A 57,671-nucleotide genomic window follows, 5' to 3' on the forward strand; every position below is an offset into this window, starting at 1 on the left:
CTGAGCATAAATATCAGCCCGGGATAAATTGTCTGTATCAATCCGGATATTATGAATAGCATCTTCGCTTCCTATTAGCTGATTTAGATCATCCCTGAGTACAAATACGGTACTTTCATCATATTGATTGCTGAAGGAATCGAAAATTCCGGCAACACGGAATGCACCACCTGTTATTTCTCCATCTACGTCCTGAAAGCTCAGCACCATTCTCGATCTCATTTCAATACCCAGACGTTCAGCCAGTTTCTGACCAATCACAATTGGATTTCTTCGGTCTGTGGAAAAGAAATCACCCTGAGTCATATATTTTTTTACAGCAAGTAATGTATCTGATTTCGGATCTACCCCGTTTACCGTCACGCCAAAACTGTTCCGCGTACTTTGAGCCAATCCGGTAACTACACTTTTGGCTGAAATATCTTTGACATAGGGCTCAGATTGAAGGGTTTTGATAATACCTTCTGCATTTTTGACCTGGTATTTTGGATTGTAGAGATCATCAAATTGGGGATGCATAACCTGAATATGCCCAACCGATAATTCGATCTGATTATTCAAAGAGTCCTGTACCATACCATTGAAAAATCCTGCAGAAAATACCCCCGCCCATGTTCCAAGGAGAACGGCCACAATCACTACTCCACTGCGTGTAGGATTTCGCCACACATTTTTCCAGCCAAGCTTGATGATGTTAAATATCATATCAGGTCCTCAAAGCTTGTACGGGATTCAAACGACTTGCTTTCAGTAACGGCATCACACAAAAAATGAGAGTGATGATAAACACTATGATAGCCTGTGAATAAAATATATCAGGGTCTGTTGCAAATTGAATCACCGGCTCCATTCCATATCCTTCCATCACTTCCGTCATATTATCCGGAAGCTGAATAGGGTTTATGTTGAAATACCATGCTACAGGAATGGATATCAAAATTCCTGTGGTTGCGCCAAGCAGGGTTACAATAAACATTTCTATAGCCAGAATGAGAAAAATGGTGGATCGGGGCGTGCCTACCGAAAGCATGACTCCAAATTCATAGGTGCGCTCACTGATCATCATCAACACGGTACCCAGTATTCCAAACCCAACAACGATGTATAGGATAAACATCAGAATAAACCCACTGCCACGGTCTGCTTCAATGCTTTGCATTAATTCGGGCATCATTTCCTGCCAGCCCATTACCTTATAATCTTCGGCGGATAATTGAGCTTTTAAATTTTGAACTGTTTTTTCCACCTCATCTGCATCAGTAAGTGTCAGTGTTAGAGCAGTAAGTCGATTATAGGAAGCAAAAAAGTTTTGTGCAGTTTCCAGAGGAATCATCACCATATTTTTATTCATTTCAGAACTTGGGAAACCCACCGATCCTTTGATTTCATACAGGCCGGTTGCACTCTGCCCCCTGAAACCCTGACCAATCAGCACCAAACTATCTCCAACCTGAACATCCAGCCGTAGCATCATCTCTTTGCCAAGCAAAACGGCCTGTTCAGTATTTGAATCAAAATATTCACCTGTTTGAAGTCGGTTCCCGGGGTTACTCAGATACTTCTCTTTCAGCACATCAATCCCCAACACCATAGCCGGACGGCTTTGGTTTTCACCGGCAGCCAGGGCAAACGACTGTAGTCTCGGAATGATGTGTTTGACCGTTTCTGTTTTTTCAAGATTTCCTATCAGTGAGTCTGCAACCACCAAGGTATTATCCAGTGTTTTTTCATCCCAGTAGCCGGTATGTTGAATCTGAATATAGCCGGTAAAGGTACCCACCGTATTCTCGATCATATCATCATATTGCCCTTCCTGCATAGCGCGCATAACCGAGGACAACAGTACAGCCACCACAATGGACAGGATCGTAATGAAAGTCCGGCGACGGTTCCGCCAGATATTTCTCCAGGCTAATCTTATTTGTAGCATATCAGTTTTCAATGATCAGTGAACAGTGGTCCTTTTTACTTTCTTCAACAGCAAAAAAATTTGTAAGGACTTTATTCGATATTGCTCTTACGCAGTATAAAGTATAACTAAGTAATAGTCTTATGACGGACAACAACCTATATGAAAAAGCATATACATTTGCTGTCAGAATAGTAAAAGCATACCAGTTTCTAAGCTCTGAGAAAAAAGAATTCGTCATTTCAAAACAACTTCTAAAAAAGCGGAACCAGCATCGGTGCAAATATTGCCGAAGCAAATGGCGGGATTTCCAAAGCTGATTTTTCCGCAAAACTATCCATATCATACAAAGAATGTTTGGAAACCAAATATTGGCTTTCCCTTCTTAAAGACACCCATTTTATTGATGGAAAGATATATGACAGCATGTATAATGACGCAGATGAATTGGCTAAAATTTTATTTTCTATCCTTAAAAAAACACGTATTAATCAATAATTAGTTAAGAGTTATAAGGAAACAGTGGGCAGTAACAACTCAAACTTATTGAAAACTATATACTGATCACTGTTGAACTGACGCCTGTTTACTGTATTCGTTTCATGTTTTGGATACTGAAAAAGCGTTCTGAGACATCAATATTAAATTCCAGGCTTTGATAAGTAACCACTGTTTTGTTGCCCTCTTCTTCCACTGGTATCATCTCTAATTTCGTTGGGATTAATCGTCCTCCCATTTCTTTTACCTCCGAACCGCTCATAATTCGCACCAGGTAATCATCTTCATCATAAAACTCAGATCTTAACTGCAGATACTGCTCTTTGGAAATGTAAGTATGAACTTTTGCCCAAACGATGGGAGCAGTTGGCTTCGGGATCATTTCAATTCGATAGCATTCATAGCCATTGATGGTAGTATCCTGCAACAATGTATGTGAGTAGTCGGTAACGATGGAAGACTCACGAACCAAATCGTTATTAGAAAAATCAGATCCCATCCAGGATTGGCTCATCATTGAAGGCGGCATCTTAATGGTCCGGTTTACATCCGGCAACCAGTTCCAAATTTCATTTTCTCTCATCAGAAAAGCAGTGCCTTCATCCCTTGCAGGTGCAGTTATTAAAATAAGGCTGTAGTCTTCCCCTTTGCTCCAGCTTTTGAAGGAAACACTGCGTTCCCAATTCGGGCGAACAATCTGCATGGTCATCTCTGCTTTTGAGCTTTCACCCTGCATTTTTTCGTTAGCTCGTTCAATAATCTGAGTGGCATCCTGAGCCTGCAGGCATTCACAAAAACAGAATGCTGCCAATACTAAGAGTGATAATGATTTATGAATCATAAATCTCCTGATTTTCCTCCTATTTAATCAAAAGCAGGAACAAAATAAACTATATACAGGAGATTAAGATCTGATGAAGGGAAAGGAAATTGTACAGGATTTACCTGTTGCCTAAACCTGAACTTTCTCAGGCGAGTATACCAGGTCTAGGAAATTCTGCAGAATCATGGAGCCCACACTTCCGGATTTTTCAGGATGAAACTGAACCCCGATGAAATTATCCTTGGCAACAATAGCAGAAAAGTCGTTTATATAATTACAGGTTGCCAGCGTATAATCACCAACCGGGGCGTAGTAGCTATGCACGAAATACAAATAGTGCTTGTCAATCAGGTTTTTAAGGATAGCATGCCTTTCGGTGTCGTGAAGCTTGTTCCAGCCCATATGAGGAACTTTGGCCTGGGTTTCATCGAATTTCTTAAGCGAGCCCGGTATGATTCCAAGCCCTGCGGTATCTCCTTCAGAAGAAGACTCAAACAAAAGCTGCATTCCCACGCAAATACCCAAAACAGGTTTTTTGGTATTTTTAAGCCATTCATCAACCCCTTTTTCTTCAAGAGATTTCATAGCTGAACCCGCATGACCAACACCCGGAAATACCACTGCTTTTGCCCTTTCAAGTTCCTCAGGGGTTTCCGCAAAGAAGAATTCCGCACCCAGTCTGTTTAAGGCATTTGCAACAGAAGCAGTGTTCCCAGCTTTATACTTGATGATTCCTATCATAAATATCTACAACGTCCCTTTCGAACTCGGGATCAGATTTTTGATGCGCCCGTTCTGCTCTATAGCCATCTTTAAAGCCCGGGCAAGACCTTTAAAGCAGGCTTCTATTTTATGGTGATCATTTTCACCTGCAAAGCTAACATGAATAGTTGCCTTCAAGTTCATTGCCAGGCTATAAAAAAAATGCTGAATCATTTCGGTGGGCATATCTCCTACATACTCTCTCTTAAACTCTCCTTCAAACACCAGATAAGGCCTGCCTGATAGGTCTAAAGCCACTGTAGCCTGGGCTTCATCCATCGGCAGAACAAAGCCATATCGTTCAATCCCCTTCTTGTTACCCAAAGCTTTTGTAATCACTTCACCCAATGCGATAGCCACGTCCTCTATGGTGTGATGTTCATCCACTTCCAGATCACCCTTACATTTCAGTGTTAAGTCGATTAAGCCATGTCGGGCAATCTGATCAAGCATATGATCAAAGAACTTCAATCCGGTTGTGATATCTGCTTTCCCAATTCCATCCAGATTTATATCTATGCTGATGTTCGTTTCATTTGTTTTTCGCTGGATAGATGCTTTACGGGCTTCCTGAGTAATAAATTTAACAATCGGCTCCCAGGTATCAGATACAAGAAGCTGGTCTTCATCTTTTAGCAGTTTCAGCTTTCCGTCTTCGGCATCTACATTGAAATCCGCTTCCCTCTCAGTCTTAAAAGGCACTTGCTCTTGTGCCAGTAACCGTGCTTGCTCTTTCGAAATAGCATTCGGTTCAATCAATAAATCATGACCTGCTTCACTTATTTTTTTCAGAGATGTAATGGAGTTTTCTCTGAAGCTAAATGTTCCTTCATGGTGGGTGAGAGCTTTTTTTGAAAAAGATATTAGCATGGCGTCATTTTTATCTGTGTCTGAATTAATCCGAAAATAAGGTTTGTGTGTTCTAAACTATCTTTTCTAAGGCCTTAAAAAACCGATCATTTTCTGATTGGGTACCAATCGTTAGGCGCAAACAATCTTCACAATGCGGTTCATTCCCCCTATAGCGAATAATAACCCCTTCTTCTGCGATTTTTTTATAGATGTCCACGGCATTTTGAATTTTAAAAAGCACAAAATTGGCATCTGTTGGGTAAACATATTCCACAGCGTCATAAGTAATCAGCTTGTCAATCACCCGCTGCCTTTCTTCTAAAATAGAATTAATATTCTTGATGATGTTTTCCATATTTGAGAACGCCTGAATTGCTGTTCTCGATGTTAGCTTATTGACATTATATGGAGCCTTCACTTTCATCATATATGAAATTACTTCCGGATTGGCCATTGCTATTCCAAGACGGATACCGGCCAGCCCAAACGATTTTGACAATGTTTGAAGCACTACGAGGTTAGAAAAATCAGCCAGGTTATTGGCAAGACTCCCCTGACGGCTAAAATCGATGTAAGCTTCATCAACAACTACCATTCCCTCAAACCCTTCCAGCACTTTAACCACATCAGATATATTCATGCTATTTGCCGTTGGATTGTTGGGAGAGCAAATAAATATAATTTTAGTATTGGGTTGAACCGCTGCCAAAATCTTTTCTGGCTGAAGCTGAAACCCCTCGGTCAGTAATACTTCATCCACAGCTACATCATTGATGTTGGCCGAGACTTTGTACATCCCATACGTGGGAGGATTGATAATAACCCGATCTTTGCCAGGATTACAGAAAATCCGGAACAGAAGGTCAATGGCTTCGTCACTCCCAACACCAACAAAGACGTTTTCCCTGTTTACCTTTCGAAAAGCAGCGATATGTTCACGCAGCTCTTCCTGATAAGGCATTGGATAACGGTTCAGTTCGAAGTTATCCTCAAAAGGCGCGCCAAAACTATTCTCATTGGCATCCAATAAAATTCCTTTATCAAAATCATCTCTCGCGCTTCGATAAGGCTTGAGATTCCTGATGTTATCGCGGACTAAGCCGTCTATGTTTATTTGTTTGTTCATATTCTTTTGTAGTCTTCCCTGGCATTTCTGCGAAGAATGACATTTTAATTATTCTAAATCTTTTAGCCTGATACTCACGGCATTTTTATGAGCCTGAAGCTTTTCAAGCTCTGCAAGTTTTTCTACTGTTGGTCCAAGATTTCGTAATCCTTCTTCGCTGAGCGCCTGCATGGTTACTGATTTCTGGAAAGCAGCCAGGTTCACGCCACTGTACATCCGGGCATACCCATAGGTAGGCAGTGTATGATTAGTACCGGATGCATAATCGCCCACGCTCTCTGGAGTCAGTTGTCCTAAAAATACGGAACCCGCATTGATAACCTTATCAACCTGATCTTCGGCATTTTCAATATTCACAATTAAATGTTCCGGAGCATATTGGTTTGAAAAATCAAATGCTTCCTTCAAGCCTTCCACTTCCAATATGAAACTATTGTCCAGAGCTTTTTCAGCTATTTCTTTTCTTGGAAGCTCATTCAGCTGTGCGGCTAACTCCTGTTCCAATGTATCTATATCAAAACCTGAAACAGCCACTAATACCACCTGACTGTCTGTACCATGCTCAGCCTGTGAAAGTAAATCTGCTGCCACATAAGCCGGATTTGCCTGTCCATCTGCAATTACCAAAACCTCAGAAGGGCCGGCCGGCATATCAATACTAATCTGTGCCTCAGAATTTTGAAGGATCATTTTTGCAGCCGTCACATACTGATTACCCGGCCCAAAAATCTTATCGACCTTGGGCACTGATTTTGTACCCATTGCCATTGCCGCTACAGCTTGTGCCCCCCCTGCTTTTAGTATGATATCAACCCCGGCTTTTTGGGCTATGTAAATGATTTCCGGAGCAACGCTTCCATCTTTACGCGGAGGCGTGGCCAGAACTTTGGTTGTACAACCGGCAATCATAGCCGGAATGGTTAGCATCATGGCTGTTGATGGTAGAACCGCTGTTCCTCCGGGCACATAAAACCCAACCCTTTCAATAGGCCGTGCTACTTTCATACATCGAACCCCCGGCATGGTTTCCACTTCAACAGGAAAAGGAATCTGCGCTTTGTGAAACCTGAAAATATTATCAAATGCCGTATCTATTGCATCTTTAACCGTTTTTGAAATGGTGATTTGCTGTTCCATTGGATTGAAGCAAACGTCATCCAAATTTACACCATCAAATTGCTTTGTGTATTTTTTGAGAGCTTGATCTCCTTCCTTTTCAACTGCATCTAGAATGGGCTGAACCGTTTGAAAGATAGAGGTGAAATCAATCTTTGGGCGCCTGGTCAGCGATTGGATTCTTTCTTTTGATAAATCTGAATGCGTATAAGTCTTCATAAAATTTCAATAATCAAATTCCAATGACCAAATTGGTTCCTGGAATCTGTGATTTGTGGCCTTTATAAAATCATGCTTTCAATTGGCAGCATCACAATATCTGATGCCCCGGCTTCTTTAAGTTCTTCCATCACCGTCCAAAATTTTTCAAGGGGAATCACTGTATGTATGGCAACCATATCATTTTCCGCTAACGGCATTACCGTCGGACTTTTCATCGATGGAATAATCTCCTTAATCTTTTCAACATCCGCTGTAGATGCATTCATCATAATGTAGCGGCTTTTAGCAGCTTTTTGATATCCATCCATACGAACCAAGAATCGCTCAATAAGCTCTTTCTTACCTGGCGAAAGTTCTTTATTAGTTCGGATAAGCTGTGTTTGTGAATGAAGAATCGTATCCAGCTCTACCAGTCCGTTTGCTTTCAGCGTGCCACCACTGGAAACCAGATCAACGATGGCATCAGCGACTTTAAGCTGGGGAGCAATTTCTACCGCTCCCGAAATTTCAACAATCTGAATATTAATGCCTCGTTCTTCAAAAAACTGGCGGGTTAGATTAGGATAGCTTGTTGCTACTTTTTTCCCTTCAAAATCCTGGGCTGTCTGAATATCTCCATCTTTAGGAGCTGCTAGAGACAGCCGGCACTTTCCATATTGAAGGTCTCTTATCGGAGTTACATCTGCTCCGGTTTCCCGGGTTTCGTTGGCTCCTACAAAGCCCAGATCACACACACCATCCTGCACATATTCTGGGATATCATCGTCGCGAAGCAATAAAAGCTCCACGTCAAAATTGCGGGTTTTAACAATCAGGTTCCGTTTGTAGTTATCAAACTCAATACCAATGCCCTCCAATAAGTCAATGGTTTTATCAGTCAAACGACCGCTTTTTTGAATTGCAATACGTAAAGAGGTTGAAGAATCTTTTGTTCTGTTCATGAAATCAGTAAGTAATAAGAATTAGAAAAAATAGGTAGAAAATGGTCAGAAAAGGTGCAATTAATGCACATGAATATGATGATGTCCGCGATGAGCATGATGGACATCTCCAGAAAGATGATGGATATGTAGTAATAGTTCTTTCATTGGTTCAAATATAGGCAAAGCTTTCTCACCCGGTCAACTGTTTTATTCATTTTTATAATTTGGTGACTAAACTGCACAGGCTCCTTAATTCGTTCACTTTAAGACGTAAACTTTTTATATGTATGTGGTGTTAAACCTGTAAAAAAGGAATCACTATGTACCATTCTGTCTATTTTTTAATGCTTATTTTATTCTCTTTGGGAATCACCAATATACACGCTCAGGATTTTGAGAATTTTGATCTCAATGACTATAAATGGGAAAACAGAATTTTAATCGTCTTTTCTCCCAATACATTTAACGCTGATTACCAAAACCAGAGTAATGAGCTACAGAAAGCAGAATCGGGTGTAAAGGAAAGAGACCTTGAAGTGTTCTATGCATTAAAGCAAAGCAGTGCCTCAGCCAAGGGGCAGATATTACCTGAAGCTGTAACTCAAAATTTAAGAGCTCAGTTTAATGTCTCCCCGTCCGACTTCACTACCATTCTGATTGGTAAAGATGGAACGGAGAAACTAAGATCAGACGAGTCCCTTTCAACTAAAAAACTGTTTGAGGAAATTGATTCCATGCCCATGCGCAAGCTGGAGATGAAGAATGATGGTGGTTAACTAGATTGCTTCATCATGATTTAACATATTTGCTTATTCTAAATTTCCGTTTTTTCGAACCGTGATTATTACGATGTCCCGGATTTTTAGTAATCATGCCCCCCCTCAATCCAGCCAATCGTGGTTCAAATCCCGTGATTTCTTTACCTTCCCTCAAAATATATTTCACAAATTTAATCCTTTATGCAAATTGATGTAACCTGGTTGGGTAAAGACTTCCATATGGAAGCCGAGAATGATACAAATGGCAAAATCCGAATTGACGGTAAAAATAACATTGGTGGCCTCGAAGGTGGACTAAGCCCCATGCAGTTATTACTCGCAGGAATTGGAGGGTGCAGCGCCATCGATGTCATTTCCATTCTTGAAAAGCAAAAGCAAAAACTTACCGATCTGAAAGTAGAAGTAGATGGGGATCGCCAAAAACTGGATGCTGGTTACTCTGAGTATAAAACCATCCACCTGCATTTTATTATGTCAGGAGAACTGGATCCCAAGAAGGTACAGCGTGCCTTAGACCTATCCATTACCAAATATTGTTCGGTTTCTAAGGCACTGGAGAAAGGCTCAGAAATCAGTTACGACTACGAAATCCGGTAATTCAAAATGAAAAATTTAAGATTAAAAATTACTTTTGACTTCAAGTAATTTTTAATTCTTCATTTTGAATTTTTCACTCCTAAACCGTCCAGAATTGCTTAGAAGCAGCATTTTGGCTATACTAAGAGATAGTTAATTACCAATAAATCAGATACTTACCTATGGCTAAATGCGAGTTATACCAAGACGTTAAAGGCGAATGGAGATGGAGAAGAGTCTCTAAAAGTGGAGACATTGAAGCCTTTTCAAGTCAAGGTTTTGAAAAAGAAGAAGACGCCCGCAAAGATGGTAAAGATTGCAACGAATGCACCAGTTACCTGCGGAAGTTTTAGAAATTGCTTTTATAAGGAATTTAAGCCTCGCCGAATGGTGAGGCTTTTTTTATTCTCTGTAGTTTATCAGAGCTCATCAAAGGCTAAAATTGCATTTAAAATAGTTCGTACTGAGTTTTTGTAGAATTCCTGAGGGATAGTTTCAAACTCATCCGTATGCTGGTGATAGTGCTCATGGTCTTCTACTCCAAAATAAATAAACCTCTTACCTTTTGAATGGAAAGCAGCATGATCTGAAGCATTCGTCCAATCGTCATACCCCTGATCGGGGCGGTCGTGACCAAAAAGCAGCTTCACCTCTCCTGTTTCAATACTCTCTAATACTGTTTTTAATTCAGGATGGTGGTACGTGCCGCTGGCATACAATTCATTTTTATCACTTTGACTGATCATATCCAGGTTGATATTCATCACTACCTTTTCCATAAACACTGAATCCTCTACAAAAGCACGGGCTCCCTGTAAGCCCATCTCTTCGGCATCAAAAGCTGCAAAAACCAAGGTGTGGTTGGGTTGAACCTGATGGAAATAATCAATGTAGGCAAGTAAAGCTGCCGTTCCTGAAGCATCGTCATCGGCTCCATTATAAATCAGGCTATCACGCACACCAAGATGATCGTAATGAGCCGTTATGACTATCACTGAATCGGATTTACCTTGAACTTGACCGATCACATTTACTCCGGTTTGTTCTTCTCCACTTCTGTTGGTAAAAGTGAATTCATGCTCATAAGAACCCTGAAAAGGTTTTGCTCCTTCATCCTCAAATCGTTGCAACAGGTATTCTCTGGCTTTACGATTACCTTCTGTTCCTGCCCTTCTACCTTCCATCTCATCAGAAGAGATCACCCTGAGATCTTCGATCAGTTGTTCGGTGTTCAGGCTTGCTTGTTTTTGTTGAGCCGTACAACCTAAAGCAAATACAAATAGAACGGCTAATAAAAGAGGTGATTTTTTGGTGTACATTCTGTGAATTGAAAAGATTTAGATTTTTTTATTTAAAAATACTTTTAGGCATATGCATGGAAACCAACATGTGAGGCACATCCACCACCTCAGCTATTTTAAGGTCGCCGGCGAGAGAACAAAGTGCATAAGCATCCTGACGATTCATACCTTTCTCTTTTTCCAGGAAATCGATCATATAGCGGGTGGCTTTTTTCGCTGCTTCATCAATAGTAGTAGCAAAAGCAGTAACAGCGTAGTATTCATCGGTCTCATACTGAGGTTCACTTATGGTTCTCCCTCCCTTGATAACCTCCACCTCGTAAATGATATTCATCGGAGCTTCAATGGCTGTACCACAAACCTCTCCATGTCCCTGAGCAGCATGCGTATCACCAATCGAAAATAACGCACCTTCTACTAAAACAGGGAAGTAAACAACCGACCCTTCCGTGATATTCGGGTCATCCATATTTCCGCCATTTTCTCTTGGCGGAATGGTTGAAAGCATTTCTTCGGTATCCGGAGCCACGCCCATTACACCAGGAAAAGGTTTTAAGGGTATTTCGATATTCTCAGAAAATTTGGCTGTCTTTTTATCTTTGCCCAATTCAAATGTTTTCAGATAAGGATCAGTGAATTCATCAGCAAGAAACCCAAAGCCGGGTACGATGGCCGTCCAGCCCCAATCCCCCATCTCAATTTTATGCAAGGTGACTTTAAGTACGTCTCCGGGCTCCGCGTTTTCAACATATACCGGACCCGTCAACGGATGAATTGGATCAAAGCTCAGGTTAGCCAAATCTTCAAGCGTTGAGTTTATGTCTAACTGCTGATCGGAAGCTTCTTCCGTTCCCACTTTAATTACAGAACCCGAAGGAACCGTTAAAACAGGCTCAATGGCACTGCTCCACCTGTTGTGTGTTTGATCAGATGACAGTTCAAAATCAACTTCAGGCACAGGGGACTTTTTCGTTATTCCTTTTTCAACTTCTACACAACCTGTCGTAGCTAACATCAATAGAACGGATAAAAGATAAAATGATACCCTGAACATATTTCCTCCTCTTTTTAAGTGTGCAGAAATGTGAGGAGATAAGCGCAGTTTTACAAGTAAACAGATATAAAAAACTCCCGCTCTATATTTCGAGAGCAGGAGTTTAAAAAACTAAGTCAGGCGAAGATACTTCACCTTCTCAATAATTATACAATTTTGGTAATTAAATCAGCAGTACGGGCAGAATAGCCGGCTTCATTATCATACCATCCGATAACTTTAACCAATTTGCCATCCACTTTGGTAAGCTGACTGTCATATATATTTGAATGTGGATTTCCTACAATGTCTGAAGAAACCAGCTCTACATCAGCATACTCAAGGATTCCTTTCATAGGTCCTTCGGCTGCTGCTTTAAATGCCGCATTCACTTCTTCGGCTGTAGTTTCTTTTTCTACTTCACATACAAAATCGGTCAATGAACCGGTCAGGGTTGGAACACGAACGGCTCCACCATCCAGTTTGCCATCCAGCTTAGGAAGTACAAGTCCAACTGCTTTAGCTGCACCTGTTGTAGTAGGTACAATGTTTGCCGCAGCAGCACGGGCACGGCGAAGATCTTTATGCGGTCCATCTACCAATTGCTGGTCACCGGTGTAAGAGTGAATGGTGGTCATGAATCCTTTTACCAACCCAAAGTTGTCATCGATCACCTTGGCCATAGGTGCCAGGCAGTTGGTGGTACAGCTTGCGTTGGAATAAATCTCGATGTCGTCAGAAATCTCATCATCGTTAACGCCCAGAACGATGGTTTGAATATCGCCTGATGCCGGAGCTGAAATCACAACCTTTTTAGCTCCTGCTTCCAAATGTTTTCCTGCACTTTTGACATCGCGGAAAAATCCGGTTGACTCCACAACAACTTCAGCGCCGAGCTCTCCCCATTTCAGATTCGCGGGATCTCTCTCAGCACTCACTTCAAAGCTCATTCCATCAATAGTCATCTTGTCTCCGTCTATGGAAACATCGCCCGGATACGTTCCCTGGGCTGAGTCGTACTTGAAAAGGTGAGCCAGAGTTTTTGTATCGGTCAGATCATTTACTCCAACAATTTCAATTGTATCTTTATGATTAGTTAGGATTGACCGGGTTACCATTCTACCTATACGGCCAAACCCGTTAATTCCCACTTTAATTTTTGCCATTTCGAATCCTGTTTATAATTGAATTTTTATTCTTAATAACTTCACTAAGTAAGAATGTAAAACAGACTTGTAAAGTTCTTGTGAATCGTTGAAAGCTACCATTCTCGCGTCCTATTTTCAATGTTTTCGGCTACCTGTAGGGTTTAATGACGGAGCCTTTGAATTGGGAGCGCTTTTCTGCGTATCTTTAGTGTAACAAAACTAAAAATTCATCAAAAAATAATTCAAAATCATGCCCGACCAGACCTTAGAAAAGTACAAAAATGAGACGTACTTAGATTTTTCTGATCCCACAAACGACAAAGCACAAAAAAAAGCGCTCGAAGGAGTACGGTCCAACTTTGGCAAGGAATATGATCTTTATATTAATGGCGAATTTGTAAAAGGTGATGCTGGTACTTTTGACAGCAAGAATCCATCGAACCTCTCCGAAACCATTGGCACGTTCCAAATGGCCAGCAAAGAACAAGCCTTTGACGCTCTTGACAAAGCATGGGATGCTTTCGAAAGCTGGCAGTATGTTTCTGCACAGAAAAGAGCAGAATATTTGTTCAAAGCTGCTGATGTGATACGCCGCCGAAGGCTGGAAATTAACGCCTGGATGATCAGCGAGGCTGGCAAGAACTACCTCGAAGCTGATGCTGATACGTGCGAGGCCATCGACTTTGTCGACTATTATGCCCATGAAGCCCTGCGTATCGATGACGGCATGGATGTGCTTTCTGAAACATGGGGTGATTACAATAAAACTATTTATATGCCAATTGGCGCCGGTGTTTCTATTTCTCCATGGAATTTCCCATTCGCAATTTTTGTGGGAATGGCGGTAGCTCCCATTGCCGTAGGTAATACAGTTGTAGCAAAACCTGCACCTGATACTCCACGCATGGGTTCGTTGTTAGCCGAAATTTTTGAGGAAGTGGGTCTTCCAAAGGGTGTATTTAACTTTGTGACTGGTGGTGATATTGAAGTTGGCGAGAATCTTGCCAAGCATCCAAATACACGATTCATTTCATTCACCGGATCAAAAGCTGTAGGTCTTCACCTTAATAAAATCGCAGCAGAGGTAGCTGACGGTCAGAAGTTCCTGAAACGAATGGTTTGCGAGCTTGGTGGTAAAAATGCTACTGTAGTAGATGCTGACGCCAACATTGAATCTGCAGCTACCGAGATTGTGAAAGGTGCTTTTGGATTCCAGGGACAGAAATGTTCCGCAAGCTCCCGGGTGATAGCGCATCAGGATATCTATGATGAGCTATTAGAGAAAGTGGCTGAAAAGACCAAAGCACTTTCAGTTGGAGATTCAAAAGAGAATCATATCTCCGGACCGGTAATTAATCAGAAGGCTGTAGACAAAATTATGAGCTACATCGAGATTGGTAAAAAAGAAGGCCGTTTGGTAGCTGGTGGTAAACGAGCTGAAACTGAAAATGAAGGCTATTATATCGAGCCAACTGTTTTTGCAGATATCGATGAAAACGCTCGAATTGCACAGGAAGAAATATTTGGCCCGGTAACGGCATTCATCAAAGCCAAAGACACCGACGATGCACTTCGCATTGCCAACGGTGTTGACTACGGGCTGACGGGTGCTTACTTCTCCCAGGATCCAAAGAAGATTGACAAAGCCCTAAGAGAATATCGTGTTGGTAATTTATACATCAACCGTAAATGTACCGGAGCATTGGTGGGAGCACAACCATTTGGTGGCTTCAAGCTGAGCGGAACGGACGCTAAAGCTGGTGGCCGTGATTACCTCAAGTATTTCCTTGAGCCAAAATCCACTACTTTACGACCAGCAGATGGGGTGGATTATGAACTCGAAGACTTTGAGTTTGCCAATAAGTAATCAACCTTACAGATAAAATTAAAGCCCCGCTCATTTAAAATGTGCGGGGCTTTTTTTGTTAAACTATTTGAGGTAGTTATTATTCGTCCAGATCTACATCATCCGGAGCCTCATCATCATCCGAGACCAGATCATCAACATCCGGGGTATCGTCGATATCATCCTCCTCATCCTCATCCGAAATTGGAGCAACCTCTTTCTTTGGTTTTACTTCTGCCTTGGCACCGGCACGTTTTAAAATCAGAGCAATGTCTTCCTGTTCATTATCCATGGCAATCATCATAGCAGTATCGCCATTTTTATCTCTCAGTTTAACGTTGGCTCCCTTATCAATCAGATATCTTACTACATCCGTATTGCCTTCTTTCGCTGCAAGCATAAGTGCCGTGTGTCCCCATCGCTGCTGGGCATCAACATTTGCACCCGCTTCAACCAATAGTTTAACTGCCTCTATGTTTCCAACACGAGAGGCAGCTATAAGAGCAAGGTTTCCAATATTGGCACCTTTATCGATAAAGTACTTAAGGAGCTCAAGATTTCCATTCTCGGCTGCCCGATTCAGTGCAGTCCCACCCATTTTAGTTTCAATATTGAGGTCAGCTCCTTCATCAACCAAAAATTTAGCTACTTCGGTGTGATTCTTTTCAGAAGCCAGAATAAGAACAGAAGCACCACTCTTATTAGTCTCATTAATATCAGATTTTCCTTCCAAAAGCTTCTTCAGCTCTTCTAAATTACCAGCTTTCGCTGCCTCAAAAATTTCAGATTGCTCCATAATATGCTATGATTTTAGCTTTGCAATTGGCGTGATGATAAAAAACCGAACGTATATCTCAAATTAATTCTTCAAGAAAAATTAATTCAACACTCCCTTAACTTCGTAACCCCTGATAAATTCTTCTCCTGACAGTCTTTTCGTTCCAGGAAGCTGAACTTCAGTAAGTTCTACCGTTCCATCTGAACAACCTACCAGTAACTTGTCTTCTTTTATAAGTAGTTCTCCCGGATCAATATTTGCATAGATACCAAGTTTAGAACCATACATGTTAAACTTCTCTCCATTCCAGTTAGCCCATGCGGTTGGAAAAGGGCTCAATCCTCTGATTTTATTATGAACTTCTTTAGCGGGCTTATTGAAGTTGATATAACAATCTTCCCGAAATAGCTTCGGTGCAGGTGTGGCATTTGCATGATCTTGCACAGATAGCGAATAATCTCCGGAATCAATTTTATTGATACTCTGCAACAGTAATTCGCTACCCATATCTCTTAACCGGTTGTAAAGCTCACCCGTAGTTTCATTATCGCCGATAGCTGTTTTCTTCTGAGCAACTACATTACCGGTATCAACTTTCTCATCCAGAAAAAAAACTGTGCAACCCGTTTCTTCCTCTCCATTAATAATAGCCCAATGTATGGGAGCTGCACCACGATATCTTGGCAACAGGGAAGCATGTAAATTGATAGAACCTTTTTTAGGGATGTCTAAAACAGCAGTGGGTAAAATGCGAAAGGCAACTACAACAAAAAGGTCAGCGTCCAGGGCTTTCAATTGATCAGTAAATTGAGCCGACGAAAGATCTTCAACCTCTATTACGGGCAGACCTAATTCCAGTGCTTTGGCTTTTACAAGGGTTGGGGATTTTTTGGAACCCCGGCCGCGACGTTTATCCACATTGCTGACTACTGCTTTTATAGTATGTTCAGAATGGTGAATTTGCTCAAGACTAGGTATGGCAAATTCAGGAGAACCCATAAAAACAATATCCATCGCTACTGTTCGTCTTGTTTTGGAACTACCGGGTATTTTACTTTTTTGTTGCCTTCGTCAATCTCTTTTAGCTCTTTCTTGTGCATTCGCTTTTTGAAAGCACTCAGGTAGTCCAGAAAAAGCACCCCTTCAAGATGATCGTACTCATGCTGAATAACCCTGGAAGTCCATCCTTCTGCTTCCAAGCGGTGCTTATTGAAGTCACGATCAAAAAACTCAATAACCACTGTCTCGGGGCGAAACACCTTATCATTCACTTCAGGGATACTTAAACACCCTTCTTCCAGAGGTACTTTATTTCCTCTTTTTTCGAGAATCAAAGGATTAATAAACACCATGGGGCCGTAAGGAACTTCACCATCTTCAATCATGGAATCGGTATCCATAACAAAAAGTTTAATAGAACGGCCTATTTGTGGAGCAGCCAACCCAACACCATCGGCATTGTACATGGTCTCCAGCATATTATCGATAAGCGTTTGTAGTTCCGGACTGTCTTCTTCTATTTCATCTGCTTGTTTCCGTAGAACCGGATCATCATAAGTTACAATTGGTAATATGGGCATATGTTAAATTAAGAATTCGAATCTAAGTAGTTCTGTAAAATGATGGCAGCAGCGATACGGTCAACGCGTCCCTTTTCTTGTCTCTTTTTTTTGGGAACTCCAGCCTCTATCATTAAGCTAAGCGCCTGATTTGACGTATATCGCTCATCAATTTTTGAAATGTCTATATTTGGAAAAGAATGGCGCAGTTTTTTTATAAAATCGGTTACCATTTGTGTGGCTGGCCCTTCTTCTCCTTTAAGAGACAAAGGCCAACCAACAACAAATTTTTCTACAGGTGCGTTTTCAATGATTTTTTTAATTTCATTTAAAGCTTCTTCAGGGGAAAAAGTGCCGACCGGTGAAGCTATTGTTTTTAGTAAGTCAGTTTGAGCTATACCCACTCTTTTTTTTCCAACATCTATACCGATAAGTCGTGCATATTCCTGCAAATAATTGCTCTTCCCTAAATTTACTTATTCTTTTTAACGTCCTCTAAAGGCTGACGCAAAAACTTCTTCATCAACTTGCTAGGCTTGAAGTGTGTTTTGCGATGTGCAGGCACATAAATTACTTCGTTCGTCTTAGGATTTCTGGCTTTTGGTTTAGCCTTGGTTTCTTTTACTTCAAAAACTCCAAAGTCGCGAATCTCTATTCTGCACTCAGTATCAGCAGACATCATAATTTCACGTAAAGCTACAATTACAGCGTCTACCCATGGTTCTGCCTGAATCATAGGTTCATCCATTGCTTCTGCAACCCGACGTACTACGTCTCGTTTTGTATATGTCATCATAGTTCTATTGATTTTATTTAAGTGCCATTCATGTTTTTTATGATGTTATGATGGCAACGTTTGTCCTTCCATAATTATTCGCAACCTTGTTTTCCTTAAGCTGTTTGACCTATAGCGAATAATCTAACAACATTGTAAAGATAACTTTAATAAAAATCTACCTAAACTGCATTAGAAAGGTCACTCGTAGCGTAAAACGTTTTTAACACCTTCTATCTTTTCAAGGCGCTTCATAATCTTACTAAGATGTGATATTCCATCTACATAGAGAGTTATAATACCCTCAAACATTCCGCTGTCGCTGCTAACATTGATACTTTTCATATTTGTTTCTAATGATTTCGACAACACATCGGTTATATCATTAATCATTCCTACCCTGTCGCCTCCAATCACCTTTATAGCTCCAAGGAACTTCGTGTCAATATTTTTAGCCCAGTTCACATCCACAATACGCTCAGCTTCCGTCTTTAAAAGATGCTGGGCGTTATTACACATAGTACGATGAATTTTAATATCCCCCGTCCTGCTTATAAACCCAATCACATCATCACCGGGAATAGGGTTACAGCAGTTGGCATAAGAATATTTGATGTTGCTGAGCTCACCATTTATAAACAGTGATTTCCCATCGCCAATTGAACGGGCTTCACTTATGTATTTATCCTGAATTTCCTGTTCAGAAATTGGATTTACTTCCACATGCTCTGCCTCTTCAAACCGGCCTGTGCTCTTGAACTTCTTCACTTCCCGGAACAGATCGTTGACATCAAAAGCTCCGGAACCTATGTCAAAAAACAGCTCTTGAGTAGATTCGTATTTAAACTTTTTAGCGAACCGGTTCAGCTCTTGTTCAGAGATTTCAATATTACCCCTGCTCGCTCTCTTATTCCAAATTTCCCGTCCCTCTTCAGCAACCTTACGCTGCTTCTGTTTAATAAATTGGCGAATTCTTGATTTTGCCTTATGAGTAACTACATCATCAATCCAATCGGGATTAAGGTTGATTTTATTTCCGGTAATAATCTCAACCTGATCACCATTTTGCAGCTTTTGGCGAAGTGGAACCATTTTACCATTCACCTTGGCAGCCATGGCACGCTCTCCGATTTCACTGTGAATCTCAAACGCAAAGTCGATGGGGGTTGCTTCCCGGGGCAATGTTCTCAGCTCACCATCAGGAGTAAACACATAGATCTCATCTTTATACAGGTTCAGCTGAAAATCTTTTACGAAATCGGTTGCCGCATCTGGTCGGGGATTATCTAAGACATCGCGCACCCAATTCACAAATTTATCGAGTGTATCGGAACCTTGCTGTGCTCCTTCTTTATATTTCCAGTGGGCAGCCAATCCTTTTTCAGCGATATCATCCATGCGCCGGGTCCTGATTTGAACCTCCACTTTTCGTCCTTTATTGGTTATTACTGTGGTATGCAGGGATTGATATCCATTGGCTTTGGGAACAGAAATGAAATCGCGGAATCGTTCAGGAATGGGAGTATACCAATCGGTAATAATAGAATACACCCTCCAGCAATCTTCTTTTGTATGCGTCCCTTCCAAAATAATCCGGATAGCAAAAAGGTCATAAATTTCCTCAAAAGGCTTTTGCTGACGCTGCATCTTCCGATAAATAGAAAAGATGTGTTTTGGACGCCCTTTTATTTCGAACTTAAAATTCATTTTACCTAGCTCATTCTGGATAGGCTCCATGAATTCGTTAATGAACTCTTCGCGGTCTTCCTTTTTCTCCCTAAGCTTCCGGGCTACAAACTTAAAGGATGTTGGGTCAATGGTTTTGAAACATAAATCTTCTAACTCGTTCTTAATCCTAAACAGCCCAAAACGATGTGCAAGTGGCGCGTAGAGATCCATGGTCTCCGATGCAATCTTAATCTGCTTTTCACGCTTCAGGTGTTGAATGGTTCTCATATTATGAAGACGATCAGCAAACTTAATAAGTACAACCCGGATGTCTTCAGCCATAGAAAGCAGCAGCTTCATGAAAGCTTCAGCCTGCTTGCTGTCCCTGCTTTTAAAAACCCCTGTTATCTTTGTTACGCCATCTATGATTACTGCAACTTCATCCCCGAACCAATGCCTTATATCATCAAGAGTTACATCGGTATCTTCCACCGTGTCGTGCAACAGTGAAGCAATGACAGATATATCATCAATATTGATTTCGCTGGCTACAATTTTAGCAACTTCCACCGGATGATAGTAATACGGCTCGCCGGAGGCGCGCTTCATGTCCTCGTGAGACATATAGCATAGCTTAAATGCCTTCGTAATGGCGCTCTCATCTACCGAGTCAATGTGTTCCCGACACACAGAAATCAGTTGCTTCAGATCTTCTCTCTGAGCTTTCTTTAATTTATAACCTTCCAGGTCATATTTATCTATGGAAGCAATATCACTCATATTCTAATCTTGCCTTACTCCCTTTAAATGTAGGTATAACCTTCGTTTAAAGCACTTACTTATATTTTTCTGTACAAAAAAAGCGGATATGGAGTTCACATCCGCTTTAATTTAATTAACCACTTTTAGTTAAAAACTTAAAGAGACACCAAACATAATTCTTCCGTTTTGTGCATCTGCCAGCGTAGGTTCAGCCAGCTCCTTATTGGAATAGCGATATTCAACGAATGGTTTTAAAATGGGTATCACCGTCACTTTAGCACCTACAAACATATTCCAGTAAAGGTTACTCTCATCTCCTTCTTCCGGGCGGTTGCCGGGAAGGCCATTATAATCTTTCACTGCTTTTTCGTAATTCTCGGTTCCGAGGCCTAAACCTACATAAGGCTCAAGCAGCCCGACTGATACTCCGCCCACAGCAGCTACACCAACATCATAGTTGGTAAGGTCTTCGGAATATGAAAAAGTTTGGTTATCAGGGTCTACGTTATTCTCTTCGCTGAAGTAACTGCCATGTACTCTCAATGCAAGATTTACAACTGGAAGTTTCTCAAGGATTCCTTTCTGAATGCGGAGTCCAAATCCGTTTTTAGGGTCTTCGTCGCGCAGCTCGTAGGAGGCTCCAATTTCAAGCTGGGCAAAACTACTTGCTGAAAAAATAACAGCCATTAAAATTGTAAGGGGTATAAAACGTCTCATAGCTTCTCTTTTAGTTCTTATTTGCTCAAAGTTACGAAACGCAGATGTGGATTCAATATTTGTTTAAATCTTTATTGAAGTAGTGAAAGGTAAAGCCGTATATTTGGCGCCTACCGCAAAGCCGCTGTGGTGGAATTGGTAGACACGTTGGACTTAAAATCCAATGGGTATTAAAATGCCCGTATCGGTTCGAGTCCGATCAGCGGTACCAAGCCTGCTTCTCAGAATAGAGAGGCAGGCTTTTTTATTTTCATCCCTTGTCCCGAATCTTATAAACAAACTATTTCTCAATTTAATCACTAAATTTTTTATTGTTAGAAAATTTCGTTTAATATCAATTCATGTTATTATTGAGTCTGTTGCTTATAAGGCAATAAAAATTAATGGAACGTGATGGACAAGAAACAGAAAAAGACAGTAATGATCGTTGAAGACGACCTGATACTGAATCTTCTGTATGAAAGCTACCTGGAAAAACTAGGCTACGACGCTGAAGGGGAACTCGTTTATGGTAAAACAGCCATTGAAGTAGCACAGAAGATTAAACCAGACCTTATCTTAATGGACATCTCTCTTGAAGGAGAAATTGATGGGATCACAGCTATGAAGGAAATTCGCAAGTTTTCTGATGTACCTGTAATCTATATTACCGGAAACTCGGATCCACATCATGTTCAAAGGGCTAAAGAAACTAAATACCTCGATTATTTAGTTAAACCTATTGAATTTAATGATTTGAAAGAATCTATAGAGAGAAATTACAAGAAAATTCATAAATAGATTCTCTTTCTATTTCGGAGATATTTCCTTTCTGACTAACCAAACTATATCATTTATGAAATCGACTCTGCAGGGACTACTGATAATCACATTAGTTGTTTTTTCAGCATGTTCACCTTCCAAAAGTACAACACAAACAAGTACTCCAGCTGTTGAAGATTTTAAGCCTGAACGACCTATTCCCTATGAAATTGAAGAACCGTGGGATTTTCAGCAGGCTATTGAAGATGGATTCAGGTCTTTAGATGGAACACCCGGACCCAACTATTTTACCAATACCTATTCCTATAAAATCGATACAGAATTAGTGCCGGCAGATACTATGCTTTATGGAGAAGCTGATATATCCTATAGCAACAATTCACCCGACACTTTGAATTTCCTTCTTTTTGAACTGGCTCAGAACCTCCACAAAGAAGGAGTACCACGAAAAGAAATTGTCGAGATTACCGGAGGTATGAATATTACTCGTGTTGCCATAGCGGGTGAAGAAATTGAAGGCATGAAAAGAAGCCGGCCTACTTATGCCATTCAAGGCACGAACCTGATTGTCTATCCGAATGAAAGAATTTTCCCTGGCCAAACAATGGAGCTGGAAATTGACTGGAACTTCAAGATTCCACAAGCCGGAGCTAGTGGAAGGATGGGTTACAGCCGTAATAACCTGTTCTTTATTGCCTATTGGTTTCCTCACATAGCTACCTACGATGACGTTCATGGATGGTTCGGTGATGACTTCACCGGAAACGCTGAATTCTATCATGATTTTGGGGATTATGAAATCAACATTACAGCTCCTGAACAATGGCTGGTTATGAGTACTGGTGAATTCCTGAATCCTGATGAGGTTCTGGCACCTCCTGTTTTAGAGCGATATATGCAGGCACAAAATTCTGACGAGGTAACCCAAGTAGTCGCTATTAATGATTTCGGCAACACAACAGTAACAGGTGAAAATGGCACTCTTACCTGGCGATTTAAAGCTGAAAAAGTCAGAGATGTAGCTTTCAGTGCTACATCTCAATCTCAATGGGATGCCCTCAGGACTCAGGTTGGAGATGTTGACGGAGATGGAGTGGTAGATTACTCACTAATAAATGCTTTCTGGAGAGAATCGGCTCCCCTTTGGGAAGATGCGGCGGATTATACAGCCCATTCAATCTCATTCTTATCTGATTACACTGGCATTCCCTACCCTTGGCCACACATGACATCCGTTGAGGGAGCAGGCATCATAGGAGGAGGAATGGAATTCCCGATGATGACCATAATTGGCAGCTACAACAACCCCAATCCAAATGTTCCTCTGTCGCAAAAGCAGCAAGCTTTATATAATGTAACTGCTCATGAAATCGCCCACATGTGGATTCCCATGATCGTAAGTAATAATGAACGCCGGCATGCCTGGATGGATGAGGGCGCAACAACTTTTCACGAAGCATATGCCCGGTGGGATAAGTTTCCGGATAGTTTTAGCCGGCTGGATGAATTCAGCAGTTATTTACCCATAGCAGGAAGTTACCTGGAAGGAGAAATAATGCGATGGTCTGACTATCACTATCCGGGGCCTGCCTATGGCGTTGCCTCGTATCCAAAACCGGCTACTGTATTGATCGCTTTGCAAGGCGTTTTAGGAGATGATTTGTTTGAAGAAGCATGGACTACATTCATGGATCGATGGGCCTACAAACATCCAACACCATACGATATGTTCAATACTTTTGAAGACATTTCAGGCCGAGATCTTGATTGGTTTTGGCGATCATGGTATTTCGAAACCTGGACCCTGGATCAGGCTGTTGAAGAAGTCACTCAAACAAATGGACAAGCCACCATTACCATAGAAGATTTAGGTAAAGTGGTAATGCCTGTCGATTTAACGATTACATTTGGTGACGGTTCGGAAACAACCACCCGGATTAGTGTGGAAGACTGGATGATGGGCAAACGCACGTCCTCTGTTACGATTGATATACCAAGTCAGGTTACCAAAGTCGAAATTGATGCAGATCATTATTACCCGGATACAAATCGTAATAATAACGTTTGGGTGCGGTAGCTTAATACCAGCCCAAAAGACTTCTTTCGTTTTGAAGCCCTCCTTTGTGAGGGCTTTTTTATTGATGATTATTTTTACCAAATTTGAGTTCTAACAAAATGGCATTGTGCTATATTGAGAGTATTAAGTTTCACGATTGATTCTATATGAAAATTTTACGAAACAGAGCTTTCCGCTGGATACTCCTGATGGTAGGTTTATCTGCTATTATTGCCCTTACAGGAATGAACGTACTCTCACTTTATGATCTCAGAGACCGTATGGTTGAAAGTGAGGAAGAGCGCAGAGTTGACCAGCTGGATGAAATCAACGACACGATTAGAAATCAAATCCTTGAACCATTACGCGGGTTGTATCGGATAGAACTGGAACCTATCGAAAGCTCCATTCAGCAAACCGGGCAATTACCCGATAATTTTCAGGAAGTGTTAACCCGCTCGTCGAAAAGTCCTTTTTTCAACGACATCTACTTCACCCCGGAAAATGTAGATCCATGCGACTCTAATAGTACTATTTATGAATATGATTCACAGAACAATAGAATTACACCAACGAATGATTATCCGGATTTAATTTGCGATGGGGTTGGATTAGCCCGTACCAAGACAAAGATCCAGCTTAATGATTTCAACTACCGATGGAATAACAATTTTGAATTTGATACTCACCGCAGCTTAAATGTTGGCCTTATCAATCTTTCTGAAAGCAGAATGATTGGTTATATCACCCTGACTTTAAATGAAGACTATATTGTAAACCAGGTTCTTCCTCCAATCCTCACTAACTATTTTGGTAAAAGTGAGGAAACTGGAATCGTAGTTTGGGTTCGGGACTGGACAAACAATAAAGTCCTTGCTACTAATGATACTACGGTTGAATACGACCGGGACTTACGAGACCATGTAATGGGATTCTCAGGTTCCGGCTTTTTTGATAACTGGTCTTTGAATCTAGCCTTCCTTCAATCTCCTGTCACCAACGCATATAACGAAACACTTGTCAAAAATCTGATTGTATTAGGCGTTGCTGTTCTTTTTCTGTTGGGAGCTTTGATATTTATGTTTGTAACAGCGCAGAGAGAACGACATCTGGCCCAGCGTCAGGCAAGCTTTCTTGCAAATGTTACCCACGAACTAAAAACACCGCTTGCAGTTATGCAGGCTGCTGGAGAAAACATTTCTGATGGGCGGGTGACAGAAACGAAGCGTCTCAAACAATATGGCGAGCATATATATAATGAGTCCATACGCCTGCGAAGCATGATTGAAAAACTGTTAGATGTTGCTCGTGTAGACTCCGGCCAAAATATGATTAAAGCTGCACCGTACAGCATTCATAACCTTATGAATAAGTTTCTCAATGAGAACCGGGAGTATATGGAAAACAAGGGGTTTGAGGTGAACTTCAAATCTTCCTCTGAAGAAGCAATGTGTATGATAGACAGTGACAGCTTTGAGACCATTGTGAATAACCTGACGGAAAATGCTATCAAGTATAGCAAGGATGACAAGTTTATTGAGTACCAGGTTTCAGCTAATAAGGATTATGTCTTTTTTAGTATTTCCGATCGTGGAATAGGCATTCCTAAAAAAGCTCAAAGAAGTATTTTTAAAAAATTCTATCGGGTTGATGACTCCGACTCCATGAGCACCAAGATTAAAGGACATGGGCTTGGATTAAGCATTGTGAAAAATATGGTCAGCCTAAACGGGGGAAGTATCGAAGTAAAAAGTAGTTTAGGGAAGGGCACAACATTTATCGTTAGATTTCCTAAATTAGATAAAGAATATGTTTCAAAAGAACAGCTACAGAATGTACAGGTTGGCTCTTCACCAACAGAAAATTTAAATAAGCACACGGAATATGTCGGATAAACGTATGAAAGTGCTCGTTGTAGAAGACGAGCCAAGCCTTGTTTTTACCCTTCGGGATACACTTGAAAGTGAAGGATATGATGTCGTGGTAAGTGAAGAAGGTACTCAGGCTATTGACATGGTCAAAGAGCATAAACCAGATATTATGATTCTTGATATCATGCTTCCCGGTAAAAGTGGTTATGATATTATGGAAGAAATCCGTTCTGAGAAATACACCTTCCCTGTAATAATGCTGACTGCAAAAGATCAGGAACCCGACAAGGTAAAAGGATTAAATTTGGGCGCAGATGATTACCTGACAAAGCCTTTTGGTGTTAAAGAACTACTTGCCCGTATTGAAGCACGCTTACGTCGTGCCGGCACCTATTCTACTTCCGGTGAAGTTGACATCCTTCAGCTTGGCCCCATAAAAATAGACCTACATGAATCCGTGGTACACCGTCCTGATGGTGAAGAAATTGAACTCACATCCAGAGAAGTTGAATTGATACGGTACTTACTTAAAAGTGCAAACGAACCAGTATCACGAGATGAGCTACTTGAAAAAGTATGGCGTTATGAATTCAGCACCAATACCCGAACAGTAGACGTTCATATTTCTAAGCTACGGGCTAAGATAGAAATGCACCCTGACGACCCAAGATATCTTATTACCTTACACGGCGTCGGGTATATGCTCAGAAATGGATAATCAGACTAATTGATCCATTTCTTTTTGCTTTACAGCATCAACGAATTTGACAAAGTTTTCAACTTGTGATTCAAGAAGATTTTGTTTGAAACTATCTTTAATTCCTTCCCCTTCCACAAATTCATCTTTTACACGGGGAATAAAAACCCGTTCCGGAAATTGAAGGGCGTTTCTGTAGTTTGCAACCATCTGAAATTGCTCTACCGCACGCAATCCACCAAATGCACCATTCGCTTCTCCGATAAAAGCCATTGGCATCTTTTCGAATGCTTTGGGAAAGGGAAGGTAATCCACAAACACTTTTAGAATTCCCGGAAAGCTTCCGTTGTATTCCGGTATTACAAATACCAATCCATCTGCATTAATAATGGGCTCTCTAAATTTTTCTATAGCGGGAAGCTTTTTACCATATCTGCCGCCAACTACTTCTTCTAACGGAAAATCCTCCAAACTGATAACTTCAGCTTCCACTTCCTTTTCCTCATACAACGACTGAACATATCGGGAAACTTTAAGTGCATTGGAATTCGGACGATCGGTACTACTGATAATTTTTAGATTCATTAATCTTTTGTTAAAGCTGCTTTTGTATTCTCTTCAACATACCAATTACTTGTAAAAAACATTCCAATTCTAATTAATTACAATAATTCCTTAATTTATAAGTTCTTTTTTGTCATATGCTATATATAGATAATTCTTTTTAATTATTTACCTAATTTGTTTTTGAATTCTTTCAAAAAAGACATATATTTTCAAGCGTAATGAAGTAACCGCTGAATTACTTCAATACTACTTTTTATTCCGCCTAATATTTTTCAGAGAGCTCGGTTGGTTAGGCTGCGATTTGCTCTCTGTTAGTATTAGTGACTCCAACAACAATAGGCGAAGCGCTGACGTGCTTCGCCTATTTTATTTTAAAAACATTTATAATCGTTAATCGTCACCCTGATTTTTAATCTCCTGCCATTTCTTCCACAATAAGGCTTCTCTTCCCTGATTTCCTGCTTCGTACCACTTTTTATCTTTCAGCTCGTTAGGTAAGTATTGCTGATCGACCCAATTATTCGGATGGCTATGTGGGTACTTATAATCCTCTGAAGCATTTTCCACGCCGAGATATTGAGACCCCAATTTATTGGCCGTCTTATCCTTTAAATAAGGAGGGACATCCTTCACCCCTCTTTCACTGATTTCCCGGTTCACTTCAAAAATAGCCTTTGTACTGTTACTCTTGGGACACTGACTCAGATAAAGACAAGCATGAGAAAGAAAATACATTCCTTCAGGCATTCCGCATTTCATAAATGCTTCCTGGCAGGAATTCACTATCGTAATAGCATTAGGCTCGGCAAGACCAATGTCTTCACTGGCAAAAATAAACATGCGCCGGAAAATAAAATTAGGATCGTCTCCTCCCTCAAGCATGGCGTTCATCCAATACAAAGCAGCATCCGGATCGGAACCCCGCATTGATTTTATAAATGCAGACGCATAATGGTAATGTTCGTCTCCGGTTCGGTCGTAACGAACATTACGTCTTTGGATGCTTTCTTTAGCCACATCAAGGTTTATGTGAATTTTACCTTCATCATCGGGGGTACTGGACAGAACGGCCACTTCTAACGCATTCAGCGCATTTCGGATATCGCCACCGGCCATTTCTGCCAGGTGATCAAAAGCATCTTCTGTAACCTTAATTTCTTTATCCCCGAGTCCACGTTCTTCATCTTTAAGCGCACGGTTCAGCATAAGCCGAACATCTTTTGTTGTGAGCGGGTGCAACTCAAAAAGCTGGCACCTGGAAAGCAAAGGATTAACCAGCGAATAAAAAGGATTTTCTGTTGTAGCACCCACTAACGTAATAATCCCAGATTCAAGATGAGGAAGCAGCGCATCTTGCTGGGCTTTGTTCCATCGGTGAATTTCATCTACAAAAAGAATGGTCTTCCGTCCATTGAGCTTCCTCAGTTTCTCGGCTTTATCAACCACATTTCGTAGTTCTTTAATACCATCCAAAACCGCATTTATGACTTCAAACTGTGCTTTAATTTCTCTGGATATAACATGAGCCAAGGTAGTCTTACCGGAACTGGGCGGACCGTAAAAAATGAGTGAGCCAATAATGCCGGTATCAATCATCCGCTGCAGCATTTTCCCTTCCCCAACCAAATGCTCCTGTCCCGCAAATTCATCCAGCGACTGTGGGCGCATTCTTGTGGCTAATGGCTCGCTATACTGCGGATTGTCTTTATTGGATTGAAAGGAACTTGATTTTTTTTCTTCGAAGAGATCCATGATAGGATTTTAGCTATTCAGAAATATATATGTAATATATGTGTTTTAAATTCAAAAAGTAGCGCAACTTCTGAATACTAAAGCAAACTTTTCTGATTCCCGAATTTATCCAAGTACTGTTGCAATTTCACCTTCTTTCGGGTTGAGTCGCTCGTCATATAGCGGAGCTTGCCGAAAATAGGGCGTTCCTGCCAGGCACGGTCAAAGCGCCCAAAACACCAGAAAATCCCGGAATAGCTATTGGGGTCCCGTCCATCCAACGCATATTTATTATTGAGCTCAATCATATAATCCAAAGCGGTGCGGTAATCGGGCGTCCATTCAATGATCTTCTTACCCCAAAGCATCCGAAGGTAGTTATGCATCACGCCAGTCTCACGCAGCTCGGTTTGTGCCGCATTCCAGATTTCATCATGTGTTTGGGATTGCTCAAATTCTTCCAGGCTGTAGATCCATTCCCGTTCATCGCTTTCATGCTTTCGGGTTGTTTTCTTCACCCAGTCGGGCAGGCTTTCAAACTGATCATAGTCAGGGCGATGATGCGCATAGTGAAATCCAACTTCCCTCCAGGTAATCACTTCATCGAGAAAACTTTCAATATTTGGGTCACCGTTAAAGAAACCAGAATTCTTTCCATTATTGGGAGTAATGGAATCCAGGTCCCAGCCTTTCGGTTGGTGATCAAACACTGTTTTCACAATTTCATATTCGCTGATTTTGCCAAAGTGAAGCCACGGACTTAATCCACTTGAAGCTTTGGCATCCGGGTCGTTTCTCTTGTCATCATATTGATTCAGATTATGAGCAACGAAATGCCCTAGTTTACCCAAAGCCGCCTGACGGGTTCCGTCTAAATCGGCAGGTTTAACCGAATGATCAATAGGTAAATCAGATACCGTCTGTTCTATATTCTTCAGCTTCTCGTCTGCAGGTGGATACTTACTCAAAAATGATTCTGATAACTCAATCTTCTTCTTTTCTTTCAGATCATCGATCGGATCTTTTTTGGGCGGATGAGTATAGGCTTCCAGAAAATGCTCCTGCATTACTTTTCGAAAAAGGTAAGCTGAGTAGGGATCTTTATCAGTGATACCAAGTGGTATTATGCCATTGGAGTCAATAGTGATGTAAGGAACATCCAATTTCTCCCCTACTTTTTCATTATGAGTTCGGATAATAAAAACCGGGTACTCATCTGAAACAACAGCTGCCGCATTATCAGCGAGCTCATAAAAAAGCCCCTTACCTGCTTTGGGTTCCGGCTCCAGGTAGCTGTAATAGTTCAGGTTCTTTTCTTGGGCAAATTCCAGGTTTTCTTTCATTCCCTGCATGATGAATTTGTGCATTCTGTCTGATGCCCAGGGATAATCTGCGCTCAAACCCTCATAGATTAAAAGTGGTTTTGCATATTTATGCGAAAGTGCAATTGCATATTCAAGCGAATAATTATACTGAAAGCGTCGATTAACCTGCATCCAGTACAGAATGTAATCGCCTTCTGTATTTACGTCTTTCTTGTTTCGCTTAAACTTTCGGTAGCTGTTAATGTTTTTCATAGTCAGGTTTGCTTTCTGCTTCGGCAAACCAAATTGAAGGTCAACTAATTCCGTTGTTTTAACAAGCTCCGGTTATACGGCCTGACTTCCATCTTTACATTATAATCAGGCAGATCGGGGTTTGATACCATCAAGGTTATGAGTGTGTCCAACTGTATGCTTTCAACCGTGTAGTTGTATTTCAGGTTTTCCAAATTCAACTCATCGACACTAAATAACTCATCAACACCATCTTCAAGAATCTCATACTGTGCAGTGGCAAATCCTACTTCTGCCAGCTCGGCTCTCATTAGATCTTTTGTGCGACTATCAGCTGCACTCGCTTTCGTATTCTCAAATACGTATTGCTTCAATATTTCAGTGGGGATAATTGATAATGAACCGATACAAATCACAGCACCCGCATACCAATACCAGGGTTTAGTACGACGCTCAGTCTTTTTGGCTTTTATATAGCCCATCAGAAACAAATAAGGGCCTAGCATTAAATAAATTAACACATTCACATATATGGATACTGTTTCTCTTGTTAGCGAAAAGCCCGCAGGGTCATCTCCACGAAACATATCAATCGCATCCACTGAAGCTAACCCAATTAAAACTGAAGTAGAGTCTGGGTTAAACAGGTAATTAAAGTGTCTGGGCAGGAAATCTTCAATGAGCCAAAACAGCGCCGGTACAAGAATGATCAGGAGCACTACAATAAGCCATTCATTAAATCTTCTAATTGAGAACTTCATAGCTTACCCCCTCTTCGTTCAGTATAAACATCATTTCAAATTTTCCTTCTTGTCCGTCATAGTTTTGATATTCCGGGTCTTCTCCTAACGAAATTTCACCAACAACCATCACTGTAATCTCATCGGCTTCCTCATCAATTTCATAGAAGTGGTTTATACCCTCACTTTCATCCGGTTCCAGATTAGTCCCCATTTTAGTGTTTCGCAGATCGAAATCAGAAACATATACTCCGTCTTCCCCTAATTTTTCAGGCATCAACTGCCGGAACGTTTCCACTACCGATTCCCGGTTGTTTTGATGATACTGACCGAGTACATAAATCAGTTTTTCCTGAACATCCGCTTTGGTTATTCCGGTGTCGATGGTCTTTCTGATTTTAAGAAGGGTATCCTTTTGAAAGTCACGCCTTCCATAGTCGTGAGCGAAAGCAATGGCGTTAAATAAAACTACCAAAACTACCAGCCCGTAAACCACCCGATAAGCATTTTTAGATTCGAATACATTTTTACTCAGGCTAATCATTCTTCCCAAAAATATGATACCTATGAGTAAAGAAATGAACAGTGCCATCCAGGCTTTTCCAAAATAAAGTGGAATGAAAAACCCGATGGTTCCGAGTACTACCGCCCCGATTAACAGTTTGGTTTCTTTTTCCATAAAACCCCGTTTATTAGTCTTTTATGAAATAAGCACAAACTCACTAAAAATTGCAAAAATTTAAGCTCGATCTAATGCTTCTATAAATTTATCAGAGCTTTCCCGAATAGCTTTCTTGTCTACTTCATCCCGTTTGTCAAACATATTCACCATAAAATTGGCCCGGCCGTTTTGGGTAAATGTATCCCGTTGCTTGTCGATAAAATTCCAGTATAAATAGTTGAATGGACAAGCATCTCCCCCGGTTTTCTTACTGATTTTATATTCACAATGCTTACAGTAGTCACTCATTTTGTTGATGTAGTTCCCACTGCTCACATACGGTTTAGATGCCAAAACCCCACCATCTGCAAAAGTCGACATCCCGAGTACATTTGGAAGAACCACCCATTCATAGGCATCCACATAAGCAAGATGAAACCATCTGTTTAATTCCCGGGGATCTGTTTCGGTGAGGTTGCTGAAATTGCTCAATACCATAAGTCTGGGAATGTGATGCGAGTATCCGTCTTTAATAACCGGCTTCAGACATTCACTCATGCAATTCATCTTGGTCTTGCCTGACCAGTACATTTCAGGTAATTTATTTGTGAAATTGAAGTGATTCGCCTCACGGATTTCCGGCATCATCGCTTCGTAATAAACCCGAACATATTCCCGCCAGCCAATAATCTGACGAATAAATCCTTCCACCGAATTTAATCGGGCATTCCCTTTTTGATAGGCTTCCTCTGCCTTGTCGCAAACTTCAACCGGTAATACCAATCCATTATTCAGATACAGCGATAAGTGGGAATGAAACAAATCATACTTACCTTGAGCCATGGCATCTTCGTAAGGACCAAATTCATCCAACCGCTCTTCTATAAATTCATTAAGCCGATATAGAGCTTGTCGCCTTGTTACCGCATAGGTGAAGTTTTCGATCTTCCCAAAGTGATCAGGAAACCAGGCTTCCACCATATTGATTACTTCTTGAGTAATTTCATCCACTTCCGTTTCCGCTATTTCAGGAACTGGATGATTTTTCGGGAGTTTCTGCCGATTCTCTTCATCAAAATTCCATTCCCCGCCTTCCGGTTGATTACCCTTCATCAGATAACCGGTCTTTCGCCTCATTTCCCGATAGAAATATTCCATCACCCACCCATCAGATACTTTTTCTTTATACTCTTCTGCATCAGCTAAAAAGAAGTTGTTCGGAATTTCTTTCATCAGGCCGTTGAACTCCGACTTCACATTTCGCAGTCGCTCTCTCGAATTCCATTCGGAAGGTGTCATAAAGATTAGTTCGAGCTGTTCATTCTCTGATAAGATTTCTTTCAACCCATCATCATAATGTTTTTGAGTAGAGTGGTAGTAAACGGGAAATCCTTCTTCGGAACATCCCAAAGCAAAGTGACGCATACTACTTAACAAGTAGATCAGCTTTTTTTTATGATATGGAAGAGAATTTCCTTTCTCGGCAGATTCTATGAATATAAGTAATGGCTTTTCCTCACGAATCCAGCCAGGCCAGACATCAAGGTTCAACTGATCATGGAGAATAAATACGGCTGTTTTGTGCTGATCAAAATCAACAGGTTTTATTACTGAATCGATATGCGATAAAAATTTTCTTCTCATGCTTAAGAAATTGCGGTAATCTCCAATAACGTTCCTTTACTCAAATTATAAATCTATTCATCCGTGCCATGAATCGAATAAATTCTTGAATTTTCATTTAATACTATTATATTAGTATTAACTAATTCAGACTTACTATGAGAAAATCATTGACACCCCTTGGAGAATCGGAAATGGAAATCCTGCATCATGTGTGGGAAATGGGGGAAGCAACCGTTGCTCAGGTGCAGGAAGAAATCCTGAAGGAACGAAAAGTGGCCTATACCACGGTCATGACCATCATGAAGAATTTAAACGACAAAGGATATTTAAAGTATCGCAAAGACGGCGTGACCTATGTTTACAGTGCACGCAAAAAACCGGAAGAGGTGCAATCCAGCCTGGTGTCCGGAATGATTGATAAAGTATTTAAAGGATCAACCTCTGCCTTGGTGCAAACGCTGGTTAAGAGAGAAAACCTTAGCGAAGAAGAGTTAAAAGAGCTTCGCGACATGATTGACAACATGGAGGATAAGTGACATGTATGAACTCACCGAACTTATCAAAGATATCGGGAATATCAGCCTGGACACCTTTTGGTTTCCTCTTATGGTTTGGACTGTATGTTGTACACTGGCTTTCTTGTTTCTGAAAACCCGCAAAAAACTGAATCCGCTCTTTCATTATCATTTGAGATCAGCGGCGATACTTTCATTACCCCTTGGTATTGGTATAGCAGCTCTCATGAATAAAATCCCTGATTGGTTTGCTTCGTCCAACCTGGAGACTGCTTTTTTTATAGTCCAAAATCCTATTGAGATAGTATCTTCTGCAAATCAATCTTCCGCTGAAATATCTGCAATTCAGTGGCAGGAACCGGTATTCTTTATTGGCACCATTACTCTTTTCGTCGCACTGATTTCTATGTTTATGATCGGACGGTTGATCAGTAATTATGTAGCACTAAAATCTTTATACAAGAATTTAAGCCTTACGGAATTAAAAGAAGTCTCGCGTGAAAATAACAGATTCAATAAACCATCTATAAAACTGGCTTTTCATGATCATCCGTTGGTTCCATTCACATTTGGATGGAACCAACCGGTGATTGTCCTTCCAAAAATTCTGCAACATGAACCGGAAAAACTGGACATGGCCCTGCAGCATGAGCTCATCCACATTAAGCGGGGTGATTATTTGCTGCAGCTGGCACTGTCCATGATCGAATCTCTGTTTTGGTTTCATCCGTTAATCCGATACGGCAACCAGGAGATCGATACCTATCGCGAAATCAGTTGCGATCAGGAAGTGCTTTCCACATCCGATTTCTCCATTAAGTCTTATGCCAATCTCTTGTATGAATTAGTGCCACTCAGCACCGGTGTTGGGAAACTCTCGGTGAGTATGGCAGTCAAAAATTCAACACTCAAAAAACGTATTAAGACCATGAAATATCACAAACTACATAAAGCATCATTCAGGCAAAGTATCTTCTTTCTATTCCTGATGATCTTGGGGATTACCCTGCCTATTGCCTGCTCTGATTTGAGAGGCCCGGAAATTATTTCTAACGAAGAACTCGAATCAACCCAAATTAATATTCAGGATGCAACGGTTTCTATAAATGGTGTTGCTTTAGAATCAAAGAACTTTAATGACGTATCAGCTGGAGGACTCGGAGCCATCAGTATCTTTGCTGGAGAATATGGCATCTTTAAAGTTGCTCCCCGACAATTTGAAGGTGGAATTAAAACTGGTAAGATTGATGGAAGTACTCTTTCATTTAAGATTAATGAAATGGATGTGAAATTGAACTCCTTTTCAGAAATATTAAAAGGTATTTCCAGCTCATCGCTCTGGGTAAGTCACAACAGTGAATTAGCTGAAGCAACTAAAAAGTTCCCTCCCATGATTGCGGCCCATGAAAATGTAAATGCTAAATTTCCTCCACCCCCGCCTTCAGTTCCTACTGTTGGCGAGCAAGAAGATCTTGGTGATTATTTCGTAGTTGTTGAGAAAATGCCGAAGCTTATTGGAGGAATGAAAGCCTTACAGGCAAAAACGGAATACCCTGAAATGGCACGTCGTGCCGGAATTGAAGGCCGGGTTACCGTTCAGTTCATTGTTAATGAACAAGGCGAAGTAGAAAATGCCAAAGTTGTGCGTGGTATTGGCGGTGGCGCTGATGAGGAAGCTCTCAGAGTCGTGAAAGAAACTCAATTTGAGCCAGGGGTTCAACGAGGAAAACCTGTTCGTGTTCAGTACGCTTTATCCATCAATTTCAAACTGGAGAGTTCGGATTTTTCAACTACACCACCTCCGCCTGTTAAACAATCTGAAGTAGAGAGAGCTGAAGGATAACTAACGATTAGTCAATTTTTTCAACTATTTAAGATAGCATAAGATAGTAAATGAGCGGTGTTAGCAGCTCCGCTTTTTTTATTTGAACTTTTTTGAAACATCTTTTTTTATTTGGCGTACCTAGAGGTTAGATTATAATCAAACTAACTATATCCACATGCCAGCTAAATTAAGAAAATCAAGAACAGACAAAATGCTTGCCGGCGTTTGCGGAGGTTTTGCTGAATACCTTGGATGGGATGCAACCCTTGTCCGTATCATTTTTGCCATTATCCTGGTTTCCAGTTTTGGAACAGCTGTACTGGCTTATTTTATTCTTGCTATCGTAATGCCCGACTAACTTACGTTCAATACAGACCTCTAAATCATATTTTATAATTTACGCATTGTTGTAAAATTCCTTCCTCATTAGCATCTTGAGCGCCAAATAAATCATGGAATGCTTATGAAAGTTGGAATTGTAGGAGATGCAAAACGGGCTGTTGCCTGGGAACAACACTTGCGGCCCCATCAAATTGTTCAGGAAGTTGAGCTCTGTCCTAATATTAAGGAAGTTGGTAAAGTTGATGCCTGTCTTCTTATTGACGAGACTGAACAAAACCTGGATATTCTGCTCGAAGGTGTGCATTTAGGCTTAAATTGCTTCCTCATTTCACGCCAGCCCACCAACACTTCAAAGCTGGAAAAAATATACCGCGCTACCAAAGAAGCAGGAGTGCATGTTCAATTTTCCCATTGGCCAACGCTTGCTCCCGCCACCCAATGGATGATGGATAGAATTTCCCGTCCCTCATTTTTAAGTATTACCCGAGAAGTAAACTACTCCCAATTTATAAACACTGAAGATGAATTTCGGCAATTCTGGATTGATGAACTTGGTTTATGCATGAAATGGATTGATAGCGGCATCCATCACGTAGAAGCAAAAGAGATTACTCTTGAAGGTAAGCACCCGGTAAGCATTCACATTTTTCTTAGATTTGATAATGGCTCTACTGTCGACATACGGATCTACACCGGAGCTGCTGAAAACAATCATAAACGCATCGCTTCCACGAAACAGGAAATATTGGAATGCAACGTTCCTTCACAAAATATTAGGATTGGAAGACTAAATTCCGGCGATCATCTCTTCTTTGAAAAACAGAGCTTTGACCCAGCTAAATCGGCCGAAAAAGCAGCGCTGATGTTCCTGAAGTCTGTCCAAATGGATAGAGAAACGCCCTATACCGCCTATGATGCTTACCAACTTTCCCTGCAAATAGAAAATATCGAAAAACGCCTCTCACAGTTCCTCTGAGCCCTATATTAACTCAATGTTAACTTTCCGTTAACATTTCATTTACTTTGAGTTAACAATTCCTTAACATTGGGGTAGATTAAACCAAGAGGAATATCATGAGAACTAAAGTCTTATCACTACTGATTATAGCTGCTTTTTCAAGCGGACTATTTGCCCAACAAAGCATCACCAATGAGAAACACGAACGTGTACTAACTCATGTTGAAGACAATATTTTCGACGTAAAGTTTTTTGATGCTAATGGCACTGTTGTGCAAGAAGGTCAGTATTGGAAAGAAGGAAACTCATTCAAGCCACATGGTAAATGGGCGCTATATTCTTCTGCTTCCGGAGATATTGTAACTACTTCTACTTTTGAGAAAGGAGAACGTGTTTCTGTTGAAACAGTTATTGACGGAAAAGTAGTTAAGGCTGATAAACAACAGCTTGCCATCAAACAAATTGAAAAACAAATAGATCAGCTTGAAAAGAGACTTGCAGATCTGAAAGAAAATTAAATAATAAAATTACATCGCACCAAAATAATGAGGAGGTGCTGTTATGAGAGCTAAATTATACGAGAAATATTACAAACTAGGATTTGACCATTACATTTTTAAAAACATTTTTGGGCTTCATAAACCCGATAAAAATGTTAAACGGTTCTATTATGTAGTTATAGTTACCGCAATTGCGTTAGGTATAGCTATTTCCTGATCAAAGATTGAATCAGAGCCTAAGGCTTCATTGCTTTAAATAACTTTTTCAGTTTACCCCGCGACATTAGTCCGTCTACAAAATTAAACTGACCTGCCTGAAGCCTTTCTCCTCCATCTATAACCACACATTCTCCGGTTATATATGGAGCGAGATCAGACATTAAAAATATTGCAAGATTGGCGAGCTCTTCATGCTCGCCATATCTTTTTGCGGGAATCTTATTCTTAAAGTTTTTCTCCAACACTTTTTCAGGAACTAATCTCGACCAGGCACCCTCAGTTGGAAAAGGTCCAGGCGCTATCGCATTTAATCTGATACCATAAGTTGCCCATTCAAAAGCCAAAGAGCGGGTCATCGCTAATACCCCAGCTTTACTGCAAGCTGAAGGTAAAACAAAAGCACAACCGGTTCCTTCTGCATAGGTCGTTACCATGTTCAGAACATTTCCTTCCTTTTTATTATCAATCAAGTAATTACCAAATACATGAGTACAATTAAAGCTTCCATGTAACACAATATCTACTACAGCTTTAAACCCACCAGGTGATAAGTCTTCAGATGCGGAAAGAAAATTACCTGCTGCATTGTTAACCAAACCGGTAACAGATCCAAAATCTTCAATAATTTGTTCAAACATTGATGTTACACCATCATAATCTCTAACATCACACTGGTAATACCGGGCTATCACTCCATCTTTTTGCTCTTCTATTTCTTTGACAGCCTTTTGAAGCTTCTTTTCCGTCCTCCCGCAGATTGCAATATCAGCGCCACATTTTGCAAATCCTTTTGCCATAGAAAGTCCGAGTCCACTTCCGCCTCCGGTTATCAATATCGTTTGTCCTGATAGCGTGTCTTCTTTGAACATGTTATTTTGTTTTGAGGAGCGACCTTGGCATAGACTATCGGCAACTGTCAATCGTCGTTTACCATTGGTCGTCTGTAATTAAAGATTTTCGAAAATACCTGCTGCACCCATTCCGCCGCCAATACACATGGTAACCAACCCATACTTAGATTTACGTTCTTTCATTTCATATAGAATCTGTGTGGTTAGTTTAGCACCGGTACATCCAAGAGGGTGCCCCATAGCTATAGCCCCACCATTTACGTTTGTGATTTCCTGATCTAACCCAAGCTCTCGGATAACTGCCAATGACTGAGATGCAAAGGCTTCGTTCAGCTCAATCAAATCAATATCTGATAATTTCAATCCGGTTTTAGAAAGTACTTTCGGAACAGCTTCTACCGGACCGATGCCCATAATTTCAGGAGCAACCCCCGCTACCTGGAAGCCAACGTAACGTGCCATAGGCTCCAAACCTAATTTTTTAACCATCTCCCCACTCATCACCACTACACCCGCTGCGGCATCATTCATTTGGGATGAATTACCGGCCGTAACACTACCTCCGTTTTTAAAAACAGGCCGAAGTCCTGATAAGGCTTCAACTGAAGTATCTTTGCGTGGACCTTCATCCTTTTTAAAAGTGAATGATTCTTCCAGAACTTCACCATCAGCAGTTACTTTCTTTTCTTGAACTTGTACCGGAGTCATTTGGTTGTCAAACTTTCCATCCTCCCAGGCTTTAATTGCCCTCTGATGACTTTGATAGGCAAACTTATCCTGATCTTCCCGGCTAACTTTGTATTTATCGGCTACATTTTCTGCGGTGATGCCCATGCTAACATACACGCCGGGTTTATTCTCGACCAGTTCAGGGTTGGGCTGAAATGACATTCCTCCCATCGGTACCAAACTCATGGATTCCACTCCACCAGCTATAATCACATCGGCTCCACCAGCCATAATTCGTTCGGCTGCCATGGCAATAGTTTGCAATCCTGAAGAGCAAAATCGATTCACCGTTACACCCGGAACCGAATCCGGTAGACCTCCTAATAAGGCAACCTGACGAGCCATATTCAATCCCTGAGAAGCCTCTGGAAACGCGCACCCCATAATCACATCCTCAACCTGCTCGGGATTTAACCCTTTTGTTCGATTGAGTAAGTCCTTAACTATTTCTCCCCCCATTGAATCGGGTCGTGTAAACCGAAGCGATCCTTTGTTAGCTTTACCACAAGCTGTTCGGGTTGCTGCAACAACGAAAGCATCTCTGTTTGACATAATTTTTAATTCCTCAATTTAAAATTCCTAATTTCTAAGCGGCTTCCCTTTTTTCAGCATGTGCTCCATTCGGGCCAGGGTTCGGTCATCCTGTAGGCATTCAAGGATTGCCTCCCTTTCCAGTTTCAGGAGATAGGATTCGGGGACTTCCTGCTCTTCGCTTAAATCTCCACCAGCCAATACATAAGCCACTCTCTCAGCTACAACCTGATCATAATCGGTGATATACTTGCCTTCATGCATTACATGGAGCATGAGTTTCATGGCTGATAACGCAGTTTTTCCCAGAACTTTCATCGAAGTTTCTGCCGGCGGGTGATATCCAGCCTGCACCAAATTCAACGCCTCTTCTTTAGCCGTTTTGATCAGCAAGTCGCGGTTCATAACAATAGTATCGGAGGGCCTCAAGTACCCGAGCTCTCGGGCCAAATGGGCGCTTTCCGATACTTTTGCCATCCCGATAGTCTTGAATACTTCCCGTATAAACGGCAGCGGATCTGCATCACCTTCCAGTTTCTGCATAGCTCTTCGGAGCAGCTCCGTGGTTCCCCCTCCGGCCGGAATTAACCCAACTCCAACTTCTACCAAACCCATGTAGAGTTCATGATGAGCCACCACTTTATCCGAATACAAACAAAATTCTACTCCCCCGCCCAAGGTTTTCCCAAATGGCGCCGTAATAACAGGAAAAGGCGCATACCTTAATGCAACCGCCGTTTTCTGGAAGTTTTCCACGGCCTGCACAACGCTGTCCCAATCGTCATTTTGTTTAGCAATCAGGGCCTCTTTAAGATTTGCTCCAAAAGCAAAGTTATCAGCATCATGGCTGATAACCAGAGCATCAAATTGTTCTTTAACCAGATTCAGCGACTTATAAAGTGATTGAACCAGCTCACTTCCCAGCGTTGAATTAGGTGTATGAAATTCAAATAGCGCAACACCATCTCCCATATCATGGACAGAAACACTTTCGTTCTCCATCACCGGAGCATTCTGCTTTCGTAAATGATGAACTTTGATTTCTCCTTTTGCTTCAGGAGGAATGTCCACCATAGATTTGGACAGAGGATTGTAAACTTTTCCGTCCTCATAGAATGATTTTATATCAGCATCCAGCATAGTACAAATTAACTCAGGAATCTCATTTCCTTCTTTTTTGAGCCGATCAACCATCTCCTCGATGCCCAGCGCATCCCAGCGCTCAAATGGCCCCATTTCCCAGTTAAACCCCCATTGCATAGCGCGGTCGATGGAAAGTGGAGAATCTGTTATCTCAGGAATCCGGTTTGCTGCATATAATAGTAAGTCACGATGCACATTCCAGAGGAAGTCACCAATCTTATCATCAGAAAAAACCAGAAACTTCAATCGGTCTGCCGTGTCTTTGATTTTTTGGGCTTCTCCCAGGATTGGGTCCTCCAGTTTTTGCTGCGACTCATATTCAAACGTTTCCGGGTTTATGACCAGATACTCCCCATCCTTCTTGGAATAGAAACCTTTACCGGCTTTATTCCCGATCATCCCTTTTTCCACCATTTTTCCAAACTCTTCAGGTAAGTTGAAGGTCTCCTGCATTTCGTCATCAGGGATAGATGGATAGAGGTTTCTGGCTACATGATTGGTCACATCCAGCCCAGCCATATCTGCCGTTCGAAAGGTCGCGGCTTTGGAATATCCGGTTAGAGTCCCGGTCAGTAAATCAATATCTTCAGCACGGAAGTCGCCATCAAAGAAATAAGGCATGATGTTGGCTATAGAGAAAATCCCAATCCGATTGGCGATAAAGTTCGGCGTATCTTTACAAATAACCACGCCTTTACCCAGTGTCTTTTCACAGAACCGATGCATGAATTCCGTCACATCTTCGGAAGTTGTTTCAGTTGGAATCACCTCCAGCAACTTCATATATCTGGGAGGATTAAAAAAATGCGTTCCGAGGAAATGAGCCTTATAATCATCGTTACAGTCTTCAGAAATCTCTCCAATTGGCAAGCCTGATGTATTTGAACTGACAATGGTTTTCGGCTTTCGGATCTTTTCAATACGAGACATCATATCTTTTTTGATGTCCATCTTTTCTATGATAACCTCACAAATCCAATCGGCTTCTTTCAGTTTTTCAAAATCATCCTCGAAATTTCCTACTTCGATTCTCCTGGCAAAATCCGGCTTTCCAAATGGTGCCGGCTTCATCTTCGAAGCTTTTTGTAAGCTCTCTTCAGCGATTTTATTCGGCCGGTTGGGGTCATCACTTTTCAGATCCAATAAAATTACATCCAACCCCGCATTTACACAATGTGCGGCTATCTGACTTCCCATTACTCCTGACCCTAATACGGCTACTTTCCTGATCGAATATTTTTTCGTGCTCATAAATATCTATTTCTAAGATTCTTCCTCTTCTTCCGCGTAAATACTGTCGATTTGTTCTTTGTATTTCTCGTTGATCACATTTCTCTTAATTTTAAGTGTGGGTGTGATTTCTCCGCCATCAATCGTGAACTGATCTTCCAGCAACTTGAACTTTTTCACTTTCTCCCATTTGGAAAGCTCCTGATTCACCTTATCTATTTCTTTCTGTATACGCTTGATCACAAACTCGTTTTCAGTAAGATTTTCATCGGGGAAATCATGTCCTGTTGACTTAAATCTCTTCTTCATGTTTTCCCAGTTCGGCACAATTAATGCCCCACAAAATTTGTGTTCACTTCCGACAACAACGGCTTGTTCAATGAACCCGCTATTCACCAAGGCATTCTCGATCGGTTGTGGTGCTACATACTTACCCGTCGAAAGCTTAAAGAGTGACTTCTTGCGATCAGTAACAAATAACCATCCTTCTTCATCAAGGTGGCCAATATCACCGGTGTGGAACCAGCCTTCCCCATCTATCGCTTCTTCCGTTTTGTCCGGCATTTTATAATACCCTTTCATGATGTTCGGACCTTTAGCCAGAATCTCTCCGTCTTCCGCAATTTTAATTTCTACATCTACGAGTGGTTTTCCCGAAGAACCGATTCTGAGTTCACCTATCGGCGGGCCGGTCAGTACCGGAGAAGTTTCCGTAAGTCCATATCCCAGCCCACAATAGATTCCAATGCCGTTCATAAACCGCGCAATATTGGGAGAAAGAGCGGCTCCACCAACATTTAATCCCACTAAATTCCCCCCAAACATCTCCCGAATTTTAGCATACACCAGTTTATCTGCAATTTTCCATTTCCAGGCAGCGGGTGGATTTTCCGGATCATATTCTTCGGCCAAATTCACTGCCCAGTAATATAGTTGCTTCTTCAGTCCGCTGAATTCCTGTCCCTTAACTTTAATACCCGTTACGATCTTCTCCAGCAACCGGGGGACTGTTACCATATAGATTGGCTTCACCGTCTGGAAATCATCCCGGATATCATCTACTTCATCAATGTAATAAGGCGGAACGCCTACATAGGCATAGATATACGATGCTGTGCGTTCGAACATATGTGCCAGTGGCAGGTATGAAAGTACTTTGGGTTCGTCATGTTCCTCTGGATTGAAAGGGAAAATCTCGTGGGAGGCAAGGGCATTTCCTGCGATGTTATTATGAGTTAGCATCACGCCTTTGGGTACACCTGTAGTCCCTGAAGTATAGATCAGCGTAGCAAGGTCGTCGGGTTGTACATCACTGCGAAGTTTATCAAATAAATTCGGATCTTCCTCAGCTTTCTTATGCCCCATCTCCAGAATATCGTCGAACGTTTTGAGTTTCTCATGACTGGAACCGAGGATTGAAATGATAGCATTTACACTTTCTATGCCTTTGATAAGCGGCTTGGTTTCCGCAAACACCTCATCATCAGATACGAAATGAACCTTCGCTTCTGAATTCTCCAGAATGTACTTAATCTGCTCTCCGGGCTGTGTAGTATAGATAGGCACTACAACCGCTCCCAATGATAAAATAGCCTGGTCTATCACCAGCCATTCCGTGCTGTTCTCGGCATGCAGAGAAACCTTATCCCCTTTTCGAACGCCTAGTTCATACAGCCCCATAGCCAAGTCGTGCACCATTTGATTGAAGTCATCGATGGTTGTTTCAATCCATTCCCCATCCCGCTTTACAGCTGAATATATCCCTGTCTTATTCTTTTCAACTCCTTCAGAGACGACAGACAAAATCGTGGTAGGTTCGTATTTCATATTATTTTCCTATCATGTTTGCGTGTATTTTCTAAATATACACTTTCACTGTTCATTTGAAAGCGGTTCCACTCTTTATTTTAATAACTTAACACTGTTAATCAAATTCAACTTTTATGTTTATTGAAGAAGATTTAAAAAAGAAAGCTGAAATCTACTTCAACTTTTCGCACAAGCACATGGGGCATGCATTAGGAATGGAATTCCAGCATGTCGCAAAAGATAAGATGATGGCCACCATGCCCGTGAATGAGAATTCTGTTCAGCCATTTGGAGTACTACACGGCGGAGCTTCTGTGGCTTTGGCCGAAACCTTGTGTTCGGTAGGCGGCTGGTTTCAATTGGAAGATATAAACCAAACGGTAGTGGGTGTGGAGATCAATGCTAATCACATTCGGTCGGTGAAGATGGGAGGCAAAGTAACCGGAACCGCACAGCCTGTTCATGTGGGGCGAAAAATACAGGTTTGGGAATGCGAGCTTCGCGATGAACGAGATAAGCTCGTGTGTTCTTCAAGGTGTACATTAGCTGTAATCAACACCCCCGAGAGTTAATTAAATCACAAATCGATCATTCTGTCCATCCACCTAATCACATTTCTTCAACATATTTGTAAGAATGATGCTTAAAGAAATAGGGAAGTAGACTTTAATGGTTGATGTTCAGCATTCAACAGACTTTCAAAAGAAAAACACTTTAGCTATTATCGGGCATGGAAAACAAACCGACTTCAGAACCTAAGTGGCTTAAAGACTACTCTATCGTATTGGTATTGGGTGTTGCTTACATCTTGCTCTTTTTGATCTTCACCACAACCTTCAATCTGCCCTGATATATGAGCTGGATTGACTGGTCGGTTTTAATCGCTTTTCTCGGGTACACCGTTTGGGACGGAACCCGTCAGGGTAAAGATGCCTCTACCATAGAAGGCTATCTGCTTGCCAACCGCTCGATGCCATGGTGGGCGGCCGGGCTTTCGGTCATGGCAACCCAGGCCTCAGCCATTACCTTTATCGGAACCACCGGTATTGCTTATGTAGAAGACATGCGGTTTGTGCAAACCTATCTGGCCATTCCTTTTGCCATGATTTTCATCTGTATGTTTCTTGTTCCCTTTTTCAACAAGATGCAGAACTTTACCGCTTATGAGGTTCTCGAAGAACGCTTTGGGCTGAAGACACGGCTTACCACGGCTGGCCTGTTCCTTATTTCCCGCGGACTTGCATTGGGTGTAGTGATTGCAGCTCCTTCTTATGTTTTATCATTGTTGCTGGGACTTCCTCTGAATGTCACCATCATAATCATTGGAGTAATCGCTACAGCTTACACCACCGTTGGCGGAATTGCAGGTGTAATCAATACCGATGTAAAGCAAATGGCCATTATGATGTTTGGGCTCATATTCTCTTTTGGGTTAATCTGGCACAATCTGCCTGAAAATGTTCATTTTGGAGATGCTCTTTATCTCGCCGGAAGCCTTGATAAACTAACCGCTCTTGACCTGAATTTTGACCTCTCTGAAAAGTATAATGTTTGGAGCGGAGTGATTGCCGCCTTCTTTCTTATGGCTTCCTATTTCGGGACCGACCAAACGCAGGTTCAACGCTACCTAACTACTGACTCTGTTAAAAACGCCCGTAAATCACTGTTGCTAACTGCTTATGCCAAAGTGCCCATGCAGTTTTTCATCTTGCTTCTTGGAGTGATGCTGTATGTATTCTTTATTTTTAATCCAGCCCCTGCTTCTTTCCGTGCCACCGAACCTGTTGCCGAAACACAGGAATACCAGTTGGCGGAAGAACGAATTCTGAAAGAATATCAATTAGCTCATATTGCACGAGAAGATGCTGCTCTTGCCGCCGTTCAGAACCGGAATCCGGAAACCCAACAAGCGTTTGTTAATGCCGACCGGGAGATGAATGAAGCCCGGCAGGCCGACTTAGCACTGCAAGCCGAGATACGACAAGCTGACGTAAACGACACGAATTACATCTTCCCCTATTTCATTCTCAATCATGTCCCCATAGGTATTATTGGATTGATCGTTGGAGGGATTTTTGCAGCCGCACTCAGTAGTATTGACAGTGAGCTAAATGCACTAACTACCGTCTCCATTGTGGACTGGTATCAGCGACTCAAAGGTGATGTACATACCGAAGCGCATTATGTTAAATCATCAAGAGGTGTGACTTTTATGTGGGGCGCTATAGCTACTGTTTCCGCCCTGCTGCTCGGAGAAACCAAATCTATTATTGAATTGGTAAACCAAATTGGCAGCTATTTCTATGGTTCTATTTTAGGTGTATTTGTACTTCTGCTGTGGGTAAAAAGAGCTAGTGGAACAGGAGCTTTGATTGGCTTGATTTCCGGGATGCTCTCTGTTTTCACCTTCGACCGACTTTTCTACAATGCCACAACTGCTGACTACTCATTTATTTTTCCTTGGAATGAAATCCCCGATGGATATGCCAAAGCTATTGAGTTCCTGTGGCTAAACCCAGTCGGAACCGCTGTAGTTGTGCTCGTTGGATTCATAGTTAGCATTTCATTTAAAGATAAATAAACATATTTAGACTCAAATCTTTCTTGCCATTTTATTAATATCGCGCAACACTACAATTCCATCTTTACTTTAAATTATGAATCCCGAAGTTGATCAATATCTCGATATCGGTTGCGGGCGCTGCCCACTGGGCGGAACTCCTGAATGTAAAGTCCATGACTGGCAGAATGAACTTAAACAGTTACGGCTCATCATCCTAGAAACGGGGCTTACGGAGGAAGTTAAGTGGAGTGTGCCCTGTTATACTTACCAGAGTAACAATGTGCTTATCCTTAGTGCATTCAAAGACTATTGTTCAGTCAGCTTTTTTAAAGGCTCATTGCTGAATGATCCCCATAATATCATGGTAAAACCTGGGAAAAATTCACAAGCGGCAAGGCTTTTTAAATATACCAGCGTAGATGAAATCACGGATACCGAACATATTCTGAAAGAGTATATCAAAGAAGCCATCAAGATTGAAAAAGCAGGAAAGAAGGTGAAATTCAAAAAGAATCCAGAGCCTATACCTGAAGAATTACAGACAAAGTTTAACGAAGACCCGGTTCTGCAAGAGGCCTTTGAGGCGTTAACCCCCGGACGACAACGCGGCTACATTATTCACTTCTCCGGGGCTAAACAATCTTCAACACGCCAGCGAAGAATTGAGAAATACATCCCAAAAATTATGGAAGGAAAAGGTTTTCACGATTGACGGCTAATCTTTGTCAGACTCACTTATATCTGCTTCATCTCCAAATTTAGAACCTATCGGTGGCCTGTAAGACTGAAAAGGAATCTTAAGTAAATTTCCAAGATTGTCGTTTTCAGCCGGATCCATATGCGTATCGATACCATATTTTAGTTCCGTCATTTCATCTACCTGAGCAAAAGTCCCAAACATTCTATCCCAAACTGCAAAGATATTCCCATAGTTAGTATCGGTTAGAGGCTGGGTATAATGGTGATGGACTTTATGCATCAATGGAGTTATGAATATCCACGACAAAGCACGATCTATCTTTCTGGGCATGTTTATGTTGGCATGGGTAAGATGAGCAAACAGCGCCGAAATACTCTGGTATAGGAATACAATCCAGATTGGCGCTCCAACTAATATTACGCCTAATATCGTAAAAACCATTCGGAACACGGCTTCGCCAGGATGGTGGCGGAGTCCGGTAGTGACATCAACCGTAGTATCGCTGTGATGAACCAGGTGAAATTTCCACATAAAAACGACTTTATGTTCAATCCAATGGATCAGATATGCCCCAAAGAAATCGAGAAGCATCACCCCAACAACTGCCTGAGCCCATAATGGCATTTCTACCCATTGCAGCACTCCAAATCCATTGTTGGTCACATAGTTGGATGACCATACTAAAAGCCCGGCAAAACCCAGCCCAATCACTACAAAAAATCCGTTCAGAACAAGGTTAATGGCTGCATGACGAACCTTTTTATATCCAAACTCAAAGAGAGGAAAAACACCTTCAATAATCCAGAATAGAAAAATTCCTCCTACCAACATCCTGGCTCTGAAAACAGTGGGTACATCTTCAAAAAATTCAATTAGTGGTTCCATAGAAATAAACGTTGATGATTAACTGCCATCCAAAGATGCTAAAACAGCAGATGATCTTCAAAACCAGATAATAAAAAAGCCCCTGCACAAAATTATGTACAAGGGCTCAAAGAGTTCTTTAGCTGACTCAGCGGTTAGTCATCGCCATCTAAAATATCTTGTATTCTCATTTGTGCGTCTTCGAGGTGCACACGGGTTGAACGGTCAAATCCGCCGCTTCTTAGTGCGCGATCGATATCACGATTCAGGATAGTTAGCTGATTTCGGACAATCGGACGAATATCAGACTGACTTACATCAACCTGAGTCCATCCAAGAAACTGTCTCCACTGAGCCGGAATATTTGGTAGCTCATCAGTCATCAGCGATTCCATCTGCTCGATGTAAGCACGCTGCAGATTTCTGCGGTGTACATCTATATTTTCGTTTGCACGGACTTCCGTAAAGATTCCATTCCTTAAGTCATCCATCATCTCGAAGGCTGTATAAACGTCACCAGAAGCGCGGCGCTCGAATTCAATCAGGCGAGCAATTCGCTGTGCATCAGCTACACTACCAAGAACATTTTCCTGATAATTTCTGAAGTTGTCGATTGCAGAAGCTTGATTTACGCGACTTAGAATTTCATCGCTAAAGGCCCATGTTGGTGAGCTAAATGCATGTTGTTGCAAAAATTCCATAGCATCACGCTGAGTGGCTTCATCAACTGGTTCGTAAACAGGTCCATCCTGCTCATACGTTTTATGGTTCTCATACACACCACCAATATTGCTGAGTGCATGCCCCATGTAACGATACCACTGGCTAAGTACATTACCATAAAGCTCATCGAGTTCTTCGAAGTTTGCTCCATCGCGTTCGGTCCATTCAATCAGGTTTTCAGTAATTACCTGAAGGTTCGCAAGACCAAGCTCGCCTGCTTCCATTGCATTGTTGGTTAGATCTTCGTTTTGAGAACGAGGGTCAATCTTGCTACCTGTTTGACGGCCATAGAAATAAACAGGGTCATCTGCTCTTTCCAGGGTCCATTCATTCAGTCTAGCTTGAATCTCTTCGTCACTCCAGTCATCCGGGAACCAGGTATAACCCCACTTGGTCACCCATTTGTCATATTCACCGACTGCAGGATAAAAATTGGTTACGCCATCGCCTGGTTGTGCAACATAGTTGAAACGTGCATAATCCATAATAGATGGAGCTGTACCATGAGTAGAAGTGAATTCAGGGTCACGAAGCTGATCGACTGAGTAGGCAAAACTTGAACCCCAGTTATGAGGGAACCCAAGTGTGTGTCCTACCTCATGCGCAGAAACAAAACGAATAAGTTCACCCATAATCTCATCGTCAAACTCTACACCACGTGCATCCGGATTGGCTGCTGCTGTCTGGATGAAGAACCAATTTCTGAGCAGATTCATAACATTATGATACCATCCAATGTCACTTTCCAAAATCTGTCCGCTCCTTGGGTCATGCACATGCGGACCGTAAGCATTTTGTATTGGAGAGGCAAAATATCGGATTACAGAATAACGAACATCTTCAGGACTGAACTCAGGATCTTCCTCTTTTGTAGGAGGTTCTTTACCAATAATAGCATTTTTGAAACCAGCCGCCTCAAAAGCTACCTGCCAGTCATCAACACCCTGAATAAGATATTCTCTCCATTTCTCAGGAGTTGCAGGATCAACATAATATATAATTGGGTTTTCTGGTTCTACCAGTTCGTCACTTTCTCCGTTCAACCAAGCTGTATAAGCTTCTTTGTCTTTCGGAACTAATTTCCAACGGGTAATATGCTGAATTTGCTTGGCTTTCTGAGCATTATCTGTGTACTTGGTTTTCTGTACACTGAAGAATCCAACTCGTTGATCATAATCCCTTGCCCGCATTTCTTCCTCAGGAAGAACAATCATACTGTGATTTAGTTCAAGCGAGATAGTTCCAGTCGCTGAGTTTGAGGGAGGGTTATTTGAATCGTAAGTAATCAGGTTACGAGCTTCAATATTCTTAGGATAACTGTTGATGTGTTCAATAAATGTTCGGTTACCATCAACACGACGCACCTGATACTCCCGTCGATCTCCGCTATCTAATCCTAATGACGGAATATCGTCAGTAAATAAGCTTGTGATTTCAACTACGGAACCAGTAGAATCTTCGTTCAGAGCAGCAATATCGAAAGAGGCTATAATTGGCTCAAAGTTTGAATTTCTTACGGCTTCGTAAATAGGCATCGTATCTGAGGCAACATTCTCATAAGAGACATGGCGAAGAAGAATCTTCTCCTGCTTCTTTTCCCAACGCACGATCTGAGTATTTAATTTTTCTCCACCGTAGCCAAGATTGTCCACTGTTTTTGCAATTCTTGAAACCAAGAGCATTTCCCGATTCAAAAGTTCATCTGGTATTTCATAATAATACTTATCATCAACTTTATGGACGTCAAACAAACCTTCGTCTGTTTTCGCCTCTTTGGTTATGACATCGCTATATTTTTTCATTCCATCATCTCCGCCGGGTCCGCCTCCGCGCATTCCTTGTGATGGTCTTTCAGAAGAACTTGCAGCTTTCTCAGCTGTTTTACACCCTGCAAATACAAAGGTAAAACTCAGCAAAAGAACTGCAAATCTGTTAATAGTTACTTTTCCGTAGTTCATAGATTTTGGGTTGATTCTTATTTTAAGGTATTAAATACGTAGGTGTATGAAAGTGGGGTTAGTTTATAAGCTAATCAAGTAGCTAAACCGATTAAATGTGTAAAAAGAATTAAATCAGGACGAAAATTGATCTAAAAAAAAAGCGCCGTTTTGCTAACGGCGCTTTCAGTATAAATGACTGTACTTTTTATTGCTCGTAATAGTCGTTTTGATCCAGACTTGTATTTACATCTATTTCACGTTGTGGAATAGGATAAGTAATCTGCCCGGAATCGTAAGAGATATCTCCTACATCTTGCTGAGTTCTTTTCAGGTCATGCAGAAGCTGACCTTCAAACATCAGTTCAAGCTTACGCTCAAGCAGAATGTCATCAAGATCAAATTCGGTTGGAAGTGTGTATAATGGAAGGTTAACCCGGCCTCGAACTTCATTAAGATCAGCCATTGGAGCAGCTCCAACATAGGGAGCACCTTCACGGAAATTACCTTCTGCACGTGTCAGGTACATTTCGGCCAACCGAACGACACCAATGTTACCAAATTGATTCGACCATTTCCCGGTTCGGGTATCACTATCATAAAACAGGTTAAGTCGGTCATCACCAGCTTCATAAAGGCTGATATGTGGGGGGCGAACCAAAATATCACCACGCCCACCATTCGCAGATGATGCATAAAACAGGTTCATTGAGTTTGCACCATCCTGTTCACTAACCTGAATGGAGAACACGTCTTCCGTGCTGTTCGATGTACGGTTGAAAGCATCCGCATAATTTGTTGTAAGGGTATAATTACCAGAACTAATCACACGGTCAGCAGCCTCTCGGGCTAAATCATAGTTGCCCATTTGTAAATGAACACGAGACAAGATAGCCGCAGCTACAGGGGCAGAAGCATAAACTCCATTTGTAGGAGGCAGTAAGCTTTCAGCATTCTGTAAATCAGTTAGCACCCGCTGATAACCAGCTTGAACGGTTTCCCTGGGAATTTCACTTTCTTCGTTTATCTCATCCGTTGGTGTAGTTACCAGGGGCACCCCCAGATTTGTACCAACATTACCTGCACTATATGGCAAGCCATACAGTTTGAGTAGGTTGAAGTAGATAATACCACGGATAAACAGCGCTTCTCCTTCCACGCGATCTCTGATATCTTCATCTACCACATCAAGTGCTGAAAGTACATTATTGGTTAGGTTGATGGCATTATAAGCAGCCGACCAAGTAGCTGAAACCTGTCCATTTTCAACCTGGATATCTTTTCTCCAGATTTGCTCTGGTTCTTCAAACGTTCCGGTCCATTGTACTTCGTTATTTAAATTATTGTCTGCAAGAAGGTCTGGTTCAAACAGGATTTCTCCTCCAAACAGATCATCATCAGATAGAGCATTATAGGCTCCTATAAGAACAGCCTCAACGTTATCAGATGTATTGAGCGCTACCTCTGCGTCAATAGATTGCTTGGGATTAATGTCCAGCAATCCATCGCAACCTGCGGCAAAAAACACCGTCAGTACAAGCGTGTATAGAATTTTACTTTTTATGTTTTTCATAATAGGAAATATTAAATCGGTTATAGATTCTTTGGCTTTCATTTAAAACCCTAAGTTGATACCAACTTCAAATGTTCTGGGCTGAGGTGCGGCATAAAAATCCGTCCCTAATGTAATGTTACTTGCCGTGAAGTCAGTATTCACTTCAGGATCCCATCCATCGTAATCGGTAAATGTCAACAGATTTAAACCGGTGAAGTACAATCGTGCTTTTCTGAGTGAAAGACGATCCATTAAACTTTGCGGAAGGGTGTATCCAAGTGTCAGTGTCTTCAAACGAAGGTAACTGCCATCGCTTAAATATCTTGAAGATTCACCGGTTCCATTTCCACCGAGTAGTCGGGCCTGAGGCACATCGGTAATATCACCGGGCTGTTGCCACCTGTCCATTTGGTCTACGGTTTGATTATCAAAGAAATCAGCGTTGGCAGACTGGAACGTTCCTCCACCATTATAAATATCATTTCCATATACATACTGGAAGAAGATATTCAGATCAAATCCTTTGTAATTGAAGGTATTACCAATTCCACCCTGAAAATCAGGATTGGGATCACCTATAACCACGCGGTTAGCAGCATTGAAACTGTTAGTAGTGCCCGCACTGTAGTCTTTACCATCAGGGCTATGAACGTAATACAGCGCATCACCATTATCAGGATCTACACCTGCATATTCACGAGCAAAAAACACCCCTATCGGTTCGCCTTCAACAGCTTGACTCACAAATGATCCTTCAATTACCTGTCCGTCAAGATTGGTAATTTTGTTCTCATTAGCTCCAAAATTGAAGGTTGTTGACCAGCTAAAGTCACCAACAAAGTTTCGGGTCGTAACTACAAACTCAAAACCATTGTTCTCTAGAGAACCAACATTTCTGGTTTGAGTTGTAAAGCCTGTGGTTGCCGGCACATTTACACTCAGCAGTAAGTCTTCTGTATTTTTTGAGTAGTAGTCAATTTCGGCAGTAACACGATCAGAGAACAGACCAAGATCAACACCAACATTAAACTGTTTGGTTGTTTCCCATTTAAGATCCGGATTAGGTGACTGTGTGGGCGCCAAACCTGAAGCTCCACCATAAGCACCGGCTCCAAAAAGTCCACGAGATGGGAAGTTTCCAATTTCAGCATTCCCGGTAAAACCATAACTGGCCCGGAATTTCAGGAAACTTATTTGATCTACATCTTCAAGGAAATCTTCGTTAGATAAAATCCAGCCAGCAGATGCTGCGGGGAAGAATCCGTACCGATTGTTTTCTCCAAATCGGGAAGATCCATCAACAGTACCGCTTATGTTCAGCAGATACGTATCATCAAAACTATAGTTTGCCCGTGCAAAGTAGCTGGTAAAACTATAGGAAGTATTTGTTGCATCACCCGCATCAATAGTTGCAGCACTAGCTACCTGACGGAAAAGATCATTCGGAAAATCAATTCCACTAACATAAACCTGGTCAGTTTCAACCTGTTGGGTTGAAAGACCTGCTGTAATGTCAATGGATTGCTCTTCAGTTAAATCTTTAATGTAGTTTGCATACGCCTGAGACGTAATGTTCACTACCCGAACATATCGGTTATCAGCCGTTCCTCGTGTTGCACCTGTAAACTGGCTAACAGAACTACCATACCATCGTTCTTCATTCTGATCCAGAACATCTGCTCCGAATTCTCCTCGTAAAATCAAATTATCAATAGGCTCATAATTGATAAAAGCATTACCTAAAGCGCGAAATACCGTAGTCTCAAATGATGCTCCATCTCTGAAAAGCAAGCCATTATCGTATACAGTTTCTCTTGAAGGCTCTCCCTCGTCATTAAATGGACGCTGAACAGGTGGCAGTGCCACTAACTGAATAGGAGTTGAGAAGGCATTATCTGTAGAAAGGCGATTGTTAACAGACTTTACAACATTCAAATTTGTTCCAATTTGAACTTTGTCGTTAGCAGTGTGATCTAGGTTCAGGCGACCACTAATTCTGTCAAAAGTATTATCAATTATAATTCCTTCCTGACCACTATACTGACCACTTACACGAAAACGGGTTTTATCATCCCCGCCACTTGCACTCAGGTCAAACTTATGAGAGGTGTTATCCTGGAAAGCGAGTTCCTGCCAGTCCGTGTCATAACCCTGATCCCATCCAGGAATGAAGGTATCAAAAAGTTCATCGCGGGTAAATCCAAAAAGGGTCCCGTTAATTGTACCATCAGTAGATGAATTTGCAAAAGCTTCATTAAACAATTCTAAATACTGATCTGCATTTAACCAGTCTTTTTTTCCGGAAGGCTGGCTGGTGCTTATTGAATAATTTGCATCAAACTGAGTAGCGCCAGATTGACCGGATTTGGTGGTAATCAATACAACACCATTAGATCCTCGGGATCCATAAATGGCTGCAGCTGAAGCATCTTTCAGAATATCAATCGATTCAATATCGTTAGGGTTGATATCTGCAAGGGGATTCGTAGCCGCTGCATTAATTGAGAGATTTGCTGTTGTAACAGGAATTCCATCAATAACATATAACGGCTGATTACTGGCAGAAACAGAAGCAGAACCACGTACACGTACCTGGATTCCCTGCCCTAGCTTACCATTGTTCGTTTGAATGAACACCCCAGCGGCTTTACCCTGTACGGCTTGTTCCAAACTATTAACCGGAACTCCTTCAATATCGGAAGCCGAAACACTGGAAATGTTTCCGGTTACTTTTTCTTTAATCTGCGATCCAAATCCCACGACTACAACTTCATCCAGAAGCTGCGTATCTGTGGCTAATTCAATATTAATTTCTGATCGGCCATTAATGGGAACTGCTTGCTGGATAAATCCAACACCAGAAAATACTAATGTACCATTTTCGAATTGATCGCTATTAAGATTTATCTCGTATTCACCTTCCAAATTTGTAGCAACACCTGTATTAGTGCCTTGCAAAAGGACGGTAATACCTGGTAATGTCTGACCATCTTCAGCTGAGGTGACAATACCCGAAACTGTTTGGGCGTGTATATACCCAGTGGTTGCGAAAAGTAACAGTACCAGTATACTGCTTAGTAGTCGTAGCTTTTTCATCATATGCGAATTTTGATTTATTGTTTCTATTGGAACAATCTAATTTCCACCCCTTACAATAAATCAAATTTTAACGAAATGAAACAAATTATATTAACAGGAAGCGCTTTTAATTAATTTTTTTGGGCTTAACACACTTTATAATTTAATAAAAGCACTATTAATCCTGTTTAGCATAACTAATTTATTGTTTAATGCTAAGCTACTTTAAAAACTCCACAAACCAACCTTCCGTCCATTCCAGTACTTCGGCAAATGGTTTTGGAAAATCCTGATCTTCAAAAGGATGTGCTGCACCATAGGTATGTGTACCATTAGCGACCAATCGAAGCTCCTTATCTCTGGCCTCACAGGCAATATGAAGTTTTTCAGAATTAGTGTACGGCACCGATTCATCATCTCTTCCATGGATAAATAAGGTAGGTATCCGTAAGTCTTTGACTCGCTCTATCGCAATAACCCGATCAGCATTATCAATAGAATCTTTGTAAACCACTTCTCCGACTTTCATTTTCTGGCCGGTGCGGCTGTTTTCGATTTCAGTATATCCCTGCTCTTCCCAGTCTTTTTTCATGTCATCAGTCCAGCGTTCCCGGTAGTCTGCTACTGCCGACCAGGTTACTAAACATTGTACCGGGTCATATTCTACAGCCGCAGCAATAGCTGTATGTCCTCCACGGGAATGTCCCAGCAAACCAATTACATCAGTATTCAGATTGGAGTGATTATCTGAAATCTCTCCCTTCTGAAGAGCATCAATCACAGTTCCAATATCATCCAGGTCCTGAGAAAAAGTCTCCCGCTCAAATAAGTCCATTTCGGTAAACTCAGTCTTATCATCCCCGATTCCGTTCAACGAAAAATTCATAGCAACTACACCATACCCTGCTCTCGACAGTTCTTCACAAACATCCGGAAAAGGCCCCCAATCTTTGAAACCTTTAAATCCGTGCAGGAAAATGATAACCGGAAAACTCAGCCCGTTTCTTGAAATAGGTGAATATAAATCATAACGAATAGGCAATCCTTCTTTAGATTTTACCTGTCCTGATGAAATCGAAATACTGCTAATCTCCATGAAATATGTGTTTATTTACCTTTATTAAAGTCTAACGTCTCAAGCTTAACCAATTTCCGCAGGTTATTAATTTCATTTTGGCGAAGAAATCTCCATCTCCCCATTGGAACATCTTTTAAGGTAAGTCCTGCATACTCAACACGTTTTAATTTGGTTACCTCGGTTCCATGAAATTCTACCATCCGACGGATCAATCTGTTCCGCCCCTCAAAAACGGACATTTCAAATGCATGCGGATCGTCTACAAACTGGGTGATATTGTACCCTTTAGCGATTCCGTCTTCCAGCTCCACACCCTCTAAATATTGTTCAAGCTGACTTTCAGAAAGGGGTCGTTCAGTCGTTACCAAATAGGTTTTCCGAACTTCATAACTTGGATGCATCAGCCTGTGAGCCAAATCACCATCATTTGTCAACACCAGCAACCCGGTCGTATTTCTATCCAATCGGCCTACCGGATATACACGGTATCCAGTCGCATCTTCAATTTGATCCATGACGGTGGTGCGGTCTCTGTCATCATCTGTGGTCGTAATCACATCACTTGATTTGTGCAATAACAAATACACAAATGGTTCCAGGCTCAGGTTCTGTCCATCAACTACTACTGTATCTTTTCGGCGAACCTTAGTACCCAGCTCTGTGGTAACCTGTCCATTTACCTGAACTTTGCCAGCCGATATATACTCGTCCGCATCACGGCGCGAACAAAACCCAGCATGAGCTATAAATTTATTCAGCCTGATCTTCTCGTCTTTGGAGTAATTCTGATCGACGGTAGCTGCTTTTTTTGAATCTGCTTTATTCTTTGGTCGTCTCTTTCCTGATTGATTACCGCTTTTTTTATTGCTCATTCTTCTTCGTCCGTTTCTCCTTCCTCATTTTCATTTATGGGCTGAACCTGATCTTCTTCAGCCTCTTGATTCTCTTCTGATTCTCTGGCTGCTTTCTTTTCCTGATATTCAGACAACAACTCATCTGCTACGTCCTCTTTTGTTACTTCTTCATCATCCTCATCCATTTCTTCCATCATCAGCTGACGCTCCATTAACAACTGACGGTG

General features: G+C 41.4%; 51 protein-coding genes, 1 tRNA gene and 1 pseudogene (2 of these 53 only partly in view). 18 read left to right on the forward strand and 35 right to left on the reverse strand.

From position 1 onward, the window contains the following. A protein-coding gene (locus RIB15_RS09550) for an ABC transporter permease (RefSeq protein WP_350201920.1) crosses the window boundary here: on the reverse strand, positions 1 to 705 show its 5' portion. It extends 519 nt beyond the left edge of the window; only the first 705 of its 1,224 coding nucleotides appear in the window; the start codon lies at positions 703 to 705; the stop codon falls past the left edge of the window. A gap of 1 nt (position 706) precedes the next feature. Then, positions 707 to 1,930 (reverse strand): ABC transporter permease, encoded by a 1,224-nt coding sequence (locus RIB15_RS09555; RefSeq protein ID WP_350201921.1) that lies wholly within the window; start codon positions 1,928 to 1,930, stop codon positions 707 to 709. 122 nt (positions 1,931 to 2,052) lie between these two features. Between RIB15_RS09555 and RIB15_RS09560 the strand changes: the two are divergent. Beyond that, positions 2,053 to 2,407 (forward strand): annotated as a pseudogene (locus RIB15_RS09560) (four helix bundle protein). Between the two features lie 88 nt (positions 2,408 to 2,495). On the opposite strand, the gene RIB15_RS09565 reads toward RIB15_RS09560, so the two are convergent. From RIB15_RS09565 to hisG, 6 genes are all read right to left on the reverse strand, one after another. Continuing rightward, positions 2,496 to 3,248, reverse strand: coding sequence for an outer membrane lipoprotein-sorting protein (locus tag RIB15_RS09565; protein ID WP_350201922.1), 753 nt, complete (start codon positions 3,246 to 3,248; stop codon positions 2,496 to 2,498). Between the two features lie 111 nt (positions 3,249 to 3,359). Continuing rightward, positions 3,360 to 3,971: an imidazole glycerol phosphate synthase subunit HisH gene (gene hisH, locus RIB15_RS09570; protein ID WP_350201923.1), complete on the reverse strand. Its 612-nt coding sequence runs from the start codon at positions 3,969 to 3,971 to the stop codon at positions 3,360 to 3,362. A 6-nt stretch (positions 3,972 to 3,977) separates the two neighbouring features. Then, on the reverse strand, positions 3,978 to 4,862 hold the full coding sequence (gene hisB / locus RIB15_RS09575) for an imidazoleglycerol-phosphate dehydratase HisB (protein ID WP_350201924.1): 885 nt from the start codon (positions 4,860 to 4,862) through the stop codon (positions 3,978 to 3,980). 52 nt (positions 4,863 to 4,914) lie between these two features. Further along, on the reverse strand, positions 4,915 to 5,970 hold the full coding sequence (gene hisC, locus RIB15_RS09580; RefSeq protein ID WP_350201925.1) for a histidinol-phosphate transaminase: 1,056 nt from the start codon (positions 5,968 to 5,970) through the stop codon (positions 4,915 to 4,917). A 48-nt stretch (positions 5,971 to 6,018) separates the two neighbouring features. Then, complete coding sequence (gene hisD, locus RIB15_RS09585; protein ID WP_350201926.1) at positions 6,019 to 7,305, reverse strand: histidinol dehydrogenase; 1,287 nt, start codon at positions 7,303 to 7,305, stop codon at positions 6,019 to 6,021. A gap of 62 nt (positions 7,306 to 7,367) precedes the next feature. Next, positions 7,368 to 8,249, reverse strand: coding sequence for an ATP phosphoribosyltransferase (gene hisG, locus RIB15_RS09590; RefSeq protein ID WP_350201927.1), 882 nt, complete (start codon positions 8,247 to 8,249; stop codon positions 7,368 to 7,370). Positions 8,250 to 8,551: 302 nt separating this feature from the next. On the opposite strand from hisG, the gene RIB15_RS09595 reads away from it, so the two are divergent. The 3 genes from RIB15_RS09595 (at position 8,552) to RIB15_RS09605 (ending at position 9,939) form a co-directional block, all read left to right on the forward strand. Beyond that, on the forward strand, positions 8,552 to 9,007 hold the full coding sequence (locus RIB15_RS09595) for a DUF4174 domain-containing protein (protein ID WP_350201928.1): 456 nt from the start codon (positions 8,552 to 8,554) through the stop codon (positions 9,005 to 9,007). A gap of 183 nt (positions 9,008 to 9,190) precedes the next feature. Further along, entirely contained in the window at positions 9,191 to 9,607 is a 417-nt protein-coding gene (locus tag RIB15_RS09600) for an OsmC family protein (protein ID WP_350201929.1), read from the forward strand. A 161-nt stretch (positions 9,608 to 9,768) separates the two neighbouring features. After that, positions 9,769 to 9,939: a YegP family protein gene (locus RIB15_RS09605; protein WP_020404701.1), complete on the forward strand. Its 171-nt coding sequence runs from the start codon at positions 9,769 to 9,771 to the stop codon at positions 9,937 to 9,939. 66 nt (positions 9,940 to 10,005) lie between these two features. Here the strand turns inward: RIB15_RS09605 and RIB15_RS09610 are convergent, their stop codons facing one another. The 3 genes from RIB15_RS09610 to gap form a co-directional block, all read right to left on the reverse strand. After that, the gene (locus RIB15_RS09610; RefSeq protein WP_350201930.1) at positions 10,006 to 10,905 is read right to left on the reverse strand and encodes a M20/M25/M40 family metallo-hydrolase; all 900 of its coding nucleotides are present in this window, start codon (positions 10,903 to 10,905) and stop codon (positions 10,006 to 10,008) included. Between the two features lie 28 nt (positions 10,906 to 10,933). Continuing rightward, positions 10,934 to 11,902 carry an acetamidase/formamidase family protein gene (locus RIB15_RS09615; protein WP_350201931.1) on the reverse strand — a complete coding sequence of 323 codons (969 nt, stop codon included), beginning with the start codon at positions 11,900 to 11,902 and terminating at the stop codon, positions 10,934 to 10,936. Between the two features lie 185 nt (positions 11,903 to 12,087). Continuing rightward, complete coding sequence (gene gap, locus RIB15_RS09620) at positions 12,088 to 13,086, reverse strand: type I glyceraldehyde-3-phosphate dehydrogenase (RefSeq protein ID WP_350201932.1); 999 nt, start codon at positions 13,084 to 13,086, stop codon at positions 12,088 to 12,090. Between the two features lie 232 nt (positions 13,087 to 13,318). Here gap and pruA point away from each other — a divergent pair, with 232 nt between their 5' ends. Beyond that, positions 13,319 to 14,935, forward strand: coding sequence for an L-glutamate gamma-semialdehyde dehydrogenase (pruA, locus tag RIB15_RS09625; protein ID WP_350201933.1), 1,617 nt, complete (start codon positions 13,319 to 13,321; stop codon positions 14,933 to 14,935). Between the two features lie 79 nt (positions 14,936 to 15,014). Here the strand turns inward: pruA and RIB15_RS09630 are convergent, their stop codons facing one another. The 7 genes from RIB15_RS09630 to RIB15_RS09660 all read right to left on the reverse strand — a co-directional run bounded on the left by RIB15_RS09630 (position 15,015) and on the right by RIB15_RS09660 (position 21,173). Continuing rightward, positions 15,015 to 15,710, reverse strand: a complete 696-nt coding sequence (locus RIB15_RS09630; protein ID WP_350201934.1) for an ankyrin repeat domain-containing protein — start codon at positions 15,708 to 15,710, stop codon at positions 15,015 to 15,017. Between the two features lie 81 nt (positions 15,711 to 15,791). Further along, the gene (gene fmt / locus RIB15_RS09635; protein WP_350201935.1) at positions 15,792 to 16,706 is read right to left on the reverse strand and encodes a methionyl-tRNA formyltransferase; all 915 of its coding nucleotides are present in this window, start codon (positions 16,704 to 16,706) and stop codon (positions 15,792 to 15,794) included. Positions 16,707 to 16,708: 2 nt separating this feature from the next. Continuing rightward, positions 16,709 to 17,272 carry a peptide deformylase gene (gene def / locus RIB15_RS09640; protein WP_350201936.1) on the reverse strand — a complete coding sequence of 188 codons (564 nt, stop codon included), beginning with the start codon at positions 17,270 to 17,272 and terminating at the stop codon, positions 16,709 to 16,711. 8 nt (positions 17,273 to 17,280) lie between these two features. Further along, complete coding sequence (gene ruvX / locus RIB15_RS09645; RefSeq protein ID WP_350201937.1) at positions 17,281 to 17,703, reverse strand: Holliday junction resolvase RuvX; 423 nt, start codon at positions 17,701 to 17,703, stop codon at positions 17,281 to 17,283. Positions 17,704 to 17,723: 20 nt separating this feature from the next. Next, positions 17,724 to 18,047 carry an HU family DNA-binding protein gene (locus RIB15_RS09650; RefSeq protein ID WP_350201938.1) on the reverse strand — a complete coding sequence of 108 codons (324 nt, stop codon included), beginning with the start codon at positions 18,045 to 18,047 and terminating at the stop codon, positions 17,724 to 17,726. Positions 18,048 to 18,227: 180 nt separating this feature from the next. Further along, entirely contained in the window at positions 18,228 to 20,474 is a 2,247-nt protein-coding gene (locus tag RIB15_RS09655) for a RelA/SpoT family protein (RefSeq protein ID WP_350201939.1), read from the reverse strand. Between the two features lie 129 nt (positions 20,475 to 20,603). Further along, entirely contained in the window at positions 20,604 to 21,173 is a 570-nt protein-coding gene (locus tag RIB15_RS09660) for a porin family protein (protein ID WP_350201940.1), read from the reverse strand. A 120-nt stretch (positions 21,174 to 21,293) separates the two neighbouring features. Here RIB15_RS09660 and RIB15_RS09665 point away from each other — a divergent pair. From RIB15_RS09665 to RIB15_RS09685, 5 genes are all read left to right on the forward strand, one after another. After that, positions 21,294 to 21,384: transfer RNA gene (locus RIB15_RS09665), tRNA-Leu, on the forward strand. 182 nt (positions 21,385 to 21,566) lie between these two features. After that, complete coding sequence (locus RIB15_RS09670; RefSeq protein WP_350201941.1) at positions 21,567 to 21,953, forward strand: response regulator; 387 nt, start codon at positions 21,567 to 21,569, stop codon at positions 21,951 to 21,953. A gap of 55 nt (positions 21,954 to 22,008) precedes the next feature. Next, a complete protein-coding gene (locus tag RIB15_RS09675) occupies positions 22,009 to 24,012 on the forward strand; it encodes a M1 family metallopeptidase (protein WP_350201942.1) in 2,004 nt (667 codons plus the stop codon). A gap of 146 nt (positions 24,013 to 24,158) precedes the next feature. Beyond that, positions 24,159 to 25,886 carry a sensor histidine kinase gene (locus tag RIB15_RS09680; protein WP_350201943.1) on the forward strand — a complete coding sequence of 576 codons (1,728 nt, stop codon included), beginning with the start codon at positions 24,159 to 24,161 and terminating at the stop codon, positions 25,884 to 25,886. Continuing rightward, a complete protein-coding gene (locus tag RIB15_RS09685) occupies positions 25,876 to 26,580 on the forward strand; it encodes a response regulator transcription factor (RefSeq protein WP_350201944.1) in 705 nt (234 codons plus the stop codon). The genes RIB15_RS09680 and RIB15_RS09685 overlap by 11 nt, the downstream gene beginning before the upstream one ends. On the opposite strand, the gene RIB15_RS09690 is transcribed toward RIB15_RS09685, so the two are convergent. From RIB15_RS09690 to RIB15_RS09715, 6 genes are all read right to left on the reverse strand, one after another. Further along, entirely contained in the window at positions 26,581 to 27,144 is a 564-nt protein-coding gene (locus RIB15_RS09690; protein WP_350201945.1) for an NADPH-dependent FMN reductase, read from the reverse strand. A 372-nt stretch (positions 27,145 to 27,516) separates the two neighbouring features. After that, a complete protein-coding gene (locus tag RIB15_RS09695; protein WP_350201946.1) occupies positions 27,517 to 28,878 on the reverse strand; it encodes a replication-associated recombination protein A in 1,362 nt (453 codons plus the stop codon). Between the two features lie 77 nt (positions 28,879 to 28,955). After that, positions 28,956 to 30,434: a hypothetical protein gene (locus tag RIB15_RS09700; RefSeq protein WP_350201947.1), complete on the reverse strand. Its 1,479-nt coding sequence runs from the start codon at positions 30,432 to 30,434 to the stop codon at positions 28,956 to 28,958. A 44-nt stretch (positions 30,435 to 30,478) separates the two neighbouring features. Then, on the reverse strand, positions 30,479 to 31,174 hold the full coding sequence (locus RIB15_RS09705) for a hypothetical protein (RefSeq protein WP_350201948.1): 696 nt from the start codon (positions 31,172 to 31,174) through the stop codon (positions 30,479 to 30,481). Next, positions 31,158 to 31,832, reverse strand: coding sequence for a hypothetical protein (locus RIB15_RS09710; RefSeq protein WP_350201949.1), 675 nt, complete (start codon positions 31,830 to 31,832; stop codon positions 31,158 to 31,160). Before RIB15_RS09710 ends, RIB15_RS09705 begins: the two co-directional genes overlap by 17 nt. A 60-nt stretch (positions 31,833 to 31,892) precedes the next feature. Further along, entirely contained in the window at positions 31,893 to 33,458 is a 1,566-nt protein-coding gene (locus tag RIB15_RS09715; protein ID WP_350201950.1) for a cryptochrome/photolyase family protein, read from the reverse strand. Between the two features lie 137 nt (positions 33,459 to 33,595). Between RIB15_RS09715 and RIB15_RS09720 the strand changes: the two genes are divergently transcribed. The 5 genes from RIB15_RS09720 to RIB15_RS09740 all read left to right on the forward strand — a co-directional run bounded on the left by RIB15_RS09720 (position 33,596) and on the right by RIB15_RS09740 (position 37,598). Beyond that, a complete protein-coding gene (locus RIB15_RS09720) occupies positions 33,596 to 33,976 on the forward strand; it encodes a BlaI/MecI/CopY family transcriptional regulator (protein ID WP_255133136.1) in 381 nt (126 codons plus the stop codon). 1 nt (position 33,977) lies between these two features. Then, positions 33,978 to 35,798 (forward strand): TonB family protein, encoded by a 1,821-nt coding sequence (locus RIB15_RS09725; RefSeq protein ID WP_350201951.1) that lies wholly within the window; start codon positions 33,978 to 33,980, stop codon positions 35,796 to 35,798. Between the two features lie 157 nt (positions 35,799 to 35,955). Then, complete coding sequence (locus RIB15_RS09730) at positions 35,956 to 36,138, forward strand: PspC domain-containing protein (protein ID WP_350201952.1); 183 nt, start codon at positions 35,956 to 35,958, stop codon at positions 36,136 to 36,138. A gap of 99 nt (positions 36,139 to 36,237) precedes the next feature. Beyond that, the gene (locus RIB15_RS09735) at positions 36,238 to 37,098 is read left to right on the forward strand and encodes a Gfo/Idh/MocA family oxidoreductase (protein ID WP_350201953.1); all 861 of its coding nucleotides are present in this window, start codon (positions 36,238 to 36,240) and stop codon (positions 37,096 to 37,098) included. Between the two features lie 98 nt (positions 37,099 to 37,196). After that, on the forward strand, positions 37,197 to 37,598 hold the full coding sequence (locus RIB15_RS09740) for a toxin-antitoxin system YwqK family antitoxin (RefSeq protein WP_350201954.1): 402 nt from the start codon (positions 37,197 to 37,199) through the stop codon (positions 37,596 to 37,598). 218 nt (positions 37,599 to 37,816) lie between these two features. Here RIB15_RS09740 and RIB15_RS09745 read toward each other — a convergent pair whose 3' ends face one another. The 4 genes from RIB15_RS09745 to RIB15_RS09760 all read right to left on the reverse strand — a co-directional run bounded on the left by RIB15_RS09745 (position 37,817) and on the right by RIB15_RS09760 (position 44,110). Continuing rightward, positions 37,817 to 38,668: an SDR family oxidoreductase gene (locus tag RIB15_RS09745; RefSeq protein ID WP_350201955.1), complete on the reverse strand. Its 852-nt coding sequence runs from the start codon at positions 38,666 to 38,668 to the stop codon at positions 37,817 to 37,819. Between the two features lie 78 nt (positions 38,669 to 38,746). Next, positions 38,747 to 39,931, reverse strand: coding sequence for a thiolase family protein (locus RIB15_RS09750; RefSeq protein ID WP_350201956.1), 1,185 nt, complete (start codon positions 39,929 to 39,931; stop codon positions 38,747 to 38,749). Between the two features lie 27 nt (positions 39,932 to 39,958). Further along, complete coding sequence (locus RIB15_RS09755; protein ID WP_350201957.1) at positions 39,959 to 42,304, reverse strand: 3-hydroxyacyl-CoA dehydrogenase/enoyl-CoA hydratase family protein; 2,346 nt, start codon at positions 42,302 to 42,304, stop codon at positions 39,959 to 39,961. A 12-nt stretch (positions 42,305 to 42,316) separates the two neighbouring features. Beyond that, positions 42,317 to 44,110 carry an AMP-dependent synthetase/ligase gene (locus RIB15_RS09760; RefSeq protein WP_350201958.1) on the reverse strand — a complete coding sequence of 598 codons (1,794 nt, stop codon included), beginning with the start codon at positions 44,108 to 44,110 and terminating at the stop codon, positions 42,317 to 42,319. Between the two features lie 179 nt (positions 44,111 to 44,289). Here RIB15_RS09760 and RIB15_RS09765 point away from each other — a divergent pair, with 179 nt between their 5' ends. From RIB15_RS09765 to RIB15_RS09775, 3 genes are all read left to right on the forward strand, one after another. Then, on the forward strand, positions 44,290 to 44,664 hold the full coding sequence (locus RIB15_RS09765) for a hotdog fold thioesterase (RefSeq protein WP_502881344.1): 375 nt from the start codon (positions 44,290 to 44,292) through the stop codon (positions 44,662 to 44,664). Between the two features lie 281 nt (positions 44,665 to 44,945). After that, positions 44,946 to 46,673: a sodium:solute symporter family protein gene (locus tag RIB15_RS09770; RefSeq protein ID WP_350201960.1), complete on the forward strand. Its 1,728-nt coding sequence runs from the start codon at positions 44,946 to 44,948 to the stop codon at positions 46,671 to 46,673. A 76-nt stretch (positions 46,674 to 46,749) separates the two neighbouring features. Continuing rightward, positions 46,750 to 47,367, forward strand: a complete 618-nt coding sequence (locus RIB15_RS09775; protein ID WP_350201961.1) for a YdeI/OmpD-associated family protein — start codon at positions 46,750 to 46,752, stop codon at positions 47,365 to 47,367. Positions 47,368 to 47,370: 3 nt separating this feature from the next. Here the strand turns inward: RIB15_RS09775 and RIB15_RS09780 are convergent, their stop codons facing one another. The 7 genes from RIB15_RS09780 to scpB all read right to left on the reverse strand — a co-directional run. Next, a complete protein-coding gene (locus RIB15_RS09780; RefSeq protein WP_350201962.1) occupies positions 47,371 to 48,240 on the reverse strand; it encodes a sterol desaturase family protein in 870 nt (289 codons plus the stop codon). A 134-nt stretch (positions 48,241 to 48,374) separates the two neighbouring features. Then, positions 48,375 to 50,900: a zinc-dependent metalloprotease gene (locus RIB15_RS09785; RefSeq protein ID WP_350201963.1), complete on the reverse strand. Its 2,526-nt coding sequence runs from the start codon at positions 50,898 to 50,900 to the stop codon at positions 48,375 to 48,377. Positions 50,901 to 51,087: 187 nt separating this feature from the next. After that, positions 51,088 to 52,452, reverse strand: a complete 1,365-nt coding sequence (locus RIB15_RS09790) for a RagB/SusD family nutrient uptake outer membrane protein (RefSeq protein WP_350201964.1) — start codon at positions 52,450 to 52,452, stop codon at positions 51,088 to 51,090. A gap of 42 nt (positions 52,453 to 52,494) precedes the next feature. After that, a complete protein-coding gene (locus RIB15_RS09795) occupies positions 52,495 to 55,533 on the reverse strand; it encodes a SusC/RagA family TonB-linked outer membrane protein (RefSeq protein ID WP_350201965.1) in 3,039 nt (1,012 codons plus the stop codon). Between the two features lie 199 nt (positions 55,534 to 55,732). Further along, positions 55,733 to 56,608, reverse strand: a complete 876-nt coding sequence (locus tag RIB15_RS09800; RefSeq protein ID WP_350201966.1) for an alpha/beta hydrolase family protein — start codon at positions 56,606 to 56,608, stop codon at positions 55,733 to 55,735. Positions 56,609 to 56,619: 11 nt separating this feature from the next. After that, positions 56,620 to 57,462 (reverse strand): pseudouridine synthase, encoded by an 843-nt coding sequence (locus RIB15_RS09805; protein ID WP_350201967.1) that lies wholly within the window; start codon positions 57,460 to 57,462, stop codon positions 56,620 to 56,622. Further along, positions 57,459 to 57,671, reverse strand: the end of a protein-coding gene (gene scpB / locus RIB15_RS09810) for an SMC-Scp complex subunit ScpB (RefSeq protein ID WP_350201968.1). It continues 585 nt past the right edge of the window; only the last 213 of its 798 coding nucleotides appear in the window; its start codon lies off the right edge, out of view; the stop codon is at positions 57,459 to 57,461. The genes RIB15_RS09805 and scpB overlap by 4 nt, the downstream gene beginning before the upstream one ends.

The organism is Gracilimonas sp. (assembly GCF_040218225.1).
Lineage (GTDB): Bacteria > Bacteroidota > Rhodothermia > Balneolales > Balneolaceae > Gracilimonas.

Coding starts and splice junctions, on each gene's coding strand:
- RIB15_RS09555 (WP_350201921.1), bottom strand. CDS start 1,930: ATGCTACAAATAAGATTAGCCTGGAGAAATATCTGGCGGAACCGTCGC.
- RIB15_RS09565 (WP_350201922.1), bottom strand. CDS start 3,248: ATGATTCATAAATCATTATCACTCTTAGTATTGGCAGCATTCTGTTTT.
- hisH (WP_350201923.1), bottom strand. CDS start 3,971: ATGATAGGAATCATCAAGTATAAAGCTGGGAACACTGCTTCTGTTGCA.
- hisB (WP_350201924.1), bottom strand. CDS start 4,862: ATGCTAATATCTTTTTCAAAAAAAGCTCTCACCCACCATGAAGGAACA.
- hisC (WP_350201925.1), bottom strand. CDS start 5,970: ATGAACAAACAAATAAACATAGACGGCTTAGTCCGCGATAACATCAGG.
- hisD (WP_350201926.1), bottom strand. CDS start 7,305: ATGAAGACTTATACGCATTCAGATTTATCAAAAGAAAGAATCCAATCG.
- hisG (WP_350201927.1), bottom strand. CDS start 8,249: ATGAACAGAACAAAAGATTCTTCAACCTCTTTACGTATTGCAATTCAA.
- RIB15_RS09595 (WP_350201928.1), top strand. CDS start 8,552: ATGTACCATTCTGTCTATTTTTTAATGCTTATTTTATTCTCTTTGGGA.
- RIB15_RS09600 (WP_350201929.1), top strand. CDS start 9,191: ATGCAAATTGATGTAACCTGGTTGGGTAAAGACTTCCATATGGAAGCC.
- RIB15_RS09605 (WP_020404701.1), top strand. CDS start 9,769: ATGGCTAAATGCGAGTTATACCAAGACGTTAAAGGCGAATGGAGATGG.
- RIB15_RS09610 (WP_350201930.1), bottom strand. CDS start 10,905: ATGTACACCAAAAAATCACCTCTTTTATTAGCCGTTCTATTTGTATTT.
- RIB15_RS09615 (WP_350201931.1), bottom strand. CDS start 11,902: ATGTTAGCTACGACAGGTTGTGTAGAAGTTGAAAAAGGAATAACGAAA.
- gap (WP_350201932.1), bottom strand. CDS start 13,086: ATGGCAAAAATTAAAGTGGGAATTAACGGGTTTGGCCGTATAGGTAGA.
- pruA (WP_350201933.1), top strand. CDS start 13,319: ATGCCCGACCAGACCTTAGAAAAGTACAAAAATGAGACGTACTTAGAT.
- RIB15_RS09630 (WP_350201934.1), bottom strand. CDS start 15,710: ATGGAGCAATCTGAAATTTTTGAGGCAGCGAAAGCTGGTAATTTAGAA.
- fmt (WP_350201935.1), bottom strand. CDS start 16,706: ATGGATATTGTTTTTATGGGTTCTCCTGAATTTGCCATACCTAGTCTT.
- def (WP_350201936.1), bottom strand. CDS start 17,272: ATGCCCATATTACCAATTGTAACTTATGATGATCCGGTTCTACGGAAA.
- RIB15_RS09650 (WP_350201938.1), bottom strand. CDS start 18,047: ATGATGACATATACAAAACGAGACGTAGTACGTCGGGTTGCAGAAGCA.
- RIB15_RS09655 (WP_350201939.1), bottom strand. CDS start 20,474: ATGAGTGATATTGCTTCCATAGATAAATATGACCTGGAAGGTTATAAA.
- RIB15_RS09660 (WP_350201940.1), bottom strand. CDS start 21,173: ATGAGACGTTTTATACCCCTTACAATTTTAATGGCTGTTATTTTTTCA.
- RIB15_RS09670 (WP_350201941.1), top strand. CDS start 21,567: ATGGACAAGAAACAGAAAAAGACAGTAATGATCGTTGAAGACGACCTG.
- RIB15_RS09675 (WP_350201942.1), top strand. CDS start 22,009: ATGAAATCGACTCTGCAGGGACTACTGATAATCACATTAGTTGTTTTT.
- RIB15_RS09680 (WP_350201943.1), top strand. CDS start 24,159: ATGAAAATTTTACGAAACAGAGCTTTCCGCTGGATACTCCTGATGGTA.
- RIB15_RS09685 (WP_350201944.1), top strand. CDS start 25,876: ATGTCGGATAAACGTATGAAAGTGCTCGTTGTAGAAGACGAGCCAAGC.
- RIB15_RS09690 (WP_350201945.1), bottom strand. CDS start 27,144: ATGAATCTAAAAATTATCAGTAGTACCGATCGTCCGAATTCCAATGCA.
- RIB15_RS09695 (WP_350201946.1), bottom strand. CDS start 28,878: ATGGATCTCTTCGAAGAAAAAAAATCAAGTTCCTTTCAATCCAATAAA.
- RIB15_RS09700 (WP_350201947.1), bottom strand. CDS start 30,434: ATGAAAAACATTAACAGCTACCGAAAGTTTAAGCGAAACAAGAAAGAC.
- RIB15_RS09705 (WP_350201948.1), bottom strand. CDS start 31,174: ATGAAGTTCTCAATTAGAAGATTTAATGAATGGCTTATTGTAGTGCTC.
- RIB15_RS09710 (WP_350201949.1), bottom strand. CDS start 31,832: ATGGAAAAAGAAACCAAACTGTTAATCGGGGCGGTAGTACTCGGAACC.
- RIB15_RS09715 (WP_350201950.1), bottom strand. CDS start 33,458: ATGAGAAGAAAATTTTTATCGCATATCGATTCAGTAATAAAACCTGTT.
- RIB15_RS09720 (WP_255133136.1), top strand. CDS start 33,596: ATGAGAAAATCATTGACACCCCTTGGAGAATCGGAAATGGAAATCCTG.
- RIB15_RS09725 (WP_350201951.1), top strand. CDS start 33,978: ATGTATGAACTCACCGAACTTATCAAAGATATCGGGAATATCAGCCTG.
- RIB15_RS09730 (WP_350201952.1), top strand. CDS start 35,956: ATGCCAGCTAAATTAAGAAAATCAAGAACAGACAAAATGCTTGCCGGC.
- RIB15_RS09735 (WP_350201953.1), top strand. CDS start 36,238: ATGCTTATGAAAGTTGGAATTGTAGGAGATGCAAAACGGGCTGTTGCC.
- RIB15_RS09740 (WP_350201954.1), top strand. CDS start 37,197: ATGAGAACTAAAGTCTTATCACTACTGATTATAGCTGCTTTTTCAAGC.
- RIB15_RS09745 (WP_350201955.1), bottom strand. CDS start 38,668: ATGTTCAAAGAAGACACGCTATCAGGACAAACGATATTGATAACCGGA.
- RIB15_RS09750 (WP_350201956.1), bottom strand. CDS start 39,931: ATGTCAAACAGAGATGCTTTCGTTGTTGCAGCAACCCGAACAGCTTGT.
- RIB15_RS09755 (WP_350201957.1), bottom strand. CDS start 42,304: ATGAGCACGAAAAAATATTCGATCAGGAAAGTAGCCGTATTAGGGTCA.
- RIB15_RS09760 (WP_350201958.1), bottom strand. CDS start 44,110: ATGAAATACGAACCTACCACGATTTTGTCTGTCGTCTCTGAAGGAGTT.
- RIB15_RS09765 (WP_502881344.1), top strand. CDS start 44,290: ATGGGGCATGCATTAGGAATGGAATTCCAGCATGTCGCAAAAGATAAG.
- RIB15_RS09770 (WP_350201960.1), top strand. CDS start 44,946: ATGAGCTGGATTGACTGGTCGGTTTTAATCGCTTTTCTCGGGTACACC.
- RIB15_RS09775 (WP_350201961.1), top strand. CDS start 46,750: ATGAATCCCGAAGTTGATCAATATCTCGATATCGGTTGCGGGCGCTGC.
- RIB15_RS09780 (WP_350201962.1), bottom strand. CDS start 48,240: ATGGAACCACTAATTGAATTTTTTGAAGATGTACCCACTGTTTTCAGA.
- RIB15_RS09785 (WP_350201963.1), bottom strand. CDS start 50,900: ATGAACTACGGAAAAGTAACTATTAACAGATTTGCAGTTCTTTTGCTG.
- RIB15_RS09790 (WP_350201964.1), bottom strand. CDS start 52,452: ATGAAAAACATAAAAAGTAAAATTCTATACACGCTTGTACTGACGGTG.
- RIB15_RS09795 (WP_350201965.1), bottom strand. CDS start 55,533: ATGATGAAAAAGCTACGACTACTAAGCAGTATACTGGTACTGTTACTT.
- RIB15_RS09800 (WP_350201966.1), bottom strand. CDS start 56,608: ATGGAGATTAGCAGTATTTCGATTTCATCAGGACAGGTAAAATCTAAA.
- RIB15_RS09805 (WP_350201967.1), bottom strand. CDS start 57,462: ATGAGCAATAAAAAAAGCGGTAATCAATCAGGAAAGAGACGACCAAAG.